General features: G+C 71.1%; 51 protein-coding genes and 1 tRNA gene (1 of these 52 only partly in view). 26 read left to right on the top strand and 26 right to left on the bottom strand.

Translation table 11 applies throughout. The features are described 5' to 3' along the window. On the bottom strand, positions 1-1,537 hold the 5' portion of the coding sequence (locus tag ACWD5Q_RS06360; protein ID WP_451425867.1) for an SUKH-4 family immunity protein. 1,088 nt of this gene lie to the left of the window's left edge; 1,537 of the gene's 2,625 nt are visible here — the first part of the coding sequence; its start codon is at positions 1,535-1,537; its stop codon lies off the left edge, out of view. 9 nt (positions 1,538-1,546) lie between these two features. Further along, positions 1,547-2,575 (bottom strand): SMI1/KNR4 family protein, encoded by a 1,029-nt coding sequence (locus ACWD5Q_RS06355; RefSeq protein ID WP_451425866.1) that lies wholly within the window; start codon positions 2,573-2,575, stop codon positions 1,547-1,549. Positions 2,576-2,838: 263 nt separating this feature from the next. Between ACWD5Q_RS06355 and ACWD5Q_RS06350 the strand changes: the two genes are divergently transcribed. Together ACWD5Q_RS06350 and ACWD5Q_RS06345 are read left to right on the top strand one after the other, a co-directional pair. Further along, positions 2,839-3,339 (top strand): YwqJ-related putative deaminase, encoded by a 501-nt coding sequence (locus tag ACWD5Q_RS06350; protein WP_451425865.1) that lies wholly within the window; start codon positions 2,839-2,841, stop codon positions 3,337-3,339. Positions 3,340-3,457: 118 nt separating this feature from the next. Next, positions 3,458-3,952 (top strand): SUKH-3 domain-containing protein, encoded by a 495-nt coding sequence (locus ACWD5Q_RS06345; RefSeq protein WP_451425864.1) that lies wholly within the window; start codon positions 3,458-3,460, stop codon positions 3,950-3,952. A gap of 66 nt (positions 3,953-4,018) precedes the next feature. On the opposite strand, the gene ACWD5Q_RS06340 is transcribed toward ACWD5Q_RS06345, so the two are convergent. Next, positions 4,019-5,338, bottom strand: coding sequence for a sensor histidine kinase (locus tag ACWD5Q_RS06340; RefSeq protein ID WP_451425863.1), 1,320 nt, complete (start codon positions 5,336-5,338; stop codon positions 4,019-4,021). A 166-nt stretch (positions 5,339-5,504) separates the two neighbouring features. On the opposite strand from ACWD5Q_RS06340, the gene ACWD5Q_RS06335 reads away from it, so the two are divergent. From ACWD5Q_RS06335 to ACWD5Q_RS06305, 7 genes are all read left to right on the top strand, one after another. Continuing rightward, entirely contained in the window at positions 5,505-6,362 is an 858-nt protein-coding gene (locus tag ACWD5Q_RS06335) for a hypothetical protein (protein WP_451425862.1), read from the top strand. 28 nt (positions 6,363-6,390) lie between these two features. After that, positions 6,391-6,462 (top strand) — tRNA-Gln (locus ACWD5Q_RS06330). A gap of 115 nt (positions 6,463-6,577) precedes the next feature. Further along, entirely contained in the window at positions 6,578-8,023 is a 1,446-nt protein-coding gene (gene glmU, locus ACWD5Q_RS06325) for a bifunctional UDP-N-acetylglucosamine diphosphorylase/glucosamine-1-phosphate N-acetyltransferase GlmU (RefSeq protein WP_451425861.1), read from the top strand. 145 nt (positions 8,024-8,168) lie between these two features. Then, on the top strand, positions 8,169-9,143 hold the full coding sequence (locus tag ACWD5Q_RS06320) for a ribose-phosphate diphosphokinase (RefSeq protein WP_451425860.1): 975 nt from the start codon (positions 8,169-8,171) through the stop codon (positions 9,141-9,143). A 228-nt stretch (positions 9,144-9,371) separates the two neighbouring features. After that, positions 9,372-9,962 carry a 50S ribosomal protein L25/general stress protein Ctc gene (locus ACWD5Q_RS06315; protein ID WP_451425859.1) on the top strand — a complete coding sequence of 197 codons (591 nt, stop codon included), beginning with the start codon at positions 9,372-9,374 and terminating at the stop codon, positions 9,960-9,962. A gap of 69 nt (positions 9,963-10,031) precedes the next feature. Beyond that, on the top strand, positions 10,032-10,634 hold the full coding sequence (gene pth, locus ACWD5Q_RS06310; RefSeq protein ID WP_451425858.1) for an aminoacyl-tRNA hydrolase: 603 nt from the start codon (positions 10,032-10,034) through the stop codon (positions 10,632-10,634). Between the two features lie 65 nt (positions 10,635-10,699). Next, complete coding sequence (locus tag ACWD5Q_RS06305) at positions 10,700-11,191, top strand: hypothetical protein (protein ID WP_451425857.1); 492 nt, start codon at positions 10,700-10,702, stop codon at positions 11,189-11,191. 79 nt (positions 11,192-11,270) lie between these two features. On the opposite strand, the gene ppc is transcribed toward ACWD5Q_RS06305, so the two are convergent. Continuing rightward, positions 11,271-14,015, bottom strand: coding sequence for a phosphoenolpyruvate carboxylase (ppc, locus tag ACWD5Q_RS06300; protein WP_451425856.1), 2,745 nt, complete (start codon positions 14,013-14,015; stop codon positions 11,271-11,273). 358 nt (positions 14,016-14,373) lie between these two features. Here ppc and ACWD5Q_RS06295 point away from each other — a divergent pair, with 358 nt between their 5' ends. The 3 genes from ACWD5Q_RS06295 to ACWD5Q_RS06285 all read left to right on the top strand — a co-directional run bounded on the left by ACWD5Q_RS06295 (position 14,374) and on the right by ACWD5Q_RS06285 (position 16,781). Beyond that, positions 14,374-15,384 carry an acyl-CoA desaturase gene (locus ACWD5Q_RS06295; protein ID WP_451425855.1) on the top strand — a complete coding sequence of 337 codons (1,011 nt, stop codon included), beginning with the start codon at positions 14,374-14,376 and terminating at the stop codon, positions 15,382-15,384. Continuing rightward, the gene (locus tag ACWD5Q_RS06290; RefSeq protein ID WP_451425854.1) at positions 15,381-16,067 is read left to right on the top strand and encodes a TetR/AcrR family transcriptional regulator; all 687 of its coding nucleotides are present in this window, start codon (positions 15,381-15,383) and stop codon (positions 16,065-16,067) included. Before ACWD5Q_RS06295 ends, ACWD5Q_RS06290 begins: the two co-directional genes overlap by 4 nt. A gap of 99 nt (positions 16,068-16,166) precedes the next feature. After that, positions 16,167-16,781 (top strand): Uma2 family endonuclease, encoded by a 615-nt coding sequence (locus tag ACWD5Q_RS06285; RefSeq protein ID WP_451425853.1) that lies wholly within the window; start codon positions 16,167-16,169, stop codon positions 16,779-16,781. On the opposite strand, the gene ACWD5Q_RS06280 is transcribed toward ACWD5Q_RS06285, so the two are convergent. After that, a complete protein-coding gene (locus ACWD5Q_RS06280; RefSeq protein WP_451425852.1) occupies positions 16,768-17,136 on the bottom strand; it encodes a glyoxalase in 369 nt (122 codons plus the stop codon). The two genes, ACWD5Q_RS06285 and ACWD5Q_RS06280, sit on opposite strands and share 14 nt — an antisense overlap. Before the next feature lie 3 nt (positions 17,137-17,139). Next, positions 17,140-17,949, bottom strand: a complete 810-nt coding sequence (locus ACWD5Q_RS06275) for a trans-aconitate 2-methyltransferase (protein WP_451425851.1) — start codon at positions 17,947-17,949, stop codon at positions 17,140-17,142. Positions 17,950-18,113: 164 nt separating this feature from the next. Between ACWD5Q_RS06275 and ACWD5Q_RS06270 the strand changes: the two genes are divergently transcribed. Beyond that, complete coding sequence (locus ACWD5Q_RS06270; RefSeq protein ID WP_451425850.1) at positions 18,114-18,611, top strand: MarR family winged helix-turn-helix transcriptional regulator; 498 nt, start codon at positions 18,114-18,116, stop codon at positions 18,609-18,611. Here the strand turns inward: ACWD5Q_RS06270 and ACWD5Q_RS06265 are convergent. Continuing rightward, on the bottom strand, positions 18,570-19,361 hold the full coding sequence (locus tag ACWD5Q_RS06265) for a LuxR C-terminal-related transcriptional regulator (RefSeq protein ID WP_451425849.1): 792 nt from the start codon (positions 19,359-19,361) through the stop codon (positions 18,570-18,572). The two genes, ACWD5Q_RS06270 and ACWD5Q_RS06265, sit on opposite strands and share 42 nt — an antisense overlap. Before the next feature lie 251 nt (positions 19,362-19,612). Between ACWD5Q_RS06265 and ACWD5Q_RS06260 the strand changes: the two genes are divergently transcribed. Beyond that, positions 19,613-20,119: a GNAT family N-acetyltransferase gene (locus tag ACWD5Q_RS06260; RefSeq protein ID WP_451426001.1), complete on the top strand. Its 507-nt coding sequence runs from the start codon at positions 19,613-19,615 to the stop codon at positions 20,117-20,119. Here the strand turns inward: ACWD5Q_RS06260 and galK are convergent. Genes galK through ACWD5Q_RS06245 form a run of 3 tightly spaced genes read right to left on the bottom strand, consistent with a single transcriptional unit; the run spans position 20,061 to position 23,278 of the window. Further along, positions 20,061-21,203, bottom strand: a complete 1,143-nt coding sequence (gene galK / locus ACWD5Q_RS06255) for a galactokinase (RefSeq protein WP_451425848.1) — start codon at positions 21,201-21,203, stop codon at positions 20,061-20,063. The genes ACWD5Q_RS06260 and galK overlap by 59 nt on opposite strands. After that, on the bottom strand, positions 21,204-22,172 hold the full coding sequence (gene galE / locus ACWD5Q_RS06250) for a UDP-glucose 4-epimerase GalE (protein ID WP_451425847.1): 969 nt from the start codon (positions 22,170-22,172) through the stop codon (positions 21,204-21,206). Continuing rightward, positions 22,169-23,278 (bottom strand): galactose-1-phosphate uridylyltransferase, encoded by a 1,110-nt coding sequence (locus ACWD5Q_RS06245; RefSeq protein WP_451425846.1) that lies wholly within the window; start codon positions 23,276-23,278, stop codon positions 22,169-22,171. The genes galE and ACWD5Q_RS06245 overlap by 4 nt, the downstream gene beginning before the upstream one ends. Before the next feature lie 202 nt (positions 23,279-23,480). Here ACWD5Q_RS06245 and ACWD5Q_RS06240 point away from each other — a divergent pair, with 202 nt between their 5' ends. Both ACWD5Q_RS06240 and ACWD5Q_RS06235 read left to right on the top strand, forming a co-directional pair. Continuing rightward, positions 23,481-25,217, top strand: a complete 1,737-nt coding sequence (locus ACWD5Q_RS06240) for a sodium:solute symporter family protein (RefSeq protein ID WP_451425845.1) — start codon at positions 23,481-23,483, stop codon at positions 25,215-25,217. 21 nt (positions 25,218-25,238) lie between these two features. Then, positions 25,239-25,568 carry a hypothetical protein gene (locus ACWD5Q_RS06235; protein ID WP_451425844.1) on the top strand — a complete coding sequence of 110 codons (330 nt, stop codon included), beginning with the start codon at positions 25,239-25,241 and terminating at the stop codon, positions 25,566-25,568. 216 nt (positions 25,569-25,784) lie between these two features. Here the strand turns inward: ACWD5Q_RS06235 and ACWD5Q_RS06230 are convergent, their stop codons facing one another. Both ACWD5Q_RS06230 and ACWD5Q_RS06225 read right to left on the bottom strand, forming a co-directional pair. Then, entirely contained in the window at positions 25,785-26,492 is a 708-nt protein-coding gene (locus tag ACWD5Q_RS06230) for a helix-turn-helix transcriptional regulator (RefSeq protein ID WP_451425843.1), read from the bottom strand. 320 nt (positions 26,493-26,812) lie between these two features. Next, complete coding sequence (locus tag ACWD5Q_RS06225) at positions 26,813-28,612, bottom strand: ABC-F family ATP-binding cassette domain-containing protein (RefSeq protein WP_451425842.1); 1,800 nt, start codon at positions 28,610-28,612, stop codon at positions 26,813-26,815. Positions 28,613-28,769: 157 nt separating this feature from the next. Between ACWD5Q_RS06225 and ACWD5Q_RS06220 the strand changes: the two genes are divergently transcribed. Then, entirely contained in the window at positions 28,770-29,360 is a 591-nt protein-coding gene (locus tag ACWD5Q_RS06220; RefSeq protein WP_451426000.1) for a Uma2 family endonuclease, read from the top strand. Positions 29,361-29,441: 81 nt separating this feature from the next. Here ACWD5Q_RS06220 and ACWD5Q_RS06215 read toward each other — a convergent pair whose 3' ends face one another. The 6 genes from ACWD5Q_RS06215 to rsmI all read right to left on the bottom strand — a co-directional run bounded on the left by ACWD5Q_RS06215 (position 29,442) and on the right by rsmI (position 35,448). Beyond that, complete coding sequence (locus tag ACWD5Q_RS06215; RefSeq protein ID WP_451425841.1) at positions 29,442-30,338, bottom strand: 4-(cytidine 5'-diphospho)-2-C-methyl-D-erythritol kinase; 897 nt, start codon at positions 30,336-30,338, stop codon at positions 29,442-29,444. Further along, positions 30,339-31,265: a 16S rRNA (adenine(1518)-N(6)/adenine(1519)-N(6))-dimethyltransferase RsmA gene (gene rsmA, locus ACWD5Q_RS06210; protein ID WP_451425840.1), complete on the bottom strand. Its 927-nt coding sequence runs from the start codon at positions 31,263-31,265 to the stop codon at positions 30,339-30,341. It lies immediately after the preceding gene. A 79-nt stretch (positions 31,266-31,344) separates the two neighbouring features. After that, positions 31,345-32,709: a ubiquitin-like domain-containing protein gene (locus ACWD5Q_RS06205; protein ID WP_451425839.1), complete on the bottom strand. Its 1,365-nt coding sequence runs from the start codon at positions 32,707-32,709 to the stop codon at positions 31,345-31,347. A 151-nt stretch (positions 32,710-32,860) separates the two neighbouring features. Further along, positions 32,861-33,742, bottom strand: coding sequence for a TatD family hydrolase (locus ACWD5Q_RS06200; RefSeq protein WP_451425838.1), 882 nt, complete (start codon positions 33,740-33,742; stop codon positions 32,861-32,863). A 77-nt stretch (positions 33,743-33,819) separates the two neighbouring features. Beyond that, positions 33,820-34,275, bottom strand: coding sequence for a hypothetical protein (locus ACWD5Q_RS06195; RefSeq protein WP_451425837.1), 456 nt, complete (start codon positions 34,273-34,275; stop codon positions 33,820-33,822). 300 nt (positions 34,276-34,575) lie between these two features. Further along, entirely contained in the window at positions 34,576-35,448 is an 873-nt protein-coding gene (rsmI, locus tag ACWD5Q_RS06190; protein ID WP_451425836.1) for a 16S rRNA (cytidine(1402)-2'-O)-methyltransferase, read from the bottom strand. A 62-nt stretch (positions 35,449-35,510) separates the two neighbouring features. On the opposite strand from rsmI, the gene ACWD5Q_RS06185 reads away from it, so the two are divergent. Next, positions 35,511-37,250 (top strand): dolichyl-phosphate-mannose--protein mannosyltransferase, encoded by a 1,740-nt coding sequence (locus tag ACWD5Q_RS06185; protein WP_451425835.1) that lies wholly within the window; start codon positions 35,511-35,513, stop codon positions 37,248-37,250. 594 nt (positions 37,251-37,844) lie between these two features. Here ACWD5Q_RS06185 and ACWD5Q_RS06180 read toward each other — a convergent pair. Both ACWD5Q_RS06180 and ACWD5Q_RS06175 read right to left on the bottom strand, forming a co-directional pair. Beyond that, positions 37,845-38,690 (bottom strand): DUF7019 family protein, encoded by an 846-nt coding sequence (locus ACWD5Q_RS06180; RefSeq protein WP_451425834.1) that lies wholly within the window; start codon positions 38,688-38,690, stop codon positions 37,845-37,847. Positions 38,691-39,735: 1,045 nt separating this feature from the next. Continuing rightward, positions 39,736-40,734 carry a DUF5937 family protein gene (locus tag ACWD5Q_RS06175; protein WP_451425833.1) on the bottom strand — a complete coding sequence of 333 codons (999 nt, stop codon included), beginning with the start codon at positions 40,732-40,734 and terminating at the stop codon, positions 39,736-39,738. A gap of 59 nt (positions 40,735-40,793) precedes the next feature. Between ACWD5Q_RS06175 and ACWD5Q_RS06170 the strand changes: the two genes are divergently transcribed. The 5 genes from ACWD5Q_RS06170 (at position 40,794) to ACWD5Q_RS06150 (ending at position 48,675) form a co-directional block, all read left to right on the top strand. Then, on the top strand, positions 40,794-41,999 hold the full coding sequence (locus tag ACWD5Q_RS06170; protein ID WP_451425832.1) for an MFS transporter: 1,206 nt from the start codon (positions 40,794-40,796) through the stop codon (positions 41,997-41,999). A 261-nt stretch (positions 42,000-42,260) separates the two neighbouring features. Beyond that, entirely contained in the window at positions 42,261-43,433 is a 1,173-nt protein-coding gene (locus tag ACWD5Q_RS06165) for an IS701 family transposase (RefSeq protein ID WP_451425999.1), read from the top strand. 289 nt (positions 43,434-43,722) lie between these two features. Continuing rightward, complete coding sequence (locus ACWD5Q_RS06160; RefSeq protein WP_451425831.1) at positions 43,723-44,982, top strand: glycoside hydrolase family 3 N-terminal domain-containing protein; 1,260 nt, start codon at positions 43,723-43,725, stop codon at positions 44,980-44,982. 293 nt (positions 44,983-45,275) lie between these two features. Next, complete coding sequence (locus ACWD5Q_RS06155) at positions 45,276-46,910, top strand: penicillin-binding transpeptidase domain-containing protein (RefSeq protein WP_451425830.1); 1,635 nt, start codon at positions 45,276-45,278, stop codon at positions 46,908-46,910. 94 nt (positions 46,911-47,004) lie between these two features. Then, positions 47,005-48,675, top strand: coding sequence for a penicillin-binding transpeptidase domain-containing protein (locus ACWD5Q_RS06150; RefSeq protein WP_451425829.1), 1,671 nt, complete (start codon positions 47,005-47,007; stop codon positions 48,673-48,675). Between the two features lie 89 nt (positions 48,676-48,764). On the opposite strand, the gene ACWD5Q_RS06145 is transcribed toward ACWD5Q_RS06150, so the two are convergent. After that, complete coding sequence (locus ACWD5Q_RS06145) at positions 48,765-49,454, bottom strand: alpha/beta fold hydrolase (protein ID WP_451425828.1); 690 nt, start codon at positions 49,452-49,454, stop codon at positions 48,765-48,767. Positions 49,455-49,643: 189 nt separating this feature from the next. Between ACWD5Q_RS06145 and ACWD5Q_RS06140 the strand changes: the two genes are divergently transcribed. Together ACWD5Q_RS06140 and ACWD5Q_RS06135 are read left to right on the top strand one after the other, a co-directional pair. Next, positions 49,644-50,534, top strand: a complete 891-nt coding sequence (locus ACWD5Q_RS06140; RefSeq protein ID WP_451425827.1) for an NAD(P)-dependent oxidoreductase — start codon at positions 49,644-49,646, stop codon at positions 50,532-50,534. Between the two features lie 137 nt (positions 50,535-50,671). Beyond that, positions 50,672-50,947 carry a DUF1876 domain-containing protein gene (locus ACWD5Q_RS06135; RefSeq protein ID WP_451425826.1) on the top strand — a complete coding sequence of 92 codons (276 nt, stop codon included), beginning with the start codon at positions 50,672-50,674 and terminating at the stop codon, positions 50,945-50,947. A 166-nt stretch (positions 50,948-51,113) separates the two neighbouring features. Here ACWD5Q_RS06135 and ACWD5Q_RS06130 read toward each other — a convergent pair whose 3' ends face one another. The 5 genes from ACWD5Q_RS06130 to ACWD5Q_RS06110 form a co-directional block, all read right to left on the bottom strand. After that, positions 51,114-52,271, bottom strand: a complete 1,158-nt coding sequence (locus ACWD5Q_RS06130) for a serine hydrolase domain-containing protein (RefSeq protein ID WP_451425998.1) — start codon at positions 52,269-52,271, stop codon at positions 51,114-51,116. Positions 52,272-52,361: 90 nt separating this feature from the next. Next, positions 52,362-52,766 (bottom strand): organic hydroperoxide resistance protein, encoded by a 405-nt coding sequence (locus tag ACWD5Q_RS06125; RefSeq protein ID WP_451425997.1) that lies wholly within the window; start codon positions 52,764-52,766, stop codon positions 52,362-52,364. Positions 52,767-53,088: 322 nt separating this feature from the next. Further along, a complete protein-coding gene (locus tag ACWD5Q_RS06120) occupies positions 53,089-53,856 on the bottom strand; it encodes an energy-coupling factor ABC transporter ATP-binding protein (protein ID WP_451425825.1) in 768 nt (255 codons plus the stop codon). Next, a complete protein-coding gene (gene cbiQ, locus ACWD5Q_RS06115) occupies positions 53,844-54,650 on the bottom strand; it encodes a cobalt ECF transporter T component CbiQ (protein WP_451425824.1) in 807 nt (268 codons plus the stop codon). Before cbiQ ends, ACWD5Q_RS06120 begins: the two co-directional genes overlap by 13 nt. 1 nt (position 54,651) lies before the next feature. Then, positions 54,652-55,710, bottom strand: a complete 1,059-nt coding sequence (locus tag ACWD5Q_RS06110) for an energy-coupling factor ABC transporter permease (RefSeq protein WP_451425823.1) — start codon at positions 55,708-55,710, stop codon at positions 54,652-54,654. Positions 55,711-55,876: 166 nt separating this feature from the next. Between ACWD5Q_RS06110 and ACWD5Q_RS06105 the strand changes: the two genes are divergently transcribed. Next, positions 55,877-56,221 carry an SsgA family sporulation/cell division regulator gene (locus ACWD5Q_RS06105; protein WP_451425822.1) on the top strand — a complete coding sequence of 115 codons (345 nt, stop codon included), beginning with the start codon at positions 55,877-55,879 and terminating at the stop codon, positions 56,219-56,221. Positions 56,222-56,319 lie beyond the last annotated feature (98 nt).

Raw genomic sequence — 56,319 nt, 5'->3', positions numbered from 1 at the left:
GACCGCCCACGTCAGGCCCCGCCGGCATGGTCTCGGCGAGCTGCACGCCACCCGGCGCGGGCGCGGCGGGGGCCGGGACACCGGGAGCGGCGGGGGCACCGGGAGCGCCCGGGACAGCGGGTGCGGCAGGGATGCCGGGAGCGGGCGGCACACCTGGTGCGCCCGGCGCACCAGGAGCGGCCGGGATGCCGGAAGGGCTGGGTATGCCCGGAGGGGTGGGCGGGCCCGGAGGGTTCGGCGCGCCCGGAGTGCCCGGCGGCACGCCCGGACCGACGGGCGGTCCCGCGAGCATCGTGGCCGCGTCGTCCACGCCCCCCGGCGCACCGGTCGACGCATGCGGAGCGCCCGGCACCTGCGGCGCGCCCGGGGCCGCAGGGGTGCCGGGACCGTCCGGGCCGAGCTGCGGGACGAGTTGCGTGGGGGCGTAACCGCCCGCGGGAGCGACCGGCGCCGCAGGCTGAGGCGTGGCACCGGGCCGCGCTCCCGGCATGTCGGGAGCGCCGGGCGAAGGCGGCGCACCACCGGCGCGCGCGGCGCGCGGCGGTGCCGCCTTGCTGGTCGCGGCGTCCGCGATGTCCTCGGCGTTCGGCGCGCGCCGCGGCCCGGGCGCGGACGGACCGGCCGGAGGCCGCGGCACACCGGGCGGAGGAGTCCCCGGCACCCCGCCGGCCGCCTGCGGATAGCCGTACGACGGCACCCCGGGGGGCGGAGGCGGACCCTGCGGCACCCTCGGCGGCTGCGGCCCACCGGCCGGTGGAGGCCCGGGGGGCGGAGGCGGACCCTGCGGCACCCCCGGCGGAGGCGTCTCCGCGGCCGACGCAACAGACGCCGACGACGCAGGCGACGCGAACGGCGACCCCGGCGGCGTGCCCCCCTCGGAGTCGCTCAACGGCGGCGCGAACACGGTCTCCGGCAGCGGCACCGAACGGTCCTCGCCCGCCTCGGCGTTGGTGTCGGTCCCCGCCCACGGGGTCGCCCCCGCGGGCGCGACCGGCACCGCGTCCCGCGCCTCGTCACCGCCCCCGGCCGCGGGCCACGACGCCGCAGACGCCGGACCCGCGCCCCCCGAGGTACCGGAAACGTCCTGCGCAGCCGACGCATCCACGACACCGGCGGCCGAAGGCGCACCCGCACCCGCCGACCCCCCGCCGCCCTGCCGGTGGCCTTGAATCCCGATCCGGTCCGCCGCCTCCTGGAGCCACTCCGGCGGGCTCAGCAGAAACGACGTCTGGTTCAGATCCGACCGGGCCGCGGGCGCCGGCCGCGCCGCCGTCTCCTTCGCCCCGTACTCCTCCTCGTAACGGCGGATCACCTCACCCACCGGCAGCCCCGGCCACAGCGTCGCCTCACCGCTGTCCCGGGCGATGACGAGCCGCTGCGCGCCCCCGTCCGACCGCAGCCCCTCGGCCCGGTCCTCCGCCCACACCACGAACCCGAGCCCGAACTCCCGTACCCGCACCTCACGATGCTGGTACGACGGCACGTCCCCGTTGATCCACTCTTCCGCGCGCTCCTGCGCCTGAGCGAACGTCACCATCGCCCGAACTCACTCCCCTGCCTCGGACGCCGACGACACCGGCACCGCACGCGCGAACCCGCCGTCCACCATCAGATTCGCCACGGTCTCCAGCTCCGGCGGACTGCCCGCGAGCCGGGACAGAAACCTGTCGAAGTCGTCACCGCACGGCAGCAGCAGCCGCTCCACCCGCTCGGCGGGCGTCCACGACGCATCCACGTCCCGTGCGTCGTCGTACGCGCAGAACCAGACCGAGCCGACCCGGTCACCCCGCACCTTCACGGCCAGCAGACCGCCCTGCACGAAACCGACACCCAGGTAGTCCTTCGTCAGATGGTCCCGCAGGCACTTGTTCACGTACACCAGGTCGTTGACCGCCGCCTCGTCGCGCACCGTGAAGAACGGCTGGTCGACCAACAACCCCAACTCCACGTCCAGCGCCACCCCCACCGGCGCACAACCGCCCGCCGCCTTCAGGAACGACCGGTACGCACCCGGCAGCCGGTAGCCCAGATCCTCCTCGACACCCTGGACCTGCTGCTCGGTCACCGCCACCGAGGACTTCGGCAGCCCGAAGTGCGCCGGACGCGCCTCCTGCAACGGCCGCGTCCCCCGCTTGCCCTGGTCGACGGCCGCCGTCGCGATCCCGCCGTGGTGCCGCAGCAACGCCTTCACCTCGACCGGGACCAGCTCCAGCCGACGCGCCCCACGGACGTGATGCCACGTCCAACCGTGCGGCGTCGCCACCGCGCCAGTCGTGTCCCACAACTCGTGCCCGGACAGCGCCAGCGCCGCGTTCGCCGACACATAGTCGGTCAGCCGCAACTCGTCCACGCCGAAACCCACCGGCGGATCCGCGATCTCCGCGACGGCACGGGCGTAGGGCGAGAAGTCGGGATAGCCGTACGCGTCCACCCGCACCCCTCTCGGATGACGAGCGGCCCGGACCGGGTCCGGAAAGTGCACGACCTGCCCCGCGTAGGCCGCGTTGGGCGGCGCGGCGTGTCCCCCGGCCTGGCTGCCGGGGGGTACCCCCAGCCCGAGCCGACCTGTCGTCATGACGGTTGCCCCCTGCGGCGATCTGTCTGGCCTGTACGGCGGTGTCGTTCACGGACGTCGACCAGCCTATGCGGTACGACGACACCGGTCACCGGGCCACCGGAGCCACCCGGCCGGCGGCCCCCGGTACCGTGACCAGCCGTCACCCGGCCGTGACCGTACGCCGAAGCCCTGGCGTGTCGCGGTGCCCCAGCTTCCGTACCGGCCACGGCATTTGGCAGGCTGTGTCCCGCTCGGGGGATGCAAGGGAGGGGAAGAAGATCATGAACGCCACACAAACAGACACGTCAGGCGACCCACGCATCGGCTGGAGCTTCGCCGAGGCGACCCCCACCCCCACCCTCCGTCACCGCCGCGACGGCATACTCCCCACCGTCGCCGCCGCCCTCTCCGTCCGCGGCGCCACCCTCACCTGCACCGCCGCACGCGCCGACCAGCCGCCCGCCCTGCACCCGCTCGTCCAGGACTTCCTCGACAGCCTCGCCAGCGGCCAGCGCGACCGCTTCACCGGACGGTGCGCCGAGGCGATCCTCATCTCCCGCCACATCACCGCCACCGACGCCGCCCGCAGCAAGCGCGCCTCCCGCAGGCCGATGACCAACGGCGAGGCCCGCAAGGCCCTCAAGCAGGCCAAACTCACCGCCCGCCGCATCCGCGAGGACGGCGACCCCCTGCACGGCAGCTTCGCCGCGCCCTGCCGCGCCTGCACCGCGCTCAGCAACCACTTCGGCGTACGCATCGTCGACCCCACCGCGCGGGACTGACCTTCCTCCCCCAAGCTCCAAGCCCCACCTCCCCGAACGTGAATCACCACACACCGCACGACGCACACCGCACGACGGCGCACGCGCCGGTCCACGGCACTCGACGAACGAAGGGCAGATGCACGCCGACCGCTCCTCAAGCACACGTTTCCCCGTCCCCGTGGACGCCGCACTGCGCGCCGCCGGCTGGCAACCGGGCCGCTGGAACATAAAACAGGCGGAACACTGGGCCGACACCCTGCGCGGCCACACCTCCCCGGCGGGCCACCGGCACGCGGTGTTCCCCGCGGCCGTCGAGGCATGGGCGGAATTCGGCGACCTCCACATCACCGCACAGAGCCCCGGCCGCCAGCTCGCCCCCGCCACCCTCCACCTGGATCCCCTGCACGGCCTCCACCTGGCCCGCACCCTCGGCGACCTCGGCCGCGCCCTCGACACCGAGGTCTGCCCCCTCGGCGAGGAAACCGACAGCCGCACCCTGCTCGCCATCGACACCGAGGGCCGCGTCTACGCCCTCGACCACACCGGCGACTGGTACGTGGGCCCCGACATCGACCGCGCCCTCACCACCCTGCTGACAGGCATCGAGCCGGTACGCCTCACCGCCGGGTGACGGTCCAGGCGCACACCACGCGCCGGCCGGCGACGGGACCGAACGGGACCGGCCCCACGGCACCCGCTACGCCGCACCGGCCGGAATCACCGCCGACACCCGGAACCCGCCCGCATCCGTCGGCCCCGACACGAACGCCCCGCCCAGCGCGCTGACCCGCTCCTTCATCCCCACCAGGCCATTGCCCCCGCTGGGCAGCCGCACGGCCCGAGCCGACCCCGGCTCCGGCGGCGGCTCGTTCTCCACCTGCATCGCGATCTCCGCCGTACGGTGAGCGAGCCGCACATGCGTCTTCGCGCCCGCCGCATGCTTGTGCACGTTGGTCAGCGCCTCCTGCACCACCCGGTACGCGGTCTGCTCGACCATCGGCGCATACAACCGCACCTCGCCCTCCACCGAGAGGTTCACCACCATCCCGGCCGCCGCCGACTGCCCGATCAGCTCCTCCAGCTCGGCCAGGCACGGCCCCTCCGAGGAGTCCTCGACGACCCGCGACGCCGCCGCCGCGGCCGCCGCCCCCACGGCCGCCAACGGCACCGCGGCCGGGGCGGGCCGCCCCACGGCCCCCTCCCCCGTCCGCAGCACCCCGAGCATCTCCCGCAGCTCCGTCAGCGCCTGCCGCCCCATGTCCCCGACCAGCGCGGCGTTCTTGACCGCCTTCTCGGGATCCTTCCGGGCCACGGCCTGCAGCGCGGCGGCGTGCACGACCATGAGGCTCACCCGGTGGGCCACGACGTCGTGCATCTCCCGGGCGATCCGGGTCCGCTCCTCGTTCCGCGCCCACTCGGCCCGCTCCTCCGCCCGCTCCGCGAGCAGCATCAGCTCCCGCTCCAGCGAGTCGGCCCGCTCCCGCAGGCTCTCCATCAGCCGCCGCCGGGCGCCGATGTAGAGCCCGAGCAGCAGCGGCGGAGCCGTCATGCCCAGCGCCGTGGTGACGGACAGAAAGGGAATGAACCCCCCGGCGATGGACAGATCACCCCGGACCATCCCCTGATGGGCGCGCACGTACGTCACGATGAACATCGCGGCGAACGACATGCCCGCGAGGGCCGCGGTGATCCGCCGGGGCAGCTCCGAGGCGGCCAGGGTGTACAGCCCGACCACGCTCATCAGGAACCCCATCTGGGCGGGCGTGATCGCGATGGACACGAGCACCACGGCGATCGGCCACCGGCGCCGCAGCAGCAGGGTGAGACCGGCGAACAGCCCGAACACCACCCCCACGGGGACGAACAGGCCGGCGTCCCGCGAGAACTGGATCCCCTCGACCGCGCACTCCCCGGCGGACAGCGCGGCAAGCGAGATGTCGAGCACGGCACTGCGCCACCGCGCCCACCACCAGGGGCCCTCCCCGGCCCCCGCGCGGACTTCCCCCGTCGTGGTCATGGGTCCAGCCTACGGGCGCGGAGCGGAGGTTTTCCGGTGAGTTTCCACGGCGGCGCCACACCACACTCCGTAATCGAACAGAAGCGAAACCATCCAGAATCCCACGAACTGCTGAATCGCACACCGTTCGACCCCGGAAGCCCGGATTCCACCCGAGGTTTTGTCCATGGCACAGACACAGGGGAAGTACGCGGACTTCGAGGGCCTCAGGGAGCGGGCGGTGGCGCTGCGACGGGCCGGCTACAGCCTTCGGCAGATCCGCGACGAGCTGAAGATTTTCAACAACGACCTCCTCAACCGACTGGTGAAGGGCGAGCCCCCACCGGCCTGGACGAAACGCCCGAACGCCAAGGACGACCTGCGCGCCAGGGCGAGGGAGCTACGGCTCCAGGGGTGGACATACGACCGAATCGAGGCGGAACTGGGGTGTTCGAGGAGCTCGGTCTCACTGTGGGTACGAGACCTGCCGAGGCCCGAGCGGAGGCGCAGCCCCGAGGAGGCCGCAGCAATCGCCCGGCGGGGCTGGGAGGAGAAGCTGCGCATCCGGGACGAGGAACGGCGGCGAACCAAGGAGGCGGCCAAGCAGTCGATCGGCGAGCTTTCACCCCGCGAGCTGTTCCTGGTGGGCGTGGGGCTCTACTGGGCCGAGGGCGGCAAGGACAAGCCGTACGCCCGCCGCGAGAACGTCACCTTCGTCAACAGCGATCCGGGGGTGATCAAGGCGTACCTCGCCTGGCTCGACCTCCTGGAGGTCGAGCCGGAGCGCCGACGCTACGCCGTCATGATTCACGAGTCCGCCGACATCGCAGGCGCCGAACGGTACTGGGCCGCCCTCGTCGGCGCCGACAGCTCGGCGTTCAACAAGACCACCCTCAAGAAGCACAACCCGAAAACGGCGCGCAAGAACGTCGGCGCCGCCTACCGGGGCTGCTTGGTGATCAAAGTTCTCAAGGGAGCCGACTTGTACCGTCGCATCGAGGGCTGGTGGTGCGGCATAGTAGGTGCCGCGACCACAGCGGACTAGCAACATGTCCCTTTTGGTCGACTTACACTCCCCTGTGGTGTAATCGGCAACACGGGTCACTTTGGATGATTTGTTCCAGGTTCGAGTCCTGGCAGGGGAGCACAGCTCGGTTCGGGCCCTGACAGCACCGTCAGGGCCCGCTCTCATGTCCTCCCAGGAACACCCCGGTATCCTGCGGGTGTCCACCCCACCCCATGAAGCCGAAGGGCATCCCCGTGAGCGCCATCCGCCCGGCCGCCGTCGTCGTTCTCGCAGCGGGTGAGGGCACCCGTATGAAGTCGGTCACACCCAAGGTCCTGCACGACATCTGCGGCCGTTCCCTCGTCGGGCATGTACTCGCCGCCGCGGGCGAGTTGCAGCCCGAGAACCTCGTCGTCGTCGTGGGCCACGCCCGCGAGCAGGTCGGTGCCCATCTCGCCGAGATCGACCCGGGCGTCCGCACCGCGGTCCAGGCCCAGCAGAACGGCACCGGCCACGCCGTCCGGATGGCCCTGGAGGAGCTGGGCGGTTCGGTCGACGGGACCGTGGTCGTCGTGTGCGGAGACACCCCGCTGCTCACCGGCGAGACGCTCCGGCGCCTGGCCGGCACCCACCAGGAGGACGGCAACGCCGTCACGGTGCTCAGCGCGGAGGTCCCCGACGCCACCGGCTACGGCCGCATCGTCCGGGACGACACCGGTGCCGTCACCGCCATCGTCGAGCACAAGGACGCCTCCGACGCCCAGCGTGCGATCCGTGAGATCAACTCCGGTGTCTTCGCCTTCGACGGGCGGCTCCTGGCCGAGGCCCTGAAGCAGGTCAGGACCGACAACAGCCAGGGCGAGGAGTATCTGACCGACGTGCTCGGCATCCTGCGGACGGCCGGGCACCGGGTCGGCGCGTCCGTCGCGGGCGACCACCGGGAGATCGCCGGCATCAACAACCGGGTGCAGCTGGCCGAGGCCCGCCGCACCCTCAACGACCGCCTGCTGGCCGAGGCGATGCTGGCGGGCGTCACGATCGTCGATCCGGCGACCACATGGGTCGATGTGACGGTCACCTTCGAGCAGGACGCGGTGGTTCAGCCGGCGACGCAGCTGATCGGGGCCACGCACATCGGCGAGGGCGCCGAGGTCGGGCCCAACTCGCGGCTGAAGGACACCCGGGTGGGTGCGGGGGCGCGGGTGGACAACACCGTCTCCGACGGCGCGGTCGTGGGGCCGCGGGCGTCCGTGGGTCCGTACGCGTATCTGCGGCCCGGTACGCGTCTGGGTGCGCAGTCCAAGGTCGGCACGTACGTGGAGACCAAGAACGCCTCCATCGGCGAGGGCACGAAGGTGCCGCATCTGTCGTACGTGGGGGACGCGACAATCGGCGAGTACACGAACATCGGTGCGGCGAGTGTCTTCGTGAACTATGACGGACAGGACAAACACCACACGACGGTGGGGTCTCACTGCCGCACCGGTTCGGACAACATGTTTGTGGCGCCTGTCACGATCGGGGACGGCGCGTACACCGCCGCGGGGTCCGTGATCACGAAGGACGTGCCGCCCGGTTCGCTGGCCGTGGCCCGTGGTCAGCAGCGGAATATCGAGGGCTGGGTGGCCCGTAAGCGTCCCGGGAGCGCGGCGGCGAAGGCGGCCGAGGCGGCGTCCCGGGAGCCGGATGGCGAAGACTGAGCGGAAACAGGTGCGTCTGACACGGCGTACCGTGATAAGTGCACACCCGCACCCCCACCAGCCGGGACAGCCGCTCGCATCCCGCGGACGCGGCTGCGCAAGGCCACTCGCACCGGGCTGAGAACACCTCTGAGGAGACAGTGCTGTGACCGGGATCAAGACGACCGGCAAGAAGAAGTTGATGTTCTTCTCCGGCCGCGCCCACCCCGAGCTTGCCCAGGAGGTCGCCCACCAGTTGGGTGTCGGGGTCGTCCCGACGAAGGCCTTCGACTTCGCGAACGGCGAGATCTACGTCCGCTACGAGGAGTCGGCGCGTGGCGCCGACTGCTTCCTGATCCAGAGCCACACGGCGCCGATCAACAAGTGGATCATGGAGCAGCTGATCATGATCGATGCGCTGAAGCGCGCGTCGGCCCGCTCCATTACGGTGATCGTGCCGTTCTACGGTTACGCACGGCAGGACAAGAAGCACCGGGGACGTGAACCGATTTCGGCGCGTCTGATCGCGGACCTGATGAAGACGGCCGGCGCGGACCGCATCCTCACGGTGGATCTGCACACGGACCAGATCCAGGGCTTCTTCGACGGCCCGGTGGACCACCTGTTCGCGCTGCCGCTGCTGGCGGACTATGTGGGCCAGAAGGTGGACCGCGACAAGCTGACCGTGGTGTCGCCGGACGCGGGCCGGGTGCGGGTCGCCGACCGCTGGTGCGACCGTCTGGGTGCGCCGCTGGCGATCGTGCACAAGCGGCGCGACAAGGACGTGGCGAACCAGGTGACGGTGCATGAGGTCGTCGGTGATGTGAAGGGCCGTATCTGTGTCCTGGTCGACGACATGATCGACACGGGTGGCACGATCTGCGGGGCCGCGGACGCGCTGTTCGCGCATGGCGCGGAGGACGTGATCGTGACGGCCACGCACGGTGTGCTGTCGGGTCCGGCGGCGGACCGTCTGAAGAACTCGAAGGTGAGCGAGTTCGTGTTCACGAACACGCTGCCGACGCCGGGTGAGCTGGAGCTGGACAAGATCACGGTGCTGTCGATCGCGCCGACGATCGCGAGTGCGGTGCGTGAGGTGTTCGAGGACGGCTCGGTGACGAGCCTGTTCGACGAGCAGTGATGCCGCCCGGCCGGTGATACGGCCCGGCGGGTGATCCTTTTGGGTGCGGCCTCCCTCTCCGAGTAGACTGCTCGAGTTGCTCGGCGAGGGAGGCCGTACTCATGCGGTACGGCGGTCCGTAATCGACGCGCTCTTCGTAGCAGGCCGTTCGTGGCCGGGTGACCTCCCCAGGCTCCAAGGAGCAGGGGGACCCCCATCGTTCGCTGATTTCTACGAGGAGTGAAGAAGATGTCCGAGGTGAAGCTCGCCGCCGAGACGCGCACCGAGTTCGGCAAGGGTGCCGCGCGTCGTGTCCGCCGCGAGAACAAGGTTCCGGGTGTGCTGTACGGCCACGGTGCGCAGCCGCTGCACCTGACGCTGCCGGGTCACGAGCTGCTGCTGGCGCTGCGTACGCCGAACGTGCTGCTCTCGCTGGACATCGACGGCAAGACCAACGAGCTGGCGATTCCGAAGGCCGTGCAGCGTGACCCGCTGAAGGGCTTCCTGGAGCACGTCGACCTGCTGCTGGTGAAGCGCGGCGAGAAGGTCACCGTCGAGATTCCGGTGCACGCCGAGGGCGAGCTGGCCGCCGGTGGCAACCTGCTGGAGCACGTCCTGAACGCGCTGCCGGTCGAGGCCGAGGCCACGCACATCCCCGAGGCGGTCGTCGTCTCGGTGCAGGGTCTGGAGGCCGGTGCCTCGATCCTCGCCAAGGACATCGTTCTGCCGAGCGGTGTGGCGCTGGCCGTCGACGGGGACGCGGTCGTGCTGCAGGTCCTGGCCGCGCAGGCCGAGGAGGCGCCCGCGGGCGCCGAGGGCGAAGAGGCCGCCGAGGCCTGATCCTCACCGTCATCGTTTTGTCAGCCGCTGTTCCCGGGAGGGGCAGCGGCTGGCGCGTATCAAGGAGACATGGACGTGACGACCGACGCGGGCGGTCCCTGGCTGATCGTGGGCCTCGGCAATCCGGGGCCTGAGTACGCGATGAACCGGCACAATGTCGGGTTCATGGCGGCCGATCTGCTGGCCGGGCGGATCGGGGGGAAGTTCAAGCGGGCGGGCAAGGCGCAGGCGCAGGTCGTGGAGGGGCGGATCGGTCCGCCGGGTCCGGGGAACCGCCGGGTGATTCTGGCGAAGCCGATGTCGTACATGAATCTGTCGGGTGGCCCGGTGAACGCCCTTCGGGACTTCTACAAGGTGCCGGTGGGCCATGTCGTGGCCGTGCACGACGAGCTGGACATCGAATACGGGACGCTGCGGCTGAAGCTGGGCGGCGGTGACAACGGCCACAACGGGCTGAAGTCGATCACGAAGGCGATGGGTGCGGACTATCACCGGGTGCGGTTCGGGATCGGGCGTCCTCCGGGGCGGATGCAGGTCGCGGATTTCGTGCTGAAGGACTTCTCGTCGGCGGAGCGCAAGGAGCTGGACTACTTCGTGGACCGTGCGGTGGACGCGGTGGAGTGTCTGGTGATCGACGGGCTGGAGCGGGCGCAAAGCACGTACAACTCCTGACTTGTCCGTCTGCCGGGCGAGGCCGGAGTTGACCAGGTGCGCGGGCATGGCCAAGGATCGCGGCCATGCCTTCTGCCGTCTCCTCTTCTCAGGGTGCCGTCGTGGTGCTGCGGTTCGGGCGGCTCGCGGTGATGGGCACGGTCGCCGCGTTGATCGTCGTCGCCGGTGTCTGGGGTTCGTGGGGCACCGCGCAGTACGTGATGCTGGCCAAGGGCCGCGAGCAGGGCACCATGACGGTGGCCCGGTGTGCCGGCGATTCGTGCAGCGGTCCGTACGCGCCGTCGTCCGCGGGGTCGGCGGCCCGCAAGCGCGTCGTGATCCCCCACTCGGTGGCGGTGCGGCAGGGTGAGGTCCTCACCGTGGCGGTGAAGCCGGGCTCCGACGAGGTGGTGCGGACGGGCCCGGCGGGTGTGCTGTATGCCTGGCTTCCGCTGGCCGGTGCTCTGCTCCTGGCCTCGGTGGTGGTGGCCGGCGGGCTGCGGATGCCGCGTACCGCCTGGGCGTTGGCGGGGACGGGGTTCGTGTTGCTGACGGCGACGTTCTTCGCTCTGCAGTAGGTCCCGGCGCGGCGGGCGGTTCAGCCGTACGCGCGTACGCCGTACGGGGGCACCGCCCGCCGCGGGGTGCGGCGGCGGTTCAGCCGGTGTTGCGCAGGCCGGCCGCCACTCCGTTGACCGTCAGCAGCAGGGCGCGGGAGAGCAGCGGGTCGGGTTCGGCGCCGGTGGCGGCGGCGTCGCGCTGGCGCTTGAGCAGGGCGACCTGGAGGTAGGAGATCGGGTCGAGGTAGGCGTCGCGGATGGCGAAGGTCTGCCTGAGGACGGGCTGGGCGTCCAGCAGTTCGCTCTCGCCGGTGATCCGCAGGACCTCGCGGACGGTGAGTTCGTGTTCGGCCTGGATGGTCTCGAAGACGTGCTTCAGTTCGTCCGGTACGAGGGTGTCCACGTAGTGGCGCGCGATCCGCAGGTCTGTCTTCGCGAGGGTCATCTCGACGTTGGAGACGAAGTTGCGGAAGAAGTGCCACTGTTCGTGCATCTCGCGGAGCACGGTGTCCCCTTCGTGCCGCAGGCCCGCCTCGCGCAGTGCCTTGAGGCCGGAGCCGACGCCGTACCAGCCGGGGACGATCTGCCGGGACTGGGTCCAGCCGAAGACCCATGGGATGGCGCGCAGCCCGTCGAGGCCGGCGCCGGAGTCGGGGCGCCGGGAGGGGCGGGAGCCGAGGTGGAGGTCGGCGAGCTGGTCGACGGGGGTGGAGGCGAAGAAGTAGGCGGGCAGGTCGGGGTCCTCGACCAGTCGGCGGTAGGCGGCGTGGGCGGCGTCGGAGACGACGTCCATGGCGGCGTCCCAGCGGGCTAGGGCCTCGTCGGACTGGCGGGGGGCGGTGTGCAGGGCGGATGCCTGGAGGGTGGCGGCGACCGTGAGTTCCAGGTTCTCGCGGGCGAGGGAGGGGATGAGGTACTTGTCGGAGATGACCTCGCCCTGTTCGGTGACCTTGATCTCGCCTTCGAGGGTGCCCCAGGGCTGGGCGAGGATCGCGTCGTGGGTGGGGCCGCCGCCGCGGCCGACGGTGCCGCCGCGGCCGTGGAAGAGGCGCAGGCGTACGCCGTAGCGGTGGGCGACGTCGCGCAGGCGGCGCTGGGCGCGGTGGATCTCCCACTGGGAGGTGGTGATGCCGCCGAACTTGGAGGAGTCGCTGTAGCCGAGCATGACCTCCTGGACGTCGCCGCGCAGGGCGACGAGGCGGCGGTAGGAGGGGTCGGCGAGCATGTCCTCGAGGATGGTGTCGGCGGCCTTGAGCTCGTCGGTGGTCTCCAGGAGGGGGACGATGCCGATCTTCGCCCAGCCGGCGTGCAGGTCGACGAGGCCGGCCTCGCGGGCGAGGACGGCGGCGGCGAAGACGTCGTCGGCGCCCTGGCACATGGAGATGATGTAGGACTCGATGACCTCGGGGCCGAAGACGTCCAGGGCCCGCTTGGCGGTCTCGAAGACGCCGAGGGTCTTGGCGCTGGCCGCGTCGAGGGGGGCCGGGGTGGGGGCGAGGGGCCGCCGGGAGCGCAGTTCCTTGGCGAGCAGCTTGTACCGGTACTCGCGGGGCATGTCGTCGTAGCGCCAGGATTCCTCGCCGAGCCGGTCGAAGAGCTGGCCGAGGGCGTGGTGGTGGGCGTCGGCGTGCTCGCGGACGTCCATGGTGGCGAGCTGGAGGCCGAAGGCGGCCAGCGTGCGGATGGTGCGGGCGAGGTGGCCGTCGGCGAAGAGGTGGCCGCGGTGGGTGCGCAGCGAGGTCTGGATGATCCGCAGGTCGCGCAGGAGTTCGGTGGTGCCGAGGTAGTCGCGTCCGGGCTGGTGCGCGGTGCCCTTGGCGAGGCGCTTCTTGGTGTTGCCGAGCTTCTGGCGGACGCAGGTGGCCTTGAGGCGGTAGGGCTCCTCGGCGTTGAGGCGCTTGTAGCGGGGGCTGATGCCGGGCAGCCGGTCCAGGTCGTCCTGGAGGGAGGCGAGGAGTTCCTCGGTGGCGCCGGTGTAGCGGATGGACTGGGAGAGCAGGCCGCGCAGTTCGTCGATCATCTCCAGCGCGTCGTTGATGCCGTGCTCGTGCTGGAGGATGAGCACCTCCCAGGTGACCTCGGGGGTCACGTTGGGGTTGCCGTCGCGGTCGCCGCCGATCCAGGTGCCGAAGGTGAGGGGGCGGGTCTCGTCGGGCAGCTTGACGCCGACGCGTTCCAGTTCGGCGGTGAGGTCCTCCAGGACGTCGCCGACGGCGCCGGCGTGCAGTTCGTCCAGGTAGTAGATGGCGTTTCGGGCCTCGTCTGCGGGTTCCGGGCGGACGACCCTGAGTTCGTCGGTCTGCCAGACGAGGTCGATGTTCTCGGCGAGGCGGGTGTCGTGGCGGCGGCGGTCGCTGTCCAGGACCGGGGTCTCCAGGAGCGCGGCGATGCGCCGCAGCTTGTTGAGGACGGACCGGCGTGCCGCCTCCGTGGGGTGCGCGGTGAAGACCGGGCGCACGGTGAGGTTGCGGACGGTGTCGCGCAGGTGGTCGGGGTCGGCGTCCTTGAGCCGGTCGGCGGTGCGGGCGAGGAGTCCGCCTTCGGCGGCGCGCCTGGCGCGCAGTTCGCGGCCGCGGTGCACCTGCTCGGTGACGTTGGCGAGGTGGAAGTAGGTGGAGAAGGCGCGTACCAGCTTGGCGGCGGTCTCCAGTTCGGTGCCGCGCAGCAGTTCCGCGGCCGCTTCCCCGTCCTCGCGGGTCAGCCGGCGGACGCGCTCGACCAGGTCCAGGAGTTCGGGGCCCTCCTGCCGGACGAGGGTCTCCCCGAGCAGATCGCCCAGTCGGCGGATGTCGGCGCGCAACGCACTGCTGGTGGTCGTGGTCTGGTCGTCGGCACTGCTCACAGGTGCGGCTCCTTGCAGTAACCAGGAGGTGCGTCGCGTCGGCGACTTCCTCGGAGGGCGGTGGTGGGCAACTGGTGGGATCGTCTGAGAGGGGCCCCGGACAAGCCGCGCGGCGGGTGCCGCATACGGACGGGGCATCCGGGAAGAAAACAGAGCGGACCGCGCTGTCCGACCGCTTCCAAGGATAGGTGTCCACGCGGACGCGCAGGCTCGTGGGCTCTTGCCGCCGGGCCATGCACTGCCATACTTACGTCGCCGTAGGTTACGGAAGCGTAGGGTCTCTCGTCAGATACCGGGAGCACCCTGGGATCCGTATCCGGGCATCTGCCTCGACCCTCGACCCCACAGGGGACGCCCCATGACCACAAGCTCCGATGTGATCGAAGACGCCCCACAGGCGAATGACGACACCGCGCCGGCCTCGGCGACGCTGGGCGGCGAGCAGAAGCGTTCGATCGAGCAGATCACGCTGCTGCTGTTCATCACGGTCCCGTTCCTGGCGCTGGTCGCGGCGGTGCCGCTGGCCTGGGGATGGGGTGTGAGCTGGCTCGATCTGGGCCTGCTGGTCCTCTTCTACTACCTGGGCTGTCACGGCATCACGATCGGTTTCCACCGCCACTTCACGCATGGCTCGTTCAAGGCGAAGCGGCCCCTGAAGATCGCTCTGGCGATCGCGGGGTCGATGGCTGTCGAGGGACCGCTGGTGCGCTGGGTCGCCGATCACCGCAAGCACCACAAGTTCTCGGACGCGGAGGGCGACCCGCATTCTCCGTGGCGCTACGGGGAGACGGTGCCCGCGCTGATGAAGGGCCTGTGGTGGGCCCATATCGGCTGGATGTTCGATGAGGAGCAGACGTCGCAGGAGAAGTACGCGCCGGACCTGATCAAGGACCCGGCCCTGCGGGCGGTCTCCCGCCAGTTCGTGCTGTGGACGGGGGTGTCGCTGCTGCTGCCGCCGCTGATCGGCGGTCTGGTGACGATGTCCTGGTGGGGCGCCTTCACGGCGCTCTTCTGGGGGTCCCTCGTCCGGGTGGCCCTGCTGCACCATGTGACCTGGTCGATCAACTCGATCTGTCATGCGGTGGGCAAGCGCCCGTTCAAGTCGCGGGACCGCTCGGGGAACGTGTGGTGGCTGGCGGTCCTGTCGTGCGGTGAGTCCTGGCACAACCTGCACCACGCGGACCCGACGTCGGCGCGGCACGGTGTGGAGCGGGGCCAGCTGGACTCCTCCGCGCGGATCATCCGCTGGTTCGAGCGGCTGGGCTGGGCGTACGACGTGCGCTGGCCGTCACGCTCGCGTATCGATTCCCGCCGCAGCACCGACGGGGAAGGCTCCCGGCGCGGGAGTGCGAACGCCGGCACGGCATGATTGACAACGTGGCGACCGACTCCTCCGGTACTCCCGGAACCCCCAGCACCGACAAACCGCGGCGCACCCGTCGTACCCGGATGACCGGGGCGGAGCGCCGCCAGCAGTTGCTGGAGATCGGTCGCACGCTGTTCGCCGCGAAGGGGTTCGAGGGCACGTCGGTGGAGGAGATCGCGGCGAAGGCCGGGGTCTCCAAGCCGGTGGTGTACGAGCACTTCGGCGGCAAGGAGGGCCTGTACGCGGTGGTGGTGGACCGCGAGATGCGGCGTCTGCTGGACATGGTGACGAGTTCGCTGACGGCAGGGCATCCGCGGGAGCTGTGCGAGCAGGCGGCCTTCGCGCTGCTGGACTACATCGAGGAGTGCACGGACGGGTTCCGCATCCTGGTCCGGGACTCGCCGATCCCGCAGTCGACGGGTTCCTTCGCGTCCCTGATCTCGGACATCGCCACGCAGGTGGAGGACATCCTGGGCCGCGAGTTCAAGAGCCGCGGCTTCGATCCGAAGCTCGCCCCGCTGTACGCGCAGGCGCTGGTCGGCATGGTGGCGCTGACGGGCCAGTGGTGGCTGGATGTGCGCCGCCCGAAGAAGGCCGAGGTCGCGGCGCATCTGGTGAACCTGGCGTGGCACGGGCTGGACGGTCTGGAGCCGAAGCCTCGGCTGATAGGGCACCGGAAGAGCTGAGGCGCGGGGTGCGTGATCACCCGATGTGATGACCTTTGTCGGTCTCGGCCGCTACGGTGGGTACACGGTCCGAGAATCCCGTTCATGGGAGGAATCACCATGTCTGCCGAGCCGTTCGCCGCACACGAGTCCGAGCCCGGCATCCACCTGCCCGTGCCGCCGCCCGAAGGCTTCACGGTCGATGACCTGTTCACCCTGCCGGACCTCCCGCCGCACACCGAGTTGATCGACGGGAGCTTGGTCTTTGTGAGTCCGCAGCGAAATTTCCACATGCTGATGATCGACTTGCTGGCTCACGGGCTGCGGCTGACGGTACCCGGCCATCTCAAGGTCAAGCGTGAGATGACGGTCGTTCTCGATCGTCGCAACGCTGTCGAACCGGACATCAGCGTGATCCGTGCGGACGCGGACACCGGACTCGAGCAGACCCGGTTCGACGCGGAGGACCTGGTACTCGCCGTAGAGGTGGTGTCCCCGGACTCCGAAGCGCGCGACCACGACGCCAAGCCCCTGAAATACGCGGCCGCCGGGATCCCTCATTTCTGGCTGGTCGGGATGGCCGAAGGCAATCAGCACCCGGTGGTCCGCACCTACGAGCTGGATCCGGTCAACAAGACCTACGCGCTCACCGGCATCCATCACGACAAGCTCGAACTCTCCGGGCCGTTCGACATCGACATCGACATCACGCTGGACGCTCTCAGACGTCTGTAGCAATCGGCTCCAGGAACTCCAGCCGGTTCCCCACCGGGTCCTCCGAGCAGAAGCGCCGGTGGCCCGGCAGGTTGTCGTCCCAGGTCACCGCCGCTCCCCGCGCGGCGAGCCGGGCGGCGTAGGCGATCCCCGCGACCCGCAGCCCCGGGTGCGCCTTGCGTGCGGGCCGGAAGTCCTCCTCGATCCCCAGGTGCAGTTGGACGGCCCCCGCCTGGAACCAGCAGCCGCCGCGCGCGGCGAGCACCGGCGGCTTGGGGATCTCCGTCATGCCGAGGGCGTCGGCGTAGTAGCCGCGCAGCAGGTCCTCGGAGCCGGGCGGGGCCGCGAGCTGGACGTGGTCGACGGCGGTCAGCATCGCTCAGGCCGCCTTCGTGGCGACGGCGAAGATGCGGCGGAACGGGAACACCGTGCCGTGGGCGGTGGGCGGGTAGGCCTCCCGCAGGACCGTGCGGTAGTCGGCGAGGAACTCCTCCGCCTCGTCGCCCAGCTCGGTGAGGACCGGCCGCAGTCCGGTGCCCTTGACCCAGTCCAGGACCGGGTCCTCGCCCTGGAGCAGATGCAGGTACGTCGTCTCCCAGACATCCGCCGCGCAGCCGAGGCCGGTGAGGTGCTCCAGGTACGCGTGGGGCGTGAGCACGGCGTCGTCATGGCGCAGGGTGCCGGCGAGGCAGTCCTTCCAGCGGGCGGAGTGGGCGAGTTCCCGCATCAGCCGGTGGCTGGGCGAGTCGAAGTTCCCGGGCACCTGGAAGGCGAAGGTGCCGCCCGGCTTCAGTGCGGCCACCCAGTCGGGGAAGCGTCCGACGTGTCCGGGCACCCATTGGAGGGTGGCGTTGCTGATGATCAGGTCGTACGGCTCCGGGGGCGTCCAGGTGCGGGCGTCGACGTGGGCGAAGTCGAGGCGGCCGCCGCCCGCGGTGGGGCCTTCGTGGTGGGTGTGGGCCCGGTCGAGCATCTCGGGCGAGTTGTCGTAGCCGGTGATGTGCGCGGTGGGCCAGCGGCCGGCGAGCAGGGCGGTGACGTTGCCGGGGCCGCAGCCGAGGTCGGCGATGCGAGGTGGTGTCGCGTCCCGCGGTTCGGGGACGCGGGCGAGCAGGTCGACGAAGGGGCGGGCGCGGTGGCCGGCGTGGCGCAGGTACTGAGCGGGGTCCCAGGTGGGCGCGGCGGGCATGGCGGCCTCCTCGCGGTGAACGGCTCGGTGTCCTCATGCGGAGGCGTCGCCCCCGTTTGACGACGCCTCCGCACGCAGGGTCATCCTCGTATCCGCACTATCTCGACGTCAAGAGACTCAACGTCAAGAGACTTCATGTCGACACAACCACTACACTGATCGTCATGGAGGACGAGGTCGACCGGCTGGTCGCGGCATGGCGCCGGGAGCGCCCGGACCTCGACGTGGAACCGCTCGAGGTCCTCAGCCGGGTGAGCAGGCTCGCCCGGCACCTCGACCGCGCACGCCGGCTGGCGTTCTCCGAGCACCACCTGGAGCCCTGGGAGTTCGACGTCCTCACCGCGCTCCGCCGGGCCGGCAGTCCCTATCAGCTCTCCCCCGGCCAGCTGCTGACCCAGACGCTGGTCACCTCGGGCACGATGACCAACCGCATCGACCGCCTGACGAAGAAGGGCCTGGTCGAGCGGCTGCCCGACCCCAGCGACCGCCGGGGGGTACTGGTGCGCCTCACCGACGAGGGACGGGACCGGGCGGACCAGGCGCTCGCCGGACTGCTCCACCAGGAGCGCGCGATCCTGTCGGAACTCAGCCCGGCCCAGCGCGGTGAACTCGCCGCGCTGCTACGCCGGCTGACCGCCCCGTTCGACAACACCCCCGGCTAGGCCGACCGGACGGACCCCGGCCAGGTCGACCGGCCCGACCCCGGCGCGGCGGGCGAGCGCGACGGCGGCGAGGGTGGAGTGGACGCCCAGCTTCCCCAGCACGTTCTGCATATGGGTGCGGACGGTGTGCGGGGAGAGGAACAGCCGCTCGGCGACGGCCTTGCGGCCGAGCCCGGCGACCATGCACCGCAGCACCTCCCGCTCCCGCGGCGTCAGGGACTCCACCAGCCGCTCGCTCTCGGTACGGTGCTTGCGGGCCGCCGTCAGTTCGCGCAGGACGCCCGTGAGCAGGGCGGGCGGAAGGTGCGTCTCATCGCGCAGCACGCCCCGGACGACGGTGAGCAGCCGGGACAGCGAGCAGTCCTTGGCGACCCAGCCGGAGGCGCCCGCCTGCAGGGCGAGGGCGGCCCGGCGCGGGTCGTCCTTCTCCGCGAGGACGACGATCCGCACCCCCGGCTGCCCCGAACGGACACCGGAGACCAGGGAGATGCCGTCGACGAGCCTGTCCTCGCCGGCCTCCTGGACGGGGACCGCCGGGCGCGCGCCGGGGACGTTGCCCCCGAGGTCCGCGTCGACGAGTATCACGTCGAATCCGCGGCCCTCCGCGGCCGCCCGGTCCAGGCAGCGCAGGGCGGCCGGACCACTGCCGGCGGCGGACACCTCGACATCGGGCTCGGCGGTCAGTGCGGCCGCCAGCGACTCGGCGAAGATGCGGTGGTCGTCGACGACCAGGACTCGGATGCGCACCACTGAAACCCCCACTGCTCGGGGGACGTCCGGCGCGGGTACGGCGCCCGGAATGTTCCCCGGTTGTCCGCCTGGGACGGGGCGCCGCAGCCGCACGGCCGCCGCCGTGCTGGAACTGTTACCCCCACCCCGGGCGTCGTACCCGACTGTTTCGCCCCCTGATCAGCGCCGGCCCCCACCGGCGCCGTTCAACAGCGTAGGGCTGTCGGCCTGGAGCGGAAGGACATTTGCAGAACTGATTGGCCAGGGCGTTTATGGTGTGCCGCATGTTTCGTATCGAGACAGGAGTCGACAGGGAGCGGCGCGATCTCCTTCGTGCCCGGCTGCTGGAGGCGAACACGGCCGCCTCTCCGGTGCTGCGCGCGCTGCGCGGCACGCCCGCGGAGCGTGAAGTCCCGCTCCAGGTCTGGGCGTTCGATGCGGAGGGGGAGCTGGCGGGCGGACTGGCCGGCCACACCTGGACGGCCTGGCTGCACGTGGACTACCTGTGGGTGGACGGCCGCCGTCGCGGCGCGGGTCTCGGCACGCGTCTGCTCGCCCGGGCGGAGCGCATGGCGCGCGAGGAGCGCGGCTGCACGGCCGCGCGCCTGGAGACCTGGGACTTCCAGGCGCCGGAGTTCTACCGGAAGCGGGGCTACGACGTGGTGTGCGTGATCCCCGACTATCCGCCGGGGATCACGGAGTACACCCTGACCAAGAGGCTCAGCCGAGCTGCCGGGCCCCTGCCGACGGCACCGCCGGGAACACCCGGGGCGCCGTGAAGCCGGCGGCGGCGAACGCCTCCTCGACCGCCTTGCCGACCGTCTCCGCGTCGGCGGCCTCCGTCAGGACGATCGCCGAGCCGCCGAAGCCGCCGCCCGTCATCCGGGCGCCCAGCGCGCCGGACGCGGTCGCCGTGTCCACCACCAGGTCCAGCTCCGGGCAGGAGATGCGCAGGTCGTCCCGCAGCGAGACATGACCCTCCGTCAGCACGGGCCCGATCCCGCGGACGTCGCCCGCGTCCAGCAGAGCGACGACCCGGTCGACGCGGTGGTCGTCCGAGACGACGTGGCGCACATAGCGGCGCACCCGCTCGTCCGACAGGCGCCCGAGCGCGTCCTGAAGGTCCTCGTAGGCGACATCCCGCAGATGCGAGACCCCGAGCTGTCGTGCGCCCTCCTCGCACCCCTCGCGCCGCTCGGCGTACGCCCCGTCGCCCAGCGCGTGCTTCACCCGGGTGTCGACGACGAGCAGCGCGAGCCCCTGGGCGGGGAGGTCGAAGGGGATCTGGCGGGTGGACAGATCCCGGCAGTCGAGGTGCAGGGCGTGGCCCTCGGTGCCGCACGCCGACGCCATCTGGTCCATGACGCCGGAGGGCACGCCCACGAAGTCGTTCTCGGCGCGCTGGGCGAGCCTCGCCAGTTCGGGCCGGGTCAGGCCGAGCCCGAACAGGTCGTTCAGCGCGAGGGCGGTGACCACCTCCAGCGCCGCCGACGAGGACAGGCCCGCGCCCACCGGCACCGTCGAGGACAGGTGGAGGTCGGCGCCGGTGACCGGGTGGCCCGCCGCGCGCAGCGCCCAGACGACACCGGCCGGGTAGGCGGCCCAGCCGGTGTCCGTCAGCGGGGTCAGCTCCTCGATGTCCAGTTCGACGACCGGGCCGTCGATGTCCGCCGAGTGCAGGCGCAGCGTGCCGTCGGTGCGGCGGGAGACCGCGGCGACCGCCGTGTGCGGCAGGGCGAACGGCATCACGAACCCCTCGTTGAAGTCCGTGTACTCGCCGATCAGGTTGACCCGGCCCGGCGCCGCCCAGACGCCTTCGGGAGTCGTCCCGTACAGCTCCGTGAAGCCCTCGCGTACGCCCACCTACTGCTCCCTTGCGATGTTCTGCGCGAACTCCCACGCGTCCGCGACGATGCCCGCGAGGTCCGCGCGGGACGGGTTCCAGCCGAGCCGCTCGCGGGCCGCGACCGCGGAGGCGACCAGGACCGCCGGGTCGCCGCCCCGGCGCGGAGCCACCACCTCGGGGATCGGGTGCCCGGTGACCTGGCGCACGGTCTCGATGACCTCGCGCACCGAGAAGCCGTTGCCGTTGCCGAGGTTGCAGATCAGGTGCTCGCCGGACGCGGCGGCGTCCAGGGCCAGCAGATGGGCCTCGGCGAGGTCCGCGACATGGATGTAGTCGCGGACGCAGGTGCCGTCCGGCGTCGGGTAGTCGTCGCCGAAGACGGAGATGGTCTCCCGCCGGCCCTGCGCGACCTGGAGGACGAGCGGGATCAGGTGGGACTCCGGGTTGTGGCGCTCGCCGCAGTCGCCGTAGGCGCCCGCCACGTTGAAGTAGCGCAGGGAGACCGCGCCCAGGCCGTGCGCGGCCGCCTCACCGCTGATCATGTGGTCGACGGCGAGCTTCGAGGCGCCGTAGGGGTTGGTGGGCCGCGTCGGTGCGGTCTCGACGATCGGCACCTGTTCGGGCTCGCCGTAGGTCGCCGCCGTGGAGGAGAAGACCAGCTTGCGCACGCCCGTCTCACGCATCGCGCCGAGCAGCGCCATCGTGCCGCCGACGTTGTTGTCCCAGTACTTCTCGGGCTTCACGACCGACTCGCCGACCTGCGAGAACGCGGCGAAGTGCAGGACGGCGTCGAAGGTGGGGTCCAGCCACTTGGCGGCGTCGCGGATGTCGCTCTCGATGAGGGAAGCACCCGCCGGCACTCCCTCGCGGAAGCCGGTGGAGAGGTTGTCGAGGACGACGACCTCGTGGCCCGCCTCCAGCAGGTGCCGGGCGACCACGCTGCCGACGTAGCCCGCACCGCCGGTGACCAGGTACTTCCCACTCATGAACTCGCTACCTCTCGCAGTCGCTGGGCCGCAGCTTCCGGCGGCACGTCGTTGATGAACACATTCATGCCGGACTCGGAACCTGCGAGGAACTTCAGCTTGCCGGAAGTGCGGCGAATGGTGAAAAGCTCGAGGTGAAGCGCGAAGTCGTCACGGCTGACGCCGTCGAACTCCGTCAGTGCGCCGAACGGCGCCTGGTGCCAGGCGGCGATGTAGGGAGTCGACGTCCCGTCCGCGGAGTTCTGCTTTCCCTCCCGCGCGGACTTCTCCCCGCCGTCCCCCTGGACGAAGAGCCGGTCGAAGCGCGCCAGGAGTTCCAGATAGACCTTGGGGAACTCCGTGCGCGCGGCCTCGTCCAGCGCGAGCAGATCCGGGACGCGGCGCCGGGGGTAGAGGTGGACCTCGTACGGCCAGTGCGCGGCGTAGGGGACGAAGGCGACCCAGTGCTCGCCCTTGAGGACGACCCGCTCGTCGGCCAGCTCGCGCTCCAGGACGGCGTCGAAGAGGTTCTCGCCGCCGGTGGCCTTCTTGTGGGCGGCGAGCGAGCGGAGCATGAGGGCGGTGCGCGGGGTGGTGAAGGGATACGCGTAGATCTGGCCGTGCGGGTGGCCGAGGGTCACGCCGATCTCCCGGCCGCGGTTCTCGAAGCAGAAGACCTGCTGGACGGCGGGCAGCGAGGACAGCTCCGCGGTGCGGTCGGTCCAGGCGTCCAGGACCAGCCGCGCCTGCTCCTCGGTCAGGTCGGCGAAGGAGGCGTTGTGGTCCGAGGTGAAGCAGACGACCTCGCAGCGTCCGGAGTCCCCGGCGAGCGAGGGGAAGCGGTTCTCGAAGACGGCGACGTCGTAGGAGGAGTCCGGGATCTCGGTGAGCCGGCCCTCGCGGGAGGGGCACAGGGGGCACTCGTCGGCGGGCGGGAGGTAGGTGCGGTCCTGGCGGTGCGAGGCGATGGCGACCGCGTCGCCGAGCAGCGCGTCGCGGCGGATCTCGGAGGTCGTGACGGTCCGCTTCAGCGGCCGGCGGTCGACCGCGTCGCGCACGGTGTCGTCGCGCAGGTCGTAGTAGATGAGTTCACGACCGTCGGCCAGCCGGGTCGGGGTCTTCTTCACGACGCCTTGCCTTTCTGCTGCACTGCCGGACGCCTCATCCACACTGGATCCGCCCTTCAAACATAACTCAACACAACAAACCACAACCGACCAACGGCAGTCAACATCACAATCAAACAAAGGGCGTCATCAGAGTGTTTGAATATCGAACATAAAGGCGATGATTCCGCACTGATTGGTTCACGCAACGAAGCGAGTAATCATGCAGATCGCCACATATCCGGCCGCCGACCCCACGGTTCTGGCGGCCGGCCTACGGCTCCCGACCAACGGCCTCGACTACACGATCCTCGGGATCTACTTCGCCGTCGTCCTGGGCATCGGCTTCGCCGCCCGCCGCTCCGTGAAGACCAGCCTCGACTTCTTCCTCTCCGGGCGCTCCCTGCCCGCCTGGATCACCGGTCTGGCGTTCATCTCGGCGAACCTGGCCGCCACCGAGATCCTCGGCATGGCCGCCAACAGCGCCCAGTACGGCACCTACACCGTGCACTGGTACTGGGTCGGCGCCATCCCGGCCATGGTGTTCCTGGGCCTGGTCATGATGCCCTTCTACTACGGCTCCAAGGTCCGCTCGGTCCCCGAGTTCCTGCTGCTCCGCTTCGACAAGTGGGCCCACCTGCTCAGTTCCGCCCTGTTCGCCTTCGCCGCCATCCTGATCGCCGGGGTGAACCTCTACGCCCTCGCGATCGTCGTCGAGGCGCTGCTCGGCTGGCCGCAGTGGGTGGCGATCGTGGTCGCCGGCTTCTTCGTCCTCGCCTACATCACCCTCGGCGGCCTGTCGTCCGCGATCTACAACGAGGTACTGCAGTTCTTCGTGATCCTCGCGGCCCTCATCCCCCTCACCGTGCTCGGCCTGAAGAAGGTCGGCGGCTGGGGCGGACTGACCGACAAGCTCAGCGCGACCCACGGCCATGACTTCGTCACCGCGTGGGGCGGGACCGGCATCGGCCACACCAACCCCCTGGGCGCGAACTGGCTGACGATCGTCCTCGGCCTCGGCTTCGTGCTGTCCTTCGGCTACTGGACGACCAACTTCGCCGAGGTGCAGCGCGCCCTGTCCGCGAAGAACCTCTCCGCCGCCCAGCGCACCCCGCTGATCGCCGCGTTCCCGAAGATCTTCATCGTGTTCCTGGTGATGATCCCGGGCCTGGTCGCCGCCGCCCTGGTCCCCAAGATCGGCACCACCGGCTCCGGCCTGCAGTACAACGACGCCATCCCGTACCTGATGCAGGAGCTGCTGCCCAACGGCGTGCTCGGCATCGCGGTGACCGGACTGCTCGCCGCCTTCATGGCCGGCATGGCGGCCAACGTCTCGTCCTTCAACACGGTGTTCACCAACGACATCTGGGCGAAGTACGTGGTCAGGAACCGCGAGGACGCGTACTACGTGCGGTTCGGCCGTCTCATCACGGCGGTCGGCGTGCTGGCGTCGGTCGGCACGGCGTTCCTGGCGTCCTCGTTCTCCAACATCATGAGCTACCTGCAGACGCTGTTCTCCTTCTTCAACGTGCCGATGTTCGCGGTCTTCATCGTCGGCATGTTCTGGAAGCGCGCGTCCGCGAAGTCCGGCTTCTGGGGCCTGCTCGCCGGCACGGTGACCGCGATGGTGAACTACTTCGTCATCTACAAGCAGGGCATCATCAGCATCCCCTCCGACCAGGGCGCCAACTTCGTCTCCGCGATCGCCGGTTTCGTGGCGGGCGGGGTCGTCATGGTGGCGGTGTCGCTGTTCACCGCGCCCAAGCCGGAGGAGAGCCTGCGGGGCCTCGTGTACGGCACCCTCCCCCCGTCCCGGCTTCGCTCGACCGGGGGGACCCCCCTCCCCGGCCCCACCGAGCCGCCCGCCGAGGGCGACGACGCCTGGTACCGCAAGCCCGCCCTGCTGGGCTGGGGCGCGGTCGTCATCGCCGCCGCCTGCTACATCCCGTTCTCGATCTGACCACGGGAGAAGGGAAAGACCATGTCCGAGTACTCCGAGTACTCCGAGCACTCCGAGCACGACGACGTCCAGCGCGCGGTCACCGAGCTGGAGGGCAAGTCCGCGACCGCGGCCCGCATCTTCGACCTGCGCCGCATCATCGGCGGACTCTTCGTGATCTACGGCGTCATCGTCATGATCGCGGGCTTCACGGCCTCCGACGCCGAGATCGCCAAGGCCCAGGGCGTCAACATCAACCTGTGGACGGGCCTGGGCATGCTGCTGCTCGGCCTGTTCTTCCTGCTCTGGCTCAAGCTGCGCCCGACGACCCCGCCGACCTCGCCGCCGGCGGAGGAGAAGACACCCGAGTGACCCGGACGGCCGGGGGCCCGCCCGGGACCCCGGCCCCGTTCACCGCCGCGGACAGGCGCCTGCGCGCCCGGTCGGCAAAGGGCCTGTCCGTCCGACGACCGGAGGCCCGCACGCCCGACCGACCGACCGAAGAGCCTGCCCGCCCCACTGACCAAGGGCCCTGCGCGCCCGACCACCGAAGGCCCGCACGCCCGACGGCCGAAGGGCCCCCGCTGACTACCGAGGAGCCTGCGCGCCCGCCCCCGGAAGGGCGGGCGGTGGCGGACCCGCCCGTTCCAGCAGGCCGGTCCTCGCCGCGAGGGCCGCCGCCTCCAACCGGGAGCCGACGCCCAGTTTCATCAGGACCCGCTGGACGTGGGTGCGGGCCGTCGACGAGGCGATCCCCATCCCGGCCGCGATCAGCCGGGTGTCCTCGCCGTCCGCGACCCGCACCAGGACCTCCACCTCGCGCGGGGTGAGCATCCGCAGCAGGCGCTGGCCCTCGTCGTCCGGCTGCGCCGCCGGATTGAGCAGCTCGCTGAACGCGCCCTGCAACAACTGCGGCGCCACCGCCGCCTCACCCGCCCGCGCCTTCATGATCGCCCGCTCGACGCCCTCGATGCGCTCGTCGTGGCGTACGTAGCCCGCGGCGCCGGCGGCGAACGCGGCCGCGATGCCCCGCGGGTTCGGCACCGGCCCGAGAACCAGCACCGCCACCTGCGGACGCTCCCGCTTGATGCGCACCACCGGGTCGAAGGCCCCCGGCCCGGCGGGCGCCGCCGTGCCCAGCAGGCACACCTCGGGCGCCCTGGTGATCACCAGTTCCGCCGCGCCCGCGGCGGGTGCCGCCGCGGCGAGCACCCGGTGCCCCCGCAGCTTCAGCGCCGAGGCCAGTGCCTCGGCGAGCAGTCGGTGGTCGTCGACCACCATGAGCCGCACTCCCATCGAGCAACCCCCAGTCCCCCCGTGGATGCCCACTATGGATGCCCACCGGCCCGCACGGACAGAGGCCCCCGGCGCATCCCCGCCCTCCATGACCCCGGAAGCTACACGCTTGTTCGACGTTGCGCTTCCCTTACCGGCGAGAAGCGCCCCGGATGACCGGAATCCAGCCGATTAGCACCTGATGAGGGGTACGTGCGGGGCCCCGCCCCGGAACAGGAGCGAGGCCCTCATCGCGCGCGCCCGCGCGCTCCTTCGCGCCGAAGCGGACACGCCGGGCGGGTCGAACACCCAGCGGATCGAACACCCGGCGAGTCGAACTCCTAGGCGTCCTCGGCGAGTTCCAGCCAGCGCAGCTCCAGCTCCTCCCGCTCGCCGACGAGTCCCCGCAGTTCGGCGTCCAGCTCGGCCACCTTCGCGAAGTCCGTCGCGGACTCGGCGATCTGCTCGTGGAGCTTGGTCTCCCGCTCGGAGATCTTGTCCAACTGCCGCTCGATCCGCTGCAGTTCCTTCTTGGCGGCACGTGTGTCGGCGGCCGAGACCGCGGGCTTCGCGGCCACGGGCACTGAGGACGCGGCCGCCGCTTCCTCCATACGGTGCCGCCGCTCCAGGTACTCGTCGATGCCGCGCGGCAGCATCCGCAGCGTGGCGTCGCCGAGGAGGGCGTACACCCGGTCGGTCGTGCGCTCGACGAAGAACCGGTCGTGGGAGATCACGATCATCGAGCCGGGCCAGCCGTCGAGCAGGTCCTCGAGCTGGGTGAGGGTCTCGATGTCGAGGTCGTTGGTGGGCTCGTCGAGGAACAGCACGTTCGGCTCGTCCATCAGCAGGCGCAGCAGTTGCAGCCGCCGGCGCTCACCGCCGGAGAGGTCCCCCACCGGCGTCCACTGCTTCTCCTTGGTGAAGCCGAAGGTCTCGCACAGCTGCCCCGCGGTCATCTCGCGCCCCTTGCCGAGGTCGACCCGCTCCCGCACGCGCTGCACGGCCTCCAGGACCCGCCAGCTCGGGTCGAGTTCGGCGACCTCCTGCGACAGATAGGCCAGCCTGACGGTCTTGCCCACGACGATCCGGCCGCCGGCCGGCTGCTGCTCCCCCTGACTGCGCGCGGCGTCGGCCAGCGCACGCAGCAGGGAGGTCTTGCCGGCGCCGTTCACGCCGATCAGGCTGATGCGGTCGCCGGGGCCGAGCTGCCAGGTGATGTGCTTCAACAGCACCTTGGGTCCGGCCTGCACCGTGACGTCCTCGAGGTCGAAAACGGTCTTCCCGAGCCGGGAGGAGGCGAACTTCATCAGCTCGCTGCTGTCCCGGGGCGGCGGCACGTCCTTGATCAGCTCGTTGGCGGCCTCGACGCGGAAGCGGGGCTTGGAGGTGCGGGCGGGCGCGCCGCGCCGCAGCCAGGCCAGCTCCTTGCGGACCAGGTTCTGCCGCTTGGCCTCCTCCGAGGCCGCGATGCGCTCGCGCTCGGCACGGGCGAAGACGTAGTCGGAGTAGCCGCCCTCGTACTCGTGGACCGTGCCCCGCTGCACGTCCCACATCCGGGTGCACACCTGGTCGAGGAACCACCGGTCGTGGGTGACGCACACCAGCGCGGAGCGGCGCTCGCGCAGATGGCCCGCGAGCCAGGCGATGCCCTCGACGTCAAGGTGGTTGGTGGGCTCGTCGAGGACGATGAGGTCCTGCTCGGCGATCAGCAGCTTGGCGAGCGCGATACGGCGCCGCTCGCCACCGGACAGGGGGCCGATGACGGTGTCGAGCCCCTGCGGGAACCCGGGCAGGTCGAGACCGCCGAACAGGCCCGTGAGCACGTCCCGGATCTTGGCGTTGCCCGCCCACTCATGGTCGGCCATGTCCCGGATGACCTCGTGCCGGACGGTGGCGGCCGGGTCGAGGGAGTCGTGCTGGGTGAGCACGGCGAGCCGCAGCCCGCCGGAGTGGGTGACGCGGCCGGAATCGGCCTCCTCCAGCTTGGCGAGCATCCGGATCAGGGTGGTCTTGCCGTCGCCGTTGCGCCCGACGACCCCGATCCGGTCGCCTTCGGACACGCCGAGCGAGACACCGTCGAGCAGGGCACGGGTGCCGTACACCTTGCTGATGTTCTCGGCATTGACGAGGTTGACGGCCATTTCACTCCTGCGCACGGGGGTCGGTCAGCCTTCAAGCGTAGGGCCTCCGGGACGGGTGGCGACGCGCGAGGGGATCGTCACTCTTCGTGGTGACGTGATCCGGATACGGCCGCTACCGTGGACAACAGGCCGCAGGATCCCGTCCATGGGAGGAACCATGTTTGCCGAGTCCACTGAGCAGTCTCGCTGGCCGATGCCGCCGATGGACGGTTACACCGTGGACGACCTGTTCACGCTGCCGGATCTCCCGCCGCACACCGAGTTGATCGACGGGAGCCTGGTCTTCGTGAGCCCGCAGCGCTACTCCCACTTCGCGGTGATCGATCTGCTCGTGAGTGGCTTGCGCAGCACCTTGCCGCCCGACCTGAAGGTCGCGCGCGAGATGACCGTCGTGCTGGACAAACGCAACGGGCCCGAGCCGGACGTCTCCGTCATCAAGGCGAGCGCCAAAACAGGACCGACGCAGACGCACTTCAACGGCACGGATGTCCTGCTGGCCGTCGAGGTCATTTCCCCGGAGTCCGAATCACGCGACCGCCACACCAAGCCCCACAAATACGCCGCAGCGGGCATTGCCCACTTCTGGCTGGTCGACATGGCAGGCCCAGACAGCCGCCCGGTCGTGCAGGTCTACGAGCTGTCCCGGACCAGCCACACGTACGCCTTGACCGGAATTCACCACGATCACCTCAAAGTCGACGTGCCCTACACCATCGACATCGACCTGACCGCCATCGACACCCTCTGAGCCCCGGCCCCCGTCACACGGCCCCGCCTCGCCCCGGCCCGCCCGCGCCCCACCGGCAGCCACCCCTCGAGGGCATCCGCCTCAGACGACGGTCGCCCCGGGCGCCGGCGCCTGGGCCACCCGTGCCGACCGGCAGGTGCCCGACGCCACCAGTGCCCGCGCGATCTCCGCCGCGGCGGCGGCGTCCCGCGCGAGGAACGCCGTCGTCGGTCCCGACCCGGACACCAGTCCCGTCAGCGCCCCCGCCGCGCGCCCGGCGGCCAGCGTGTCCGCGAGTTCGGGGAACAGGGACAGCGCGGCCGGCTGGAGGTCGTTGGAGACCGCCGCCGCGAGCGCCTCCGCGTCGCCCTTGGCCAGCGCGTCGAGCAGGTCCTGCGAGGCGACGGGCTCGGGGATCCGTACGCCCTCGTTCAGACGGTCGAACTCCCGGAAGACGGCCGGGGTCGACAGTCCCCGCGGAGCCATCGCGAACACCCAGTGGAACGTCCCGCCGACCTCCAGCGCCGTGAGCCGCTCGCCCCGCCCGGTGCCCAGCGCGGCCCCGCCCACCAGGCTGAACGGCACGTCACTGCCCAGCTCGGCGCAGATGGCGAGGAGTTCCTCGCGGGAGGCGCGCGTTCCCCACAGCGCGTCGCACGCCACCAGCGCCCCGGCGCCGTCCGCGCTGCCGCCCGCCATACCGCCCGCGACCGGGATGTCCTTGGCGATGTGGAGGTGCACATCGGGTGCCCGGCCGTACCGTTCGGCGAGCGCGAGGGCCGCGCGGGCCGCCAGGTTCGTCCGGTCCAGGGGCACCTCACCGGCGTCCGGGCCGGAGCAGGTGACCCCGAGACCATCGGTGGACGGGGTCACCGTGATCTCGTCGTACAGGCCGACGGCGAGGAAGACGTTGGCCAGGTCGTGGAAGCCGTCCGGGCGGGCGGCACCCACCGCGAGCTGGACGTTGACCTTCGCGGGGACGCGTACCGTCACGCTCACTTACTCGGACTCCTCTGTACGGGATGCGGCCCGCCGCGCAGCGGCCGTCGGATGCTGTGCCGCCCGCGGTGGCGCGGCCTCGGCGATGCGCGCGAAGTCCTCGACCGTCAGGGACTCGCCGCGCGCCTGCGGCGAGATGCCGGCGGCGACGAGCGCGGCCTCGGCCGCGGCGGCCGACCCCGCCCAGCCGGCGAGCGCCGCCCGCAGCGTCTTGCGCCGCTGCGCGAACGCCGCGTCCACCACCGCGAACACCTCCGCCTTGGACGCGGTGGTCTTGACCGGCTCGGCCCGCCGGACCAGCGAGACGAGCCCGCTGTCGACGTTCGGGGCGGGCCAGAAGACGGTGCGCCCGATGGCTCCGGCGCGCTTGACGTCGGCGTACCAGCCGGCCTTCACGGACGGCACCCCGTACACCTTGGAGCCGGGCGCGGCGGCCAGCCGGTCGGCGACCTCGGACTGCACCATCACGAGCGTCCGCTCGATGCTCGGGAACGTGTCGAGCATGTGCAGGAGCACGGGGACGGCGACGTTGTACGGCAGGTTCGCGACGAGCGCGGTGGGCGCGGGGCCCGGCAGCTCCCGCACGTGCAGCGCGTCGGAGTGCACCAGCGCGAACCGGTCGGCGCGCCCGGGCATCCGGGCGGCGACGGTCGCGGGCAGCGCCCCGGCGAGCACGTCGTCGATCTCGACGGCGGTGACCCGCTCGGCGACCTCCAGCAGCGCCAGCGTCAGGGAGCCGAGCCCGGGTCCCACCTCCACCACCACATCGTCGGGCCGCACATCGGCGGTGCGTACGATGCGCCGCACGGTGTTGGCGTCGATGACGAAGTTCTGGCCGCGTTGCTTGGTGGGGCGCACGCCGAGGGCCGCCGCCAGCTCACGGATGTCGGCGGGGCCCAGCAGGGCGTCGGGGGTGGAGCTGCTCACGGACCAAGGGTACGGGGCGGCGCGGGGCGCCCGTGCCCGCCTCCGCGCCGCCCCGCTCATCCGTACTGCCGTGACCCGCTCATCTGTACAGCCGTGACCCGCAGTGCGGCCAGGGGCTGGATCCCTGGCGCACGTACAGCTTCTTCGCGCGGTAGGTCTGCTCCTCGGCCGGGGCGTCCTGCGGCCGGCCGGAGCCGCCGAGGCTGCGCCAGGTGCGCCGGTCGAACTGGTAGAGGCCCCCGTAGGTGCCGGACGGGTCGACCGCGCGCGGCCGGCCCCTGGACTCGCAGTACGCGAGCCCGCCCCAGTTGAGGCCCTCCGCGCCCGCAACCGACTCCGGGCGCGCCCTGGTGCCCACCCGGACCAGCTGGGTCGTGGGCTTCAGCACCACCTCGGCCGTGATCCGGCGCGGCCTCTGCCGGACGCCGTCGACGGAGCGCAGGACGTAGGTCACCAGGCGGGTGCCCGGCTGTCCGGCGCGCGCCACGAGCACGGTGCCCCGGAACAGGGCCGGGTCCTCGGTGCGCCGCACGGCGAACGGGATCGGTTCCTCGCGGACCTCCTGGGAGCCCCGCACCCGCAGCACGGTCACCGTCTGCCCGTCGGCCGGGAAGCTGCCCAGCGCCGCGGAGGTGGTGTCCTCCCCGTGCAGGGTGATCCCGGCCTGTTCGACGGCCTCCCGGACGGTGGCGGCGTTGGTGCGGATGGTGCGCGGCCGTCCGTCCGCCAGGACGGTCACCGTGCGCTCGGTGCGGACGTCCAGCACGAGCCCTTCCCGGTGGATCTGCAGGGAGCGCGAGGTCGATACGTACGCGCCCTCGGCGCGCACCCCGAGCTGCTGGAGCGCGCCGTCCACCGTGTGCGCCGTCGTCCACACCTGTCTCCGGTGTCCGTCGAGGGTGAGGAACAACAGGCGTCCGTAGTGCACCGCGACCTCTTCGCCGCTGGTGAGCGGGGTGCCGGGCGCGGGCGCGACGACATCGTGCTCCCCGACCGCCACCCCCTCCCGGGCGAGGAGTTCGCCCACGTCGTCGGCGAAGGTGTGCAGGGTGCGGTGACGGCCCTCCACGGTCAGCTCGATGGCCTTGTCCTTGGCGACGAACGCGGTGGTGCCTCCGGCGAGGAAGGCGACGACGAGCGCCTGCGGGAGGAGACGGCGCACGGGGTGGGTGCGCGCGCCGCCCTTTCCGCGCCGCGCCGCGTGCCGTGCACGGGCGCGCGCTCCGGTGCGCGGGACGGCCTCCGGCTGCCGGCGCAGCGGTCCGGGGGCCTCCGCCTGCCGACACAACAGCGGTCCCGTGGCCTGTCTGGCGTGCGCCGCGGCGGCCCGCGCCTCGTACGCGGGCCGGTAGGTGTCCTGGTACATCCGGCCGTACGGTTCGTGGTCCTCGTACGCCGGTCTCGGGCCGTACGTCCCGTACGGCGGGTATTGCCGGTTGCTCACGACGACACGCTCCAGAGAAGGTCCGAAACGGGCGACCCAACCTAGCGGCTGGTCGTCACTCTCCAAAGCAACGCCGTCACAGGGTGTCGCGACACGCCCACGGGCGGCCGAGGTGGGGACTCCGGGCGGTGGACGCCCGAAGCGGCAGCGGTCAGTAGCCGAACGCGCGTGCCGTGTTGTCCGCGAGGGCCGCCGCCAGCTCGTCCTCCGCGATGCCCCGCACCGCGGCCATCGCGCGGACCGTGACCGGGACGAGGTACGGCGCGTTGGGCCGTCCGCGGTACGGCGCGGGCGTCAGGAAGGGCGCGTCGGTCTCCACGAGGACGAGGTCCAGGGGGGCCACGGCGAGCGCGTCACGCAGCGGCTGCGCGTTCTTGAAGGTGACGTTGCCGGCGAACGACATGAAGTAGCCGGCGCGGGCGCAGACCTCGGCCATCGCCGCGTCACCCGAGTAGCAGTGGAAGACGGTCCGCTCCGGCGCGCCCTCCTCCTTGAGGATGCGCAGCACGTCGGCGTGGGCGTCGCGGTCGTGGATGACCAGCGCCTTGCCGTGCCGCTTGGCGATCTCGATGTGCGCGCGGAAGGACCGCTCCTGGGCGGCCATGCCCTCGGGCCCGGTGCGGAAGTAGTCGAGCCCGGTCTCGCCGACGCCCTTGACCTGCGGCAGCGCGGCGAGGCGGTCGATCTCGGCGAGCGCCTCGTCCAGGGCGGCGTCGCCCGCCGGCTCGCGCGCGCCCTGCCGGGACCACCCGTCGGGGTCCCCGTGGACGATGCGCGGGGCCTCGTTCGGGTGCAGGGCCACCGCCGCGTGCACCGCGTCGTACGCCGCGGCCGTCTCGGCTGCCCAGCGCGAGCCCGGCACATCGCAGCCGACCTGGACGACCGTCGTCACGCCGACCGCCGCCGCCTTGGCGAGGCTCTCGTCGACCGTGCCGGACTGCATGTCGAGGTGGGTGTGCGAGTCGGCGACGGAGACACCGAGGGGCTCGGGAAGCGGCGGCGGCACGTGCTTGTCGGACGCTGGGGAAGGCATGCCCCGATCCTACGGAAGGGACCTGCCGCCCCGGAAAGGGCCGCCGGCACCCGCAAGGCGGGCCCAGACTGGAACGCTCAGCTCGCCTTGCGGTGGTGGAACAACGGCTGGAGCAGGTCCGACAGGTGCCAGTGGTGCTGCTCCTTGGGCTCCGCAGGCTCCGTCCGGGGCTCGTCGAGGTCCGTGCCGAAGGCCCCCGGCGCCGGGCGGTGCTGCCGGTGCAGGGAGTTCTGCGCGGAGGTCACCTGGCCGGGACGCATGATGCGCACCACGTGGCTGTCGCAGTTGCGGCAGGCGGGCCGGGTCAGCGGCGACGGCACCGCACGGCCGCCCGCCACGTATATGACGAACTCGTTGCCGTCGCCGTCGAAGTGGTGCTCTATCTCGTACGACTGTTCCCAGCCGTGCCCGCAGCGCATGCAGGCGAAGGAATAGGACTCGCGTACGACGGCGGTCGCCGTACCCCGGCCGTACTGCCCGGTGGCGTCATCGGCCGCTGCGATCCGGCCGGTCCGCCCTGCGATCTCACTCATGCCAGCTCCTCTTGTCCGCTGGACAAGCGCCCCGGTGGGCGCCCTGCATCCGGCGGATTCCCACGGTGGGCGAGGGACGGGAACGTCCCTGCACCCAGTGGACTCCCGCACCGGCGCGAAGGCACCAAGGCCTGTCGAGTGTTGGAGGCGATTTGGACGTTGCTTGCCAAAGTGCCCCGGATGGCGGCCTCACGGCTTTGCCTTCGACGACAGCGCTTTGCCCGCCCATGGGGCGCCCGCTCATGGGAGATGCTCCCTGCTCAGAGGGGGTGCGAACGCTCCGGAGCCGCTGTCGGCGGGTTACTGTGCGGGCGCCGCCCCGTCCGCGTTCTTCGCGGCCACCACCGCGTCGAAGACCTCCCGCTTCGGCAGGCCCGCCGCCGCGGCCACCGCCGCGATCGCCTCCTTGCGGCGCTCCCCCGCCTCCTCCCGCACCCGGACCCTGCGCACCAGCTCGGCGGCGTCCAGTTCCCCGGTGGCCGGCTCGCCGGCCCCCTCCACCACCACGGTGATCTCGCCCCGGACGCCCTCCGCGGCCCACTGCGCCAGCTCGCCCAGCGGACCGCGCCTGACCTCCTCGTACGTCTTGGTCAGCTCTCGGCAGACGGCGGCCCGGCGCCCCGCGCCGAACGCCTCGGCCATGGCCGCGAGGGTGGCGTCCAGCCGGTGCGGGGCCTCGAAGTAGACGAGGGTGCGCCGCTCACCGGCCACCTCGCGCAGCCGCGACAGCCGCTCGCCCGCCTTGCGCGGCAGGAACCCCTCGAAGCAGAACCGGTCCACCGGCAGCCCGGACAGCGCGAGCGCGGTGAGGACGGCGGACGGGCCCGGCACGGCGGTCACCCGGACGTCCTTCTCCACGGCGGCGGCGACCAGCCGGTACCCGGGGTCGGACACCGAGGGCATCCCCGCGTCGGTGACGAGCAGCACCCGCGCCCCGCCCGTCAGCGCCTCCACCAGCTCCGGGGTGCGCGCGGACTCGTTGCCCTCGAAGTAGGACACGACGCGGCCGGCGGGCTGCACCCCCAGCGCCTGGGTGAGCCGGCGCAGCCGGCGGGTGTCCTCGGCGGCGATCACATCGGCGGTGGCCAGCTCCTCGGCGAGCCGCGGCGGCGCGTCCGCGATGTCCCCGATCGGGGTGCCGGCGAGAACCAGGATTCCGGGCGTTACTGTCACGTTTCCATCCTCGCAGGCGCCATGCGCGGGACTCACACAGACGTGTTCCCTACGATGGCGCGGTGACCAGTACCGCGTCCTCCACGGACACCCGGCAGGGCCAGGCCACCGCAGACCAGCAGCCGACATGGCGGCAGCGGCTGCGGCGGTTCGGCTACACGGCGCCCCCGAGCAGCGACGTACGCGACCGGCTGGTGCCGCCGTACAGCGAGCCCGGCCCGCGCCTCTGGGCGGCTCTCGGCCTGCGCCGCCAGGCCGCCGACCGCATCATGCGCTGGTCGCCGTGGGGCGGCCCGCTGCTCGTGACGCTCCTGGCCGGTCTGATGCGGTTCTGGAACCTGGGCAGTCCCCGGGCGGTGATATTCGACGAGACGTACTACGCCAAGGACGCCTGGGCGCTCGTCCACAACGGGTACGAGGCCAACTGGGCCAAGGAGGCCAACGATCTGATCCTCCAGCACCACGGCCATGTGCCGGTTCCGACGGACGCCGCGTACGTGGTGCATCCGCCGGTCGGCAAGTACGTCATCGGGCTCGGCGAGCTGATCTTCGGGTTCGATCCGTTCGGCTGGCGCTTCATGACGGCGCTGCTCGGCACGCTCTCGGTGCTGCTGCTGTGCCGCATCGGCCGGCGCCTGTTCCGTTCGACCCTCCTCGGCTGCCTGGCGGGCGCGCTGATGGCGGTGGACGGGCTGCAGTTCGTGATGAGCCGCACCTCGCTCCTCGACGGCGTCCTGGAGTTCTTCGTCCTCGCGGCCTTCGGCTGTCTGCTCGTCGACCGCGACCGGACGCGCGCGAGACTGGCGGCCGCGCTCCCCGCGGACGCCGACGGCCGGGTGCGTCCCGACGCGTACACCGCCGAGACCACCCGCCTCGGGTGGCGCCCGTGGCGCTGGGCGGCGGGCCTGATGCTCGGCCTCGCCATCGGCACCAAATGGAACGGCCTCTACATCCTGGCGGCGTTCTGTGTGATGGCGGTGTTGTGGGACGTCGGCGCGCGCCGGGTGGCGGGCGCCCACCGCCCGTACACGACCGTCCTCAAGCGCGACACGGGCATCACCTTCCTGGCGACGGTCCCGGTGGCGCTCGTCGTGTACCTGACCTCCTGGATCGGCTGGATCCTCTCCCCCGCCGACGGCTCCGGCGGCTACTTCCGCAACTGGGCGGCCACCGCCGGCAAGGGCGGGAACTGGACGTTCCTGCCCGACTGGCTGCGCAGCCTGTGGCACTACGAGCACGAGGTCTACCTCTTCCACGTCCACCTGTCGTCCCCGCACACGTACCAGTCGAACCCGTGGAGCTGGATCGTCCTGGGCCGCCCGGTCTCGTACTTCTACGAGTCCCCCTCCCCCGGCCAGTCCGGGTGCCCCTCGGACGCGGGCGAGAAGTGCGCCCGCGAGGTTCTCGCGCTCGGCACCCCGCTGCTGTGGTGGGCGGCCTGCTTCGCGCTCCTGTACGTCCTGTGGCGCTGGGCGTTCCGCCGGGACTGGCGGGCGGGCGCGATCGCCTGCGGCATCGCGGCCGGGTATCTGCCCTGGTTCCTGTACCAGGAACGCACGATCTTCTTCTTCTACGCGGTCGTCTTCCTCCCGTTCCTGTGCCTGGCGGTGGCGATGATGACCGGCGCGCTCCTCGGCCCGCCCGGCGCGAACGAACGCCGCCGGGTCCTGGGAGCGGCGGGCGCGGGCGTCCTGGTCCTGCTGATCGCCTGGAACTTCATCTACTTCTGGCCGATCTACACGGGCACGGCCATCCCGATCGACTCCTGGCGCTCGCGGATGTGGCTGGACACCTGGGTGTAGCTGGGCGGACACGACCACGAGGGCAATGAGTTCTGCCTGCTCAAGGCCCGCCTCAACCCGCTCTGACGGCTCTGTGTCCCAGGTGCGACAAGCGCGAACAGCAGTGCCCCAGGCGGACCTCAGTGGACGATCGGGCGAGGCACAGAGCGTGTTGGCCGATGATGCCGACACCGCATGATCGACCTGATGAGGATGAGGCCAGAACTCGAAGCCGGCATCCGACACGGGCGCCGTCCTCGCTGATGGACGGCGCCCGTCAGCTCGACTCACTCATTGAGATCGTTTCATCTTGACCTCGCAGGTCGCGGCCAGTACCCCTCCCCTGGTAGGCACGGGTTGAGGTGACCCGTGGGTGGCACTCCCCGCATGACCCGCCCACCCGACCACCGATCCAGCCCGGCTGCGAGGCCGGGGCAGCGATCAGCGGACCGGGCCATACCCGGTGGACCCGACCAGGGGCTGCGGCGTCGCTCTCCCTGTCGACAGGCGGTTGGCGCCGACGCCAGCGCCGTGGCAGTGCCCGACCTGCGCACACCGTTTGCCGGCCGAGTAGTCCCTCCAATCGGTCGCCATCCCACCCGCCCCAACGGCGTCTTACGAGTCGGATGGGCCTACATGCGCGACGTAAATCGGGGTAGCAAGGACGGCGTGTGCAGGCTCCCGCTCTCCTTCGCCCCAGACCCGAATGTTCCCCTCGAGAAGGGGGACGGCGAGGAACTCCACATGCTGCGCAGGTCCGCTGAGATCAACCATCGCCGCCGCCTCAAGCCCATGCTCACGCGCCTCCGCCACAGTGGGATGATCCATACGCCGCCGCCCTTGCACATAGCGCCAATACTCATCGAGTTCCGTCAGGCTGGAGATGTGTTCTCCGATCACAGCCATGATGCTGGGAGTAGACGAGAACGCGTACAAGCCATGCGTTTCGGTCGGCCTTGCTCCCATCACATGATGCTGGGAGCCCGCCAAGACCACGAGGTCCGATCCCAATCGCCCCTTGAAGAACGCAGTGCTCGGTGTCGTGTACCGGGTCACGTCGCCCTCGGTAACGGGGTTGATCCTGTAGTCCTGGATCGCGAGCCAGCCCCATTGCATAGGCATTGATCCGCGAAAGAAGCTCTGACCAGGAGCTTGGATCGTGCCGATCTGGTGGTGGGTATCGATGTAGTGCTCGACTAGCCGCAACTTCGCCATGCGGCTCGCCTCGGGCGCTTCAGCTTGTTTAAGCGTCACGCTGGCCAACTTGAGATCGACACGCGCCTCTGCGCTGACGCGCCGACGCAGAGCCGGGTCGATCTGCTCATACAACATGTCGAGCTTGCTGTCAGAGACGTACACGAAGTACCGCAGCGGTGGCTGAGAACGGCGAGAGAGACGCAATGGGGAACCACCAATCATCAAGAGCCCTGACACGTAGGCCAATTGGACCAGGCGCTTCATCCGCCCGCTCGCTTTTTGCTGTCAGTGATCGATTTTCGTCCTGAATTCGCAGGTCGGGCCGCTGGTGTGGGTGGAGGTTGACGCGCTCTCGCTGATCTTGGACGTGATCATTAGCAGGTGATCGCCTGCCACGGGCCGGTTCGCGGGTTCTGAGGTGGTCCGCCCGAGGCGTCTCGTAGGTTCGGCAGCGGGAGGGAGGCGCGTGGTGGACGTGCTGATGTGGACGATCGAGCGGCGGATGCGACTGAGCGAGCGGGCCGAGCTGCTGCGCAGGGAGCTGGCGGAGATCGACGCCGAGCTGGGCCGGCTGGAGGCGGCCGAGGTGGTGTTCGGGCAGTGGGCCGAGGCGACGGACGGGGGACGGCTGCCGTCGGGCATCGTGGAGCCGGAGCCGGAGCCGGTGGTGGTGGCACCCGGGGCGGGTGGGATGCGGCTGATCCCGGACCGCGAGGAAGGCGTGGGAGCAGATCCCTCCCCTCCGGGAACTCCAACCCCGGCACATCCCGGGCGAACAACTGGAGGATCGGCACCATCGGCACCGCGCCCGGGACGATCTCGGTGCGGTTGCGCCAGTCGGACCCGTACGTCCGGTGGTCTTCCTGCGCGCAGTACGGCCACGGCTCGTCCGCGGGCCACAGCAGCTCGCCTCCCAGCGAGCTCTCCCGCGCGCCAGGATCGCCGGGCTCCGGGTTGAGGAGGGTGGTTTCCCGGGCAAGGCCCGCGTACTCCGGTATCAGGGTGCGCAGGTTCTTCGCGGGTAGCTCGGGTGTGTCCCCGGGCATCGTGGCTCCTCAAGCGTACGAAGATCGACGGGACGCTGCGGGCACGTTGGTACGTGCCACCGACAACCCCACACAGCAACGGCCGCCTCATCACACCCCCGTAGATCTTGCGCCTCGCAACCTCGATTTCTCGTGATGGGCCGTCAGCACAGGGCGGGTGTTTCACGAGCGACCACCTATGAATCAGTCAGCTACCTGTCGGTTGGATCGCGTTCGTCAATGGCACCCCGCCTCGGGCGGCCAGGTGTGCCGCCCGGCGGCGTTCAGTCGGCCGCCAGGGCTGCACCCAGCGGTGTGTGCTCGTAGCGGACAGCCCGGCCGGTGCGAGTGCGGGTGACCAGGCCGGCATCGCGCAGCACCGCCAGATGGTTGCCGACGGTGCCTAGGCTCAGGCCGAGCTGGGCGACCAGCTGCGTCGTTGTTGCAGGCACGTCCAGCGCGCGTAGCACGTCCGCGCGGCGCGGGCCGACCAGTCGGCTCAGGGCCTCGCCGCCCGGTGTACGCGCCACTGGGCCGAGCAAGTCCGCGGTGCCCCGGGCGGGATAGACCAGGGCGTAGGGCCATGGCGGCTCGACGTAGGTGATCAGAGTGCCGAACACCGTCGGCATCAGCAGCAGGCCCTTGCCCGCCAGCCGGTGGCGGTCCCACTTGGTACGCGAGCCCGTGCGCACCTCGATGGTCCCGGCCTGTCCCTCGGAGCGCCAGTTCACCCGGGGATCGAGATCGGACAGCGCTGCCACCCAGCCGTACATCGCCAGGTGCCCGGTGCGGCGGACGAGGTCGCGCTCCAGTACCGCCCGCAGCCGCGGCCAGTCCGGCTCGACCAGCGCCTGCCAGCTCGCCTCGAGCGCATCGGCGAGCTGGGTGACCACGTTTGGCGCGTCGAGGATGCGCTGCACGTAGCGTGGCGGTGTCCGCAGTCCCTCCAGGTTGCGGGCCAGTTCCAGGCGTGCGCGGCGCAGGGGCGTGGCGCGCACGGCGGCCAGCTCAGCGGCGAAGTCACCACCGGAGCCCGACGGCGGCGGATGGATGAAGTCGGCGTTGTAGGCGCCGCGGCGGAACAGCGCCGTCAGCGCCCCGACTGCAGGCACCTGCCGGCGCAGCTGCTTGTACCGGGGAGCGATGCGCTCGGCCCACGGCCGGAGCGGGCCGGCGGCCTGCACGCCGGCTGCGACGCGCAGCGCCTGCATCGCCTCGCCCAGCGGCGAGATCGCGTAGCGGGTACGCGCCACGTCGGCGGGTCCCACCTCGATGGCCAGCATGTTTTGCCTCCAGGCGAAAGCATAGTCACCGTGGCTGGGCTGCCGTGATGCTGTCGGCCATGACCACCACGCCCGTCGCGGCACGCCCGGCCACCTACCGCGAGGTATTCGCTGTGGGCCAGTTCCGCGTGCTGTTCGGCAGCTACACGCTCTTCCTGACCGGCGAGACGGTGCGGATGCTCGCACTGTCCGTGATCGTCTACACAGCAACCGGATCGCCGCTGATGTCGGCGCTGGCGTATGCGGCAGGCTTCCTGCCCTATGCCCTGGGCGGCACGCTGCTGCTGGCTTTCGCCGACCGCTGGCCCCCGCGCACCGTCATGATCGGCTACGAGGTGCTGCGCACCGCGGTCAGCGTCGTGCTCGCCGCCGGTCTACTGCCGGTACCGGCCATGCTGGCACTGGTGTTCGTCACCGGTTTACCCAGCGCCGTCGCCTCCGCTTCGCGCACCGCCCTTCTGCCCGATCTGCTGGACGGCGACCGTTACGTGCTCGGCCGTGCCGTCTTCTCCATGGCGGCCGGCGGCACACAGGTGCTCGGCTTCGCCGCTGGCGGCATGCTGATCGCCGCCGTCGGCGCGCCAGGCGCGCTCTGGATCACCGCCGCGACCTGCCTGGCCTCGGCAGGCCTGCTGCAACTGCGCCTGTCCCACCACCCACGCCGCCGCACCGACGCCTCGGTCGGCATCAGTGAGACATGGCAGGTGAACCGGGCGCTGCTGCACCAGCCTTCGGTCCGGGCGCTGCTGCTGGCGCAATGGCTGGCACCGGCGCTGATGGTCGGCGCCGAGGGCGTGCTGGTCCCGTACGCGGCGCAGGTCGGCGCGCCTGACTCGGCCGGTCTGCTGTTCGCAGCGGTCGCCGCCGGGATGTTCGCCGGCAACCTGATCGTCGGCCGCCTGGTACGCCCTGCGGGCCGGGAGCAGCTGGCCCGCCCCCTGGCGCTTGCGCTCGGATTGCCGCTGCTGGGGTTCGCGCTGCGCCCCGCACCGGGATACGCCGCCATCCTGCTGGCGGTATCCGGTTTCGGCGTCGCCTACCAGCTCGCACTGGCCCGCAGGTTCCTCGCCGCGGTGCCCGAGACGCAGCGCGGTCAGGCGTTCGGCCTGCTGCTGACCGGAACGATGACGCTGCAGGGCCTGGCCGCCGCAGCCGGAGGCGCGCTGGGCGAAGTTGCGACCCCGGCGCTGGTCGTCACCCTGGCCGGTGCGGCCTCGGCCATCGCCGCCCTGATGTCCTGGCGAACGCTGTCGCCCACACCCTGAAAGCCCTTCATGACATCGTCGTGGCCTGCCGCCCGACGGCATCCGCCGGGCTGCGGGGGCGGGGCACGGCAGCGGCCGGCCCAAGGTCGAGGCGCTTGCTCATGTCCAGGCGGAAGGTGCCGTACGGGTTGACGTTGGACCAGAACAGCGCGGTCAGGCCGCGTCGGTCCTCGTCGCTCAGCTTCTTAGTACTGCAACCGCATCTGGCGTGACGGGTGTATCGGTCGGTCGTTGTTATGACTGTGTGCTGACGCGTTGACGATGGAGCAGGTCGAGTCGTGGTTCGAGGGGATAGCCGGGTTGCATGCCCGCTTCGCCCGTCATTTCGGCAGGTCGGAGCCCCGAGAGCGGGCTCTGGACTATCTGACCGGCCTGCTCGCTCCGTTGGAGAAGAAGAACGCCTGGACCATGGCCGAGCAGGTCGGCCAGCTCCGTCCGGACGGCGTCCAGCGTCTGTTGAACCACTCCGAGTGGGACCACAATGCCGTCCGTGACGATCTCCGCGACTACGTTGTGGAGACCATCGGCGACAAGAACGCGGTCCTGATCGGCGATGACACCGGCTTCCTGAAGAAGGGCACCAAATCCGCTGGTGTCCAGCGGCAGTGCAGCGGAACGGCCGGGCGCACGGAGAACTGCCAGATCGGCACCTTCCTGGCCTACGCCTCGCCCAAGGGCCGGGCCCTGATCGACCGTGAGCTCTACATCCCCGCCTCCTGGACCGAGGACCGCGAACGCTGCCGGTCCGCCGGGATCGGCGACGAGGTCGCCTTCGCGACCAAGAACGAACACTTCCGCTGGATGCTGCAACGCGCCATCGACGCCGGCGTCCCGTTCGCCTGGGTCACCGCGGACGAGGCATACGGACAGGTCAAGCACCTGCGGTTCTGGCTGGAGCAACGTGGTGTCGCCTACGTGCTGGCCACGAAGGTCAACGACACCGTGATCACCGCCAGAGGCGGGGAGTCCCGCGTCGACGCCCTCGTGGCCGCGCTGCCCCGACAACGGTGGAAGCGCCTGTCGGGCGGAGCCGGCGCCCACGGCGAGCGGATGTACGACTGGGCCCGCATCCCGATCCGGTACGCCTGGGAGAACGGGTTCGGACACTGGGTCCTGGCCCGGCGTTCCGTCAGCGACCCGAGCGAGATCGCCTACTACGTCTGCTACGGCCCGGTCGCCTCACGACTGAAAGACCTGGTCAGAGTGGCTGCCGCGCGGTGGGCGGTCGAGGAATGCTTCCAGAGCGCCAAGGGCGAGTGCGGCCTGGACCACTACCAGGTGAGGCTCTACCGGGCCTGGTACCGCCACATCACCCTGGCCATGGCCGCACACGCCTACCTGACTGCCGTCCGCGCCGCAGAAGCCACAAAAGGGGCGCATAGGACGACGAGCAAGACCTCATACCCCTCAGCGTCCAGGAGATCCGCCGGTTGATGGGCCACGCCGTCCTCACGCGCCACTGCCACAGCAACGAGCACCGTCTGCACTGGTCACGCTACCGACGGCGCAGCCAGGCCCGAGCGCGCCGGTCCCACTACAAACGCCGAGGTCACACTCTCCAGATGCGGTTGCAATATTAAGACGCGCGATCCTGGTACGCCGATCGCGGGCCGGCGAACAAATGCGGGCTGGTGCGCATCTCACGTTTCGTGAAGCCCACCTCATGTTCATACGGCCCGCAGCGCGACGGCTGGCGTCGCGTCTTCCGAAAGGAGGCCGGGCGATGAATCTCCCGTCGTACCGTGACCGCACAAGCGCGACAGCTCCGCCACGGCTCCCCGGCCGGGCCACGACCGCACTCAGACTGAGCACCGCCGCCGTGGCGGCGGTGCTCCTGGCGGGCTGTGGCACGGGCGCCCCCACGGCGGCCCCGGACTCCAGTGGCTCCGGCGTGTCCCCCGCCGCGTCTTCCCACTCCCCCTCGTCCATGGCTGCGGACCTCATCGCCGCCACCGCGTGCACCAACAGCACGAAGCTGGCCGGGTGGTCGAACCGGCGGCTGGCCATGCTGACCATCGCCGTCCCGGTGTCGGAGACCTCGGTGTCCGACGTCACCTCCGAGGTGAGCGCCGGTGCGGGGGGTGTGCTGCTGTTCGGCAGCAAGGCGCCGTCCGACCTCGGCTCCCGGCTGACCGCCCTGAAGTCCCATGTGCCCGGCCGCCGGGGCCTGTTGGTGATGACCGACGAGGAGGGCGGCGGCATCCAGCGCATGGCGAACCTCGTCGGGTCCCTGCCCTGGCCCGCTTACATGGGCACGCACTGGACCGCGGCCCAGATCCAGCAGAACGTCACGAAGGTCGCCACCAAGATGGCGGCCGCCCAGGTGAACACGGACCTCGCGCCGGTGGTCGACGTCGACGGCAAGAACGTGGCTCCCGGTCGGACCAACCCCGACGGATGGCGGTCCTTCAGCGGCAGCACCTCGGTGGTCTCCAGAGACGGTGTCGCGTACATGAACGGGTTGCGCGCCGGACACGTGATACCTGTCGTCAAGCACTTCCCGGGCCTCGGCGGCTCCAGCTACAACTCCGACTTCGGCCCCGCCCGTACCCTGCCCTGGTCCACCCTGCAGAAGGTGGGCATCCCGCCGTTCGCAGCGGCCATCAAGGCCGGTGCCCCGGCCATCATGGTCTCCAACAACGTCGTGCCGGGCCTGGCCACCAATCCGGCGAGCCTGTCACCCACCGTCATCGGCTCCGAGCTGCGCGGCAAGCTGGGCTTCAAGGGGCTGGTGGTCACCGACTCGCTCAGCGCCAAGGCGATCTCCGCCGCCGGCTTCAGCGTCCCCGCCGCCGCCGTCCAGGCCCTGCGCTCCGGTGCCGACATGGTCATGTTCGACCTGGGGAGCAATGTCAGCTCCCAGACGTCCGCGATCGCCTCGGCGATCACCAATGCGGTGGCCGGCGGACACCTCGCCCGCAGCCGCCTCATCGACGCGGCGGGGCACGTCCTGGCCGTCCGGCACGTGAATCTCTGCTCCTGAGCGAGCGACAGGCGGCGGACCGAAGGTGCAGTCGGAAGACACCGTGAAAGGAGGCCTGGGCGCCCTGCCAGGTGTGGGGCGCCCACGCGACGGACACCCGGCGCCGGCATCGTCCCCGACGCGGAAGCGCGCGAGCGCCGACGATGCCGTGCGCCGTCGCGGCGGACTTCGTCCCTCCGGCCGTACGGTGGGACACATATCTGATCACTGTTCGGACAACAAACGAACACAGCGGCCACGCCCACCCCCTGGATTCGCTTACTGTGCAAGGTCAGCGGGGAAGGGGGCGCGTCATGCGCAAAGGGGTCAAGGCCGCCATAGTCGGCGGGGTGTTCACGGTGATGGTGGGGGGCGCCGGGTACGGGGCGTACAACGTTCTGTCGGCGCTCCACGACAGTTCGGCGAGCGGCACCGGCTCGCCGGCGGCCGTGAAGACCGGGCCGCCGTCCGCGGCGGAGGTCAAAGAGACCAGTGCCAAGTTCCTCGCCGCCTGGGCGAAGGGCGACGCGTCCACCGCGGCCTCGTACACCAACGACGCGACGGCCGCAGGGACGTTGCTGTCCGCCTACGGCGACAGCGCGCACATCACCGGGGTGCACATCACGCAGGGGGCGCGCAGCGGGGACTCGGTGCCGTTCTCCGTCAAGGCGACGGTGTCGTACGAGGGAACGTCCAAGCCGCTCGCCTACGACAGCACGCTGACGGTCGTGCGCGGGGTGTCCACCGGACGCGCGCTGGTCGACTGGCAGCCGTCCGTCGTGTACCCGGACCTGGAGAAGGGCGACACGCTCGTCACCGGTGAGGCCAAGGTCCCGCCGATCGAGGCGGTGGACCGCGACGGCGTGGTGCTGACCGGGCAGAAGTACCCCTCGCTCGGCCCGATCCTGGACGCGCTGCGCGAGAAGTACGGCGACAAGGCGGGCGGAAAGCCGGGCATCGAGCTCTCCGTCGAGCGCGCCGACCCGAACGCGCCCGGCAAGACCCTGCTGACCCTTGCCAAGGGCACACCCGGCAAGCTGCACACCACGATCAGCGCCGGGGCGCAGGCGGCGGCCGAGCAGGCCGTGCGGCAGTTCCCGGAGTCGTCGGTGGTGGCGGTGCAGCCGAGCACGGGCCAGGTGCTCGCGGTCGCCAACCACCGCCAGGACCAGTTCAACGCGGCCTTCGAGGGGCGCCTCGCGCCCGGCTCCACGATGAAGATCATCACGTCGGCGATGTTCATCGACAACGGTGTCACCACGATGAACGGTCCGGCGCCCTGTCCGCCCACGGCCACCTGGCAGAGCCAGACCTTCACCAACCTCCAGGGCCTCACGCCCAACGAGAACGCGACTCTCGCCAACAGCTTCATGCGCTCGTGCAACACGGCGTTCGTGAAGCTGATCGACGAGAAGCCGCTCACGGACGCCTCCCTGACGGCCGAGGCCGAGGAGCGGTTCGGACTCGGGCAGAACAACTGGAAGACGGGCATCGTCTCCTTCGACGGCAGCGTTCCCGCCGTTACCGGCCCGGACCGCGCGGCGGGTGCCATCGGCCAGGGCCAGGTCCAGATGAGCCCGTTGAACATGGCGTCGGTCACGGCCACCGCGATCACGGGCACGTTCCGCCAGCCATATCTGGTCTCCCCGAAGCTGGACGGCCGTCAACTCGCCACCGCCAAGGGCCTGCCCTCGGGTACGGTGTCCCAGCTCCGGGCGATGATGCGACTGACGGCGACCCAGGGCACTGCCGCCCGCGCGATGTCCGGGCTCGGCGGGGACATCGGCGCGAAGACCGGGTCCGCGGAGGTCGACGGACAGACGAAATCCAACAGCTGGTTCACCGGCTACCGGAACGACATGGCGGCCGCGGCCATGACCCAGCAGGGCGGGCACGGCGGCGACGCGGCGGGCCCGATCGTCGCAGCTGTGCTACGAACCGGCCGCTGACGTCATCCTTGTCAGTGCGGGACTCTAGTGTGGTTGTCCTCGTTGAGGAACGCGAGGGCACGGGGGACCAGGGAACTGCGGAGGACCGGGAGCAGTGGGCAAGAGAAGACGCGTCGCCGAACGGAACAACGGCCGGCCGCTGGTGATCGGAGGGCTGATCGCCGTCGCCGGTGTGGCCGGGGTGGTCGGCGCCTACAGCCTGCTGGGCGGGGGCGCGGCGGCCGACGACGGTACGGCGGCCACGGCCCACCACAAGCCCGTGAAGACGGGCCCGTTGTCCGCGTCCGAGGTCCGCACGGCCGCCGCGGCGTTCCTCACGGCCTGGCAGCAGGGCGATGTCACCAAGGCGGCAGCCGCCACGGACGACTCGGCCGCCGCGACCCAGGTCCTGACGGGCTACCGCAAGGACGCGCACATCACCGGCGTGACCCTGACCCGCGGCACGCCGTCCGGGGCATCGGTCCCCTTCTCCGTCAAGGCGACGGTGTCGTACCAGGGGATGAGCAAACCCCTGGCGTACGCGACGAAGCTGACGGTCGTACGCCGGACCGAGGACGGCGCGCCGCGGGTGCGCTGGCAGCCGTCGGTGGTGCACCCGGACCTGACCGAGGGCGACCGCCTGGTGACGGGTGAGGCGGGCACACCGCCCATCAGGGCGCTGGACCGCGACGGCGGGGAGCTGACGGCGGCCAAGTACCCCTCGCTGGGCACGGTGCTGGACGGCCTGCGCGAGAAGTACGGCGACCAGGCCGGGGGGAAGGCGGGCATCGAGCTGCGCATCGTACGCAAGGCGGCGACGAAGGGCACCCAGAAGACGCCCGACAAGACCCTGGTGACGCTGAGCGAGGGCACCCCGGGCACCGTGAAGACCACGCTGGACCCTGCGCTCCAGGCGAAGGCGGAGCAGCAGCTGGAGCACAAGAGCAAGGCGTCCGTCGTCGTCATGCGGCCCTCCACGGGCGAGATCCTGGCGGTGGCGAACTCGGGCCACGGTTTCAACGTGGCCTTCCAGGGCTCCCTCGCCCCGGGTTCCACGATGAAGATCGTGACGTCGACGCTGCTGTTCGAGAAGGACCTGGCGAAGGCGGACAAGCCGCACCCGTGCCCCAAGTACGTGACGTACGGCGGCTGGAAGTTCCAGAACGACAACAAGTTCGAGATCAAGAACGGCACGTTCAAGGCGAGCTTCGCGGCGTCCTGCAACACGGCCTTCATCAGCCAGGCGCCGAAGCTGAAGGACGACGACCTCACCAAGGTCGCCCAGCAGATCTACGGCTTGGGCAGGAACAACTGGGCGATCGGCGTCCCGACCTTCGACGGCGCCGTCCCGGTGCAGAGCGCGGCCCAGATGGCGGCGTCGCTGATCGGCCAGGGCGGTGTGCGCATGAACCCGCTGAACATGGCCTCGGTGGTCTCGACGGCGAAGACGGGCACCTTCCACCAGCCGTACCTGGTCTCCCCGTCGGTGGACCACCGCACGACGGCGAAGGCGACCCGCACCATGTCGGCGTCCACGCAGGCCCAGTTGAAGGAGGTCCTGCAGTACACGGCCGCGGCGGGAACGGCCGCCAAGGCGATGGCGGGTCTGGGTCCGGACTTCGGCGCGAAGACGGGGTCGGCGGAGGTCGACGGCCAGACGCAGCCCAACGGCTGGTTCACCGCCTGGAAGGGTGACCTGGCGGCGGCGGGCGTGGTCCAGGCCGGCGGCCACGGCGGTGACTCGGCGGGCCCGATCGTGGCGACGCTGCTGCGGGCCGGCGGCTGAGAGCTCCGAACACCCTCGCGGGCGGCACCCTGGTGGACGTGCGCGAGCGCTCGGTGTGACGCCTGTCGTCACCGTAGCGGCAGGTCGGATCACAGGGCGGCGCGGTACGCCTCCAGACGGTCGGCCAGTTCCTTCGGGTGGCCGAGCATCGGGCAGTGGTCGCCGGGCATCTCGTCCGGCTGGAAGCCGAGTCGCTCGGTGACCGTCCTTCGGATGAACTCGGCAGGGAAGAAGCGGTCGTCGGACGACATCAGGAACCTGGTCGGCACCTTCGGCCACGCGGCCAGCGGCCACGGCTTCCCGAACGGGGCCGGCGACTGATTCCGCTGGTGCTCCGCCAAGAACTCGGCGGCCAGGGCGGCCGGGGTGTCGTGCAGCACAAGGGAGAGTGCGTCTTCTTCGGTTCCCTCCGGGACGCCCCTGCGGCGGTCGGATTCCTGCCGGGCCGGCCCGTAACCGGTGTTGTCCCACCACTGACCCGGTGACTCGCCGGGGGCCGGAACCTGGGCTTGGAGCATGACCAGCAGGTCCGCCGACACCCGGTCGCACACCAACGGGCCGGTGAAACCGCCGAACGAGTGGGCGACGACGACGAGTTCGGTGCGGTCGCCGATCGCCTCGACCACCGTGTCGGCGTACTCCGCGAGCCCGGCTGACTCGTCATCACACGGCAGGTCCGGTGCGACCACCTCGTGGCCCTGGTCGCGCAACTCGGCGGCCAGCGGCCCCCAGTACCACGAATCAACAGCCGCGGCGTGGATCAGTACGTAGGTCGCCACAGAACAGTGCCTCCCCCATCGGTTACTCCCTGCACTGCGTGCGAGTCTACGTCTCGTCTCTCCGCCGAGCTGCGGACGATCGCGATGGCCGGGCTCGGCGGGCTTGTGCGCGGCGCCTCCGGGAAGGTTCGCGTCTGAACGAGCATGCTGAGACGTGCTGTCCACCGTACCGATCAGGAAGTCGAGGTCATGACCGACAAGCTCACCGTGGGCGTCCTGGGCACCGGGATCATGGGGGCCGCGATGGCCCGCAGCATCGCCCGTGCCGGACACACCGTCCGCGCCTGGAACCGGACCCGCGCCAAGGCCGAACCGCTGGCCGCCGACGGCGCGCAGGTCGCCGGCACCCCCGCCGAGGCCGTACAGGGCGCGGACGTCGTCCTGACCATGCTCTACGACGGTCCCGCGGTTCTTCAGGTGATGCGCGAGGCCGCCCCCGCCCTGCGCCCCGGCACCGTCTGGGCCCAGTCGACGACGGTGGCGCTCGACTCCGTCGGCGAGCTGGCCGGCTTCGCCCGGGAGCACGGTCTGGTGTTCTACGACGCGCCGGTGCTCGGCACCCGCCAGCCCGCGGAGGCGGGACAGCTGACCGTGCTGGCCGCGGGCCCCGCCGAGGGACGGGACACGGTCAGGCCCGTCTTCGACGCGGTCGGCGCCCGCACGATGTGGCTCGGTGAGGACGGTGCCGAGGCCGGTGCCACCCGCCTCAAGCTGGTGACCAACAGCTGGGTCCTCGCGGTGACCGCGGCGGGCGGTGAGGTGCTGGCCCTGGCCCGGGCCCTGGGCGTGGACCCGGGGAACTTCTTCGACCTCGTCGGCGGCGGACCGCTCGACATGGGTTATCTCCGCGCCAAGGCCGAACTCGTCCTCCACGACAAGCTGACCCCGGCCAGTTTCGCGGTGGCGACCGCGGAGAAGGACGCCCGCCTGATCGTCCAGGCCGGGGAGGCAGGCGGCGTCCGCCTCGACGTGGCCGCCGCGACCGCCGAACGGCTGCGTCGCGCGGCCGACCAGGGCCACGCGGACGAGGACATGGCCGCCGCCTACTTCGCCAGCTTCGAGGACGGCCCGCGTTCCTGACGATGGCCCGGACGGACAACGGCCAGGCGTCAGCCGTGTGGTGCCGGGTGCCCGCGCCTGTGCCGGGGCCCGCTCAGACCGTGCGTCCGAAGGCGAGGAGGAGCACCCTGGAATCAGTGGTTCCGGAGGTGATCGTGATGATGCACACCGCAGTCGGATGGCATGTCGAGCTGGAATTCGAGGAGGATGACGAACGGACGCGGGCGGCGGCACTCGTACGGCTTCCCGACGGGAACGAGGTACGGTCCCGCGGGTACGCCAGCCGCCACCACACCGACGCGAATCAGCCCCGTGTCGGCGAGGAGATCGCGGGAGCGCGCGCACTGAACGAGCTGGCGATGCAACTCCTCACCAAGGCGCACGACGAGATCGACGAGGCGTCGGGCAGGACGTCCCGCCCGCTGACGCACTGAGTCCCCGGGCCGTGCCCGTACGCGACCATGCGTCCGGGCATCGCCCCGTCCTGCCCCGCGGAGGTCCCCGGTCGCGTCACGGCTGGGCGTGCGGGTCACGGTTCCGTCCCCGGGCCCGCAGACCCCGGCAGCCCGCCGCGCGCGAACACCGCCCGGTCGGGCCGCCCTACGCCAGCGACGTACGCACCGCGCGTACCAGTGCCAGCGCCCTCGGGTCCGCCGTCACGCTCTCGCGGAAGCCGTTGGTGACGTAGCCGAAGGCGATGCCCGACTCCGGGTCCGCGAAGCCGAGCGGCCCGCCGCGGCCGGGGTGGCCGAAGGAGCCGGGGCCGAGCAGCGGGGACGCGCTGCCGTGCAGCATGTAGCCGAGACCGAAGCGGGTGGTGACCACCAGCACCCGGTCGGGGCCCGCCGAGGCCTCCGCGCGGGCCCGTTCCCGCGTCTCGGGATCGAACAGCCGTACGCCGTCGATCCCGCCGTTCAGTGCCGCGTAGAAGCGCGCGAGACCGTCCGCCGTCGCGATGCCGTTCGACGCGGGCAGGACCGCCGCGCGGTAGGCGGGGTCGTTCTCGTCGGGCTGCGGGGTGATGGCGGCGAAGGCGCGGCGGGTGAGGCTCGCGGGGTCGGCGTACGCCTCGGCGACCGCGCGCTTGGGGCGGGCGCGCAGCGCACCCTCCTGCTCCGGCACCTCGACGGAACCGACCCGCCCCACCCGGTGCGTCTGTGCCTCGGGCAGGCCCACCCACAGGTCCAGGCCCAGCGGTCCGGCGATCTCGGCGGCGATCCACTCGCCCATCGAACGGCCCGTGGTCCGCCGCACCAGCTCACCCGTCAGCCAGCTGTACGTCTGCGCGTGGTAGCCGTGGTCCGTGCCGGGCTCCCAGACGGGTGCCTGCGCGGCCAGCACGGCGGCGGCGAGATCCGGGTCGGCGGCCTCGGCGGGCGTGAGCGGACGGTCGAGCGCCGGCACCCCGGCGCGGTGCGCCAGCACGTGGCGCACCAGCGTGCGCTCCTTGCCCTGCGCCTTGAACTCCGGCCAGTAGTCGCCGACCGGCGCGTCCAGGTCCAGTTCCCCGCGCTCGGCCAGCATCAGCAGGACGGCCGCGGCGACCCCCTTGGTGGCCGAGCGCACGATCTGCGCGGTGCCCTGCTCCCAGGGCCGCGTACCGTCGATGTCCCGGGTGCCGCCCCACAAGTCCACGACCTTGCGCCCGTGGCGGTACACGGCCACGGCCGCCCCGCGCTCCCCCATCGTCGCGAAGTTCCGTACGAACGCCTCCCTGACCGGCTCGAAGCCCTCGGCCACCACGCCGTTCACGTTCACGTCCGCGTCCACGTCCGCGTTCCCTTCACTCACCTGCGACAGTGAGTGGAACACGGGCACGCGCCCTTCGATTCCTCGCCCCCTCGGGCATCAGCCCAGCACGATCGACACGTCGATGTTGCCGCGGGTGGCGTTCGAGTACGGGCAGACCTCGTGGGCCGCGTCCACGAGCCGCGCCGCGACCTCCTGGTCGAGCACGGGCAGCGAGACGGTCAGGGCGACCGCGAGCCCGTAGCCGCGGTGCTTGTTGGGGCCGATGCCGACCTTGGCGGCGACGGTCGAGCCGGACAGGTCGTAGCCCTCGCGGTTGCCGACGAGGATCAGCGCGTTGTGGAAGCAGGCGCTGTAACCCGCCGCGAACAGCTGCTCGGGGTTGGTGCCGTTGCCGTCGCCGCCGAGCTGGGGCGGCATCGCGACTTTCAGCCCGATCTGCCCGTCCTGGCTGGTGACGTGCCCGTCCCGGCCGCCGTGCGCGGTGGCCTCGGCGACATACATGATCTTCGTAGGGCGGGTGTCGGCAGCGGCGCCTTCGATCACGGCAGGACCTCCCCCAGAGCGGGAACAACGGCGGGTGACACAAGCGTGCGCAAGTACGTCGCGCACAAGATACTCGCCAGTAAGTGAAGGACGTGCGCAGGGGGTGGAAACCTCGCGCACCCCGGAACGCCGGCACGAAGAAGAGGGCTCGCTGCTGCCGGACGATCAGCTCTGCTTCGCGCCGTGGGCGGCGCGGCGCACGGTCATGGCCGCGTACCGTGCGCCGCTTGAGGAGCCCGCCCGGGCCGGTCCTCGTTCGTCACGCGATCAGCGCCCGTCGTCAGGGCCGGCCCGCGCCCGTCGGGACGGAACGGGGATCGAAACCGAAGGGCAGTTCCAGGCGGTGTGCCCGCATGAGCGCGTCGTCGGCGAGCAGCTCGGCCGTCCTCCCGTCCGCCGCGATCACGCCCTCGCTGAGGATCAGGGAGCGCGGGCACAGCTCCAGCGCATACGGCAGGTCGTGCGTGACCATCAGGACGGTGACGTCCAACGACCGCAGGATGTCGGCGAGTTCGCGCCGCGAGGCGGGGTCGAGGTTCGACGACGGCTCGTCCAGGACGAGGATCTCCGGCTCCATGGCGAGAACGGTCGCCACCGCCACCCGGCGGCGCTGGCCGAAGGAGAGGTGGTGCGGCGGACGGTCCTTGAAGTCCGCCATGCCGACCTGCGCGAGGGCCCGGTCGACGCGGGCCTCGAGTGCCGCACCCGTCAGCCCGGCCGTCGCGGGCCCGAAGGCCACGTCCTCGCGGACCGTGGGCATGAAGAGCTGGTCGTCCGGGTCCTGGAAGACGATGCCCACCTTGCGGCGGATCTCGGCCATGTGCCGCTTGCCGACGGGCAGCCCGGCGACCGTCACCGTGCCCGCGCCGGCGGTCAGAATGCCGTTGAGGTGCAGGACGAGCGTGGTCTTCCCGGCGCCGTTCGGCCCGAGCAGCGCGACCCGCTCGCCGCGTGCGATCGAGAAGTCGACGCCGAAGAGGGCCTGGTGCCCGTCGGGGTACGCGAAGGCCAGTCGGGCCACTTCCAGCGAAGGTGTCACAGGGTCCATCCCAGCAGGCAGACGACGAGGGCGGCGAAGGGCAGGGCGAGGGCGCGGGACCACTGGGCGCGGGATGCGATCACCTCGTCGATGACGGGCATGGTCCCGGCGTAGCCACGGCTGACCATCGCCAGGTGCACGCGCTCGCCGCGCTCGTAGGAGCGGATGAACAGCGCCCCCGCGGACTTGGCGAGCACCCCCCAGTGCCGTACGCCCCGCGCCTCGAAGCCGCGCGACTCCCGGGCGATCCGCATCCGCCGCATCTCGTCGGTGATCACGTCGCCGTAGCGGATCATGAAGGACGCGATCTGCACGAGAAGCGGCGGGAGCCTGAGCCGCTGCAGCCCGAGGAGCAGTTCGCGCAGTTCGGTGGTGGCGGCGAGCAGCACGGAGGCGGCGACGCCGAGGGTGCCCTTGGCGAGCACGTTCCAGGCGCCCCACAGACCGCTGACGCTCAGCGAGAGGCCGAGACCGTCGAAGACGACGACGCGCTCGCCCTCGGCCACGAACGGCATGAGCACGGCGAAGGCGACGAACGGGATCTCGATCAGCAGCCGCCGCAGCAGAAACCCGGCCGGGACCCGGGCCGCCCGGGCGACGAGGCCGAGAAGAACGGCGTACAGCGCGAACGCCCACATGGCCTCGCGCGGCGTCGACACCACGACCACCACGAAGGCGAAGACGGCGGCGAGCTTGGTGTGCGGGGGAAGGGTGTGCACGGGCGAGTGCGCGGGCCGGTAGAGCCGGTGCGCTCCCCCGCGCTGGAATTCGCCCGTGCGGGAGGTCCCTGCGTCCACCCCCATGTCAGCCGGCCTCGGCGGGTTCGCCGCTACGGCGCCGGCGGACCGCCCAGAAGACCGCGCTGCCCGCGACGACGGTGCCCCCGACACCGATCACGCCCGCCAGACCGCCGGAGAGGCGGGCGTCGCCGACGTCCTTGACGGAGTAGTCGGCGAGCGGGGAGTCGGCGCTCGCGTGCCGCTCGGCCTTACGGTCGATGCCGTGGTCGGCGGCGACCTTCTCCAGGCCGTCGGGGCTGGCGGAGGCGTAGAAGCTGACGACGCCGGCGAGGGCGAGGGAGGTGACGAGGCCGGTGATCCACAGCCGGCGGTGGTGGGGGTTCCGCCCCGCTCGAGCGGAGCCGAGAGCTTGGGGGACTGCGGGGGCGGCGGGCGCGTCGACCAGTTCGCCGCCGACGCGCAGCTTGAGGCGCTGCCCCAGGCCCCGGGCCCCGTGCACGAGGTCGGGCCGTACGGCGATGACGGTGCCGACCGTGAGGGCGGTGATGACGGCCTCGCCGATGCCGATGAGGACGTGGACCCCGATCATCGCGGTGGCGACCTTGCCGATGGAGACGTCGGTGGTGCCGCCGATCGCGTAGATCAGCGTGAAGGCGACGGCGGCGGCCGGGACGGAGACGAGGGCCGCGAGGAAGGAGGCGACGGTGACCGAGCGGCGGGTGCCGGGCAGCACCTTGACCAGCCCGCGGAAGACGGCGTAGGCGACGACCGCCGTCACGACGGCCATGTCGGTGATGTTGACGCCCAGGGCGGTGAGGCCGCCGTCGGCGAAGAGGACGCCCTGCATGAGCAGGACGACGGAGACGCACAGGATGCCGGTGAACGGACCGACCAGGATGGCGGCGAGCGCCCCGCCGAGCAGATGACCGCTGGTGCCTGCGGCGACCGGGAAGTTCAGCATCTGCACGGCGAAGATGAAGGCGGCCACCAGGCCGGCCAGGGGTGCGGTCCGTTCGTCGAGTTCGCGCCGGGCGCCTTTGAGGCTGACCGCCAGCGCACCCGCGGCGAGGACGCCGGTGGCGGCGGACGTGGGAGCGTTGATGAATCCGTCGGGCACATGCACGCTGGGAGAATACCCGCTTATTGCGAACACATTGCAAGAGCTTGGGCCAAGTTAAAGCCGCCTACGGGCGACAAGTGCCGCTTTCATTCCGTTATGCGACATTTGAAAGAAGGAGGAAGTGGATTCACAGGTTCCGATCAGGTGACTCGGCGTGAGGAGCGGTCTGATGTCCGTGGTGGAACAGTACGCACGAGCCCATATCGTCACCGACTCCCCGGAAGCACCGGACGCGGTCCCCGTGACCCTGCGCTACGACCCGGACCGGGCCCCCCGCTCTGTCCGCATCGGCCTCCCCGGCCCCCGCGAGTGGATCTTTCCCCGTGACCTCCTGGAAAAGGGCCTCCGCGCCCCGGCGGGCCGTGGCGACGTCCGCATCTGGCCGTGCGGCCGGGTCCAGGCGGTGATGGAGCTGCACTCGCCGCGCGGGGTCGAGGTGGTCCAGTTCGAGTCCAAGGAACTGGTGCACTTCCTCCAGCGCACCTACCTGGCGGACACCGCCCCGGTCCGCTGAACCGGTCCCTGAACACGGACAGGGCGCCCCACCCGGCAGGTGGCGGATCCCGAGCGGGAACCATTGTGGATCGCGCCGATCATCGCCCTGGCGGGAGT

Source organism: Streptomyces sp. NPDC002513 (assembly GCF_053595355.1).
The sequence above is the reverse complement of the archived record's forward strand: the minus strand, read 5'-3'. Positions and strand labels throughout refer to the sequence as shown.

Excerpts from the sequence above, each read along its gene's own strand:
- ACWD5Q_RS06120 (WP_451425825.1), bottom strand. The coding sequence starts at position 53,856 with ATGGACCCTGTGACACCTTCGCTGGAAGTGGCCCGACTGGCCTTCGCG.
- ACWD5Q_RS06235 (WP_451425844.1), top strand. The coding sequence starts at position 25,239 with ATGTCCGAGTACTCCGAGTACTCCGAGCACTCCGAGCACGACGACGTC.
- ACWD5Q_RS06275 (WP_451425851.1), bottom strand. The coding sequence starts at position 17,949 with ATGCCCGCCGCGCCCACCTGGGACCCCGCTCAGTACCTGCGCCACGCC.
- galE (WP_451425847.1), bottom strand. The coding sequence starts at position 22,172 with ATGAGTGGGAAGTACCTGGTCACCGGCGGTGCGGGCTACGTCGGCAGC.
- ACWD5Q_RS06175 (WP_451425833.1), bottom strand. The coding sequence starts at position 40,734 with ATGCTGGCCATCGAGGTGGGACCCGCCGACGTGGCGCGTACCCGCTAC.
- ACWD5Q_RS06350 (WP_451425865.1), top strand. The coding sequence starts at position 2,839 with ATGAACGCCACACAAACAGACACGTCAGGCGACCCACGCATCGGCTGG.
- ACWD5Q_RS06230 (WP_451425843.1), bottom strand. The coding sequence starts at position 26,492 with ATGGGAGTGCGGCTCATGGTGGTCGACGACCACCGACTGCTCGCCGAG.
- ACWD5Q_RS06125 (WP_451425997.1), bottom strand. The coding sequence starts at position 52,766 with ATGTATGTCGCCGAGGCCACCGCGCACGGCGGCCGGGACGGGCACGTC.
- ACWD5Q_RS06180 (WP_451425834.1), bottom strand. The coding sequence starts at position 38,690 with ATGAAGCGCCTGGTCCAATTGGCCTACGTGTCAGGGCTCTTGATGATT.
- ACWD5Q_RS06195 (WP_451425837.1), bottom strand. The coding sequence starts at position 34,275 with ATGAGTGAGATCGCAGGGCGGACCGGCCGGATCGCAGCGGCCGATGAC.
- ACWD5Q_RS06140 (WP_451425827.1), top strand. The coding sequence starts at position 49,644 with ATGACCGACAAGCTCACCGTGGGCGTCCTGGGCACCGGGATCATGGGG.
- ACWD5Q_RS06270 (WP_451425850.1), top strand. The coding sequence starts at position 18,114 with ATGGAGGACGAGGTCGACCGGCTGGTCGCGGCATGGCGCCGGGAGCGC.
- ACWD5Q_RS06165 (WP_451425999.1), top strand. The coding sequence starts at position 42,261 with ATGGAGCAGGTCGAGTCGTGGTTCGAGGGGATAGCCGGGTTGCATGCC.
- ACWD5Q_RS06345 (WP_451425864.1), top strand. The coding sequence starts at position 3,458 with ATGCACGCCGACCGCTCCTCAAGCACACGTTTCCCCGTCCCCGTGGAC.
- ACWD5Q_RS06295 (WP_451425855.1), top strand. The coding sequence starts at position 14,374 with ATGACCACAAGCTCCGATGTGATCGAAGACGCCCCACAGGCGAATGAC.
- ACWD5Q_RS06200 (WP_451425838.1), bottom strand. The coding sequence starts at position 33,742 with ATGCCTTCCCCAGCGTCCGACAAGCACGTGCCGCCGCCGCTTCCCGAG.
- ACWD5Q_RS06170 (WP_451425832.1), top strand. The coding sequence starts at position 40,794 with ATGACCACCACGCCCGTCGCGGCACGCCCGGCCACCTACCGCGAGGTA.
- ACWD5Q_RS06335 (WP_451425862.1), top strand. The coding sequence starts at position 5,505 with ATGGCACAGACACAGGGGAAGTACGCGGACTTCGAGGGCCTCAGGGAG.
- ACWD5Q_RS06160 (WP_451425831.1), top strand. The coding sequence starts at position 43,723 with ATGAATCTCCCGTCGTACCGTGACCGCACAAGCGCGACAGCTCCGCCA.
- cbiQ (WP_451425824.1), bottom strand. The coding sequence starts at position 54,650 with ATGGGGGTGGACGCAGGGACCTCCCGCACGGGCGAATTCCAGCGCGGG.
- ACWD5Q_RS06290 (WP_451425854.1), top strand. The coding sequence starts at position 15,381 with ATGATTGACAACGTGGCGACCGACTCCTCCGGTACTCCCGGAACCCCC.
- ACWD5Q_RS06240 (WP_451425845.1), top strand. The coding sequence starts at position 23,481 with ATGCAGATCGCCACATATCCGGCCGCCGACCCCACGGTTCTGGCGGCC.
- ACWD5Q_RS06135 (WP_451425826.1), top strand. The coding sequence starts at position 50,672 with ATGATGCACACCGCAGTCGGATGGCATGTCGAGCTGGAATTCGAGGAG.
- ACWD5Q_RS06340 (WP_451425863.1), bottom strand. The coding sequence starts at position 5,338 with ATGACCACGACGGGGGAAGTCCGCGCGGGGGCCGGGGAGGGCCCCTGG.
- ACWD5Q_RS06305 (WP_451425857.1), top strand. The coding sequence starts at position 10,700 with ATGCCTTCTGCCGTCTCCTCTTCTCAGGGTGCCGTCGTGGTGCTGCGG.
- ACWD5Q_RS06315 (WP_451425859.1), top strand. The coding sequence starts at position 9,372 with ATGTCCGAGGTGAAGCTCGCCGCCGAGACGCGCACCGAGTTCGGCAAG.
- ACWD5Q_RS06285 (WP_451425853.1), top strand. The coding sequence starts at position 16,167 with ATGTCTGCCGAGCCGTTCGCCGCACACGAGTCCGAGCCCGGCATCCAC.
- ACWD5Q_RS06225 (WP_451425842.1), bottom strand. The coding sequence starts at position 28,612 with ATGGCCGTCAACCTCGTCAATGCCGAGAACATCAGCAAGGTGTACGGC.
- ACWD5Q_RS06355 (WP_451425866.1), bottom strand. The coding sequence starts at position 2,575 with ATGACGACAGGTCGGCTCGGGCTGGGGGTACCCCCCGGCAGCCAGGCC.
- pth (WP_451425858.1), top strand. The coding sequence starts at position 10,032 with ATGGACGTGACGACCGACGCGGGCGGTCCCTGGCTGATCGTGGGCCTC.
- ACWD5Q_RS06155 (WP_451425830.1), top strand. The coding sequence starts at position 45,276 with ATGCGCAAAGGGGTCAAGGCCGCCATAGTCGGCGGGGTGTTCACGGTG.
- ACWD5Q_RS06105 (WP_451425822.1), top strand. The coding sequence starts at position 55,877 with ATGTCCGTGGTGGAACAGTACGCACGAGCCCATATCGTCACCGACTCC.
- ACWD5Q_RS06260 (WP_451426001.1), top strand. The coding sequence starts at position 19,613 with ATGGTGTGCCGCATGTTTCGTATCGAGACAGGAGTCGACAGGGAGCGG.
- ACWD5Q_RS06220 (WP_451426000.1), top strand. The coding sequence starts at position 28,770 with ATGTTTGCCGAGTCCACTGAGCAGTCTCGCTGGCCGATGCCGCCGATG.
- ACWD5Q_RS06280 (WP_451425852.1), bottom strand. The coding sequence starts at position 17,136 with ATGCTGACCGCCGTCGACCACGTCCAGCTCGCGGCCCCGCCCGGCTCC.